A 57,671-nucleotide genomic window follows, 5' to 3' on the forward strand; every position below is an offset into this window, starting at 1 on the left:
GACTCCGTCGAGCTGCGCAAAAAAGCGCTGGAACTTTCGCGCCTGATGCGCCACCGCGGACCAGACTGGTCCGGCGTATTTGCCAGCGATAAAGCGATTTTGTCGCACGAACGTCTGTCGATTGTCGACGTCAACAACGGCGCACAGCCGCTGTACAACGCAGCACACACCCACGTTCTGGCCGTTAACGGCGAAATCTACAACCACCAGGCACTGCGCGCTGAATTGGGCGACAAGTACGAATTCCAGACCGCGTCTGACTGCGAAGTCATCCTGGCGCTGTATCAGGAAAAAGGTCACGACTTCCTCGATGAACTGCAAGGCATGTTCGCCTTCATTCTGTATGACACGGAAAAAGATGCATACCTGATTGGCCGTGACCACCTGGGCATCATCCCGCTTTACATGGGTTACGACGAACACGGCAACATGTATGTGGCTTCTGAAATGAAAGCGCTGGTGCCGGTTTGCCGCACCATCAAAGAATTCCCGGCAGGCAGCTATCTGTGGAGTCAGGACGGCGAAATCCGCGAATATTACCATCGCGACTGGTTCGATTATGACAACGTCAAAGACAATGTCACGGATGCCAAAGCGCTGAAAGACGCGCTGGAAGAGTCCGTAAAAAGCCACCTGATGTCCGACGTGCCTTACGGTGTACTGCTCTCCGGTGGTCTGGATTCCTCGGTGATTTCTGCGATCACCAAGAAATTTGCCGGTCGCCGCATTGAAGATAAAGATCAAAGCGAAGCCTGGTGGCCGCAGCTGCACTCCTTTGCCGTCGGTCTGGAAGGTTCTCCGGATTTGCGCGCTGCACAGGAAGTCGCCACGCATTTGGGCACCGTGCACCATGAAATTCATTTCACCGTGCAGGAAGGTCTGGATGCTATCCGCGATGTTATCTATCACATCGAAACGTATGACGTGACCACTATTCGTGCCTCAACGCCGATGTATCTGATGTCACGTAAAATTAAAGCAATGGGCATCAAAATGGTGTTGTCCGGCGAAGGTGCCGATGAAGTGCTGGGCGGTTACCTGTACTTCCATAAAGCGCCAAACGCCAAAGAATTCCATGAAGAAACCGTGCGTAAACTGCTGGCTCTGCATATGTATGACTGCGCGCGCGCTAACAAAGCGATGTCTGCATGGGGTGTGGAAGCACGCGTACCGTTCCTGGATAAAAAATTCCTCGACGTGGCTATGCGCCTGAACCCGAAAGACAAAATGTGTGGCAACGGCAAGATGGAAAAACATATCCTGCGTGAATGTTTCGAGTCTTATTTACCGCACAGCGTCGCATGGCGTCAGAAAGAACAATTCTCCGACGGCGTGGGCTACAGCTGGATTGATACGTTAAAAGAAGTGGCCTCTCAGCAGATCACCGATCAACAGCTTGAAACGGCGCATTTCCGTTTCCCGTACAACACGCCAACGTCCAAAGAAGGCTACTTATACCGTACGATCTTCGAAGAACTGTTCCCGGTACCCAGCGCCGCAGAATGCGTCCCTGGCGGTCCTTCAGTGGCCTGTTCTTCGGCGAAAGCGATTGAGTGGGATGAAGCGTTCAAAAACATGGACGACCCTTCTGGCCGTGCAGTCGGCGTTCATCAGTCCGCCTATAAATAACCGATTGTCGGGTTAATCTCCTCCTTATAAATGGGCCTCTTGCGGCCCATTTTTTTATGGGTAAAGGCAGTAAAAATAATGTCTTTTGCCCAATTAATCACCAGAGTGGTCATAACCCAGACAAATGGACGCTATCAGGGCTTTTTCTCCAAAAAAGGTGTTGACGCAAAACGGTCATATACGCATAATGCGCCCCGCAACGCCGATGAAGGTAGCGCGAAAAAAGATGGCTACGTAGCTCAGTTGGTTAGAGCACATCACTCATAATGATGGGGTCACAGGTTCGAATCCCGTCGTAGCCACCATCTTTTTGCGGGAGTGGCGAAATTGGTAGACGCACTAGATTTAGGTTCTAGCGCCGCAAGGTGTGCGAGTTCAAGTCTCGCCTCCCGCACCATTTCCAGACATCGGCAGCACAGTTGGGGTATCGCCAAGCGGTAAGGCACTGGTTTTTGATACCAGCATTCCCTGGTTCGAATCCAGGTACCCCAGCCATACTTCTCTCTTTTAATTGGTAAGCACTTGAAATTTATTATTAAGTTAGTTAAATTAGTGCTTGAAGTTTTGAAGTAAATCAGTAAAATTTGGCTACGTAGCTCAGCTGGTTAGAGCACATCACTCATAATGATGGGGTCACAGGTTCAAATCCCGTCGTAGCCACCATTTTACAACTACGCGTTTTAAGCAGGTTGTAGAAAGAAGTAAGAAACACCATTGGGGTGTCGCCAAGCGGTAAGGCTCTGGTTTCTGATACCAGCATACCCAGGTTCGAATCCTGGCACCCCAGCCACATTAGAAAGGCCCGAATTTATTCGGGCCTTTTGCTTTTCTGCGATTTAAAGACAGATTCAAAAAGGCTGATCGTTTTTCAACGTCAGCCTTTTTTCATTAAATCCCAAGTGCGTATTTCAGTGCTCTGGTTTTCAAACCTCCAGCGCGCTCAGCAGTCATCAGTGCCAGATTACGCAACACTTTTACCGGTGCTAAATCATTGCTGAAAGCGGTATAAAACAAGTCCATCCCGCTTTGCATCATCAAATTATCCAGACGGCGCTGGCGCTGATAGCGCAGCAACACGCGCTCGCTGCTCCACGCTTCACCGCTTTCACGCGCTTTTTCCAGCACCGACAGCAACGCTTCGACATCGCGATAACCGAGATTTACGCCCTGTCCGGCCAGCGGATTAATGGTGTGTGCTGCATCCCCCACCAGCGCCAGTCCCGGTAAAACATAACGCTGCGCATGACGGCGAACCAGTGGGAAAGCGCCCGAGGACAATGCCGTGACCTTCCCAAGTCGTGCCGGGAATGCCTGCATGACTTCGGTGGTCAACTGTTTCATGTTCAGCGTTTGCAGATATCGGATACGCTGCGGACTGTCGTACCAGACCAGCGATGCCTGATGGCCAAACAGCGGCAGAAATGCACGCGGGCCTGAAGGGAAAAATTGCTGCCAGGTGACATCCTGATCCGGAGTTTCGGTTTCAACGTTAATCAGCATACAGTTCTGGCGGTATTGCCAGCCATCCACGCCGATCCCTGCCAGCTGGCGCACCAGCGAATTCGCACCATCGGCGGCAACCACCAGCTGCGTGTGCAGCAGTTCACCCGTCGTTAGCTGAAGCGACCAGGTTTTGTCGTCATGCTGTAAAAGATGGCGCAGTTTGGCCGGACAAAAGCGGGTCAGATTTGAGAAGCCATCAAATTGTTGCCACAGCGCACGCTGAAGAACACGGTTCTCGACCATGAATCCCAATTCAGGCAGCCCGAGTGATTGCGCATCAAACTTTACTTCGGAGCCATCGACCTCCCAGGTTTCAAGCCGGCGATATGGCACAGAGCGCATTTGCTCGACTGAAGGCCATGCACCCAGTTTCTTAAGGAAACGCACCGACGCGCAGCCAATAGCAGAAATTCTTAAATCAGCGGGCGCTGACGGGTCAAAGACGGCAGGCTCTTCATTTTCGATTAATGCCACCTGAAGCCCCTGCTGCGCAAGGCCCAGAGCCGCAGCGGCGCCCACCATGCCACCGCCGACGATCACTGCATCAAATAACTTCTCAGAATTATTCATTTTATTCCGGCTTTTTATTCAGTTCATTAAACAAAGTGTACCGGATTTTTGAGTCAGCATCAGGACCTAAGCTGCTTTCCTGCGCTGGTCACCACCGGAGTGAGGGTTTACAATAGTGCTTCTGAATTGCGCTCTGCGCTGCGGCATTGCCAAACACCCGTATTTTCCTTTGTTTTGAGTACTGACACGCTGATGACTAAAAAACTGCACATAAAAACCTGGGGCTGCCAGATGAATGAATATGATTCATCTAAAATGGCTGACCTTCTCGAAAGCACCCACGGTTACCAGCTCACAGATAATGCCGAAGAGGCTGATATCCTTCTGCTGAATACCTGTTCAATCAGGGAAAAAGCACAGGAGAAAGTTTTCAGCCTGCTGGGACACTGGAAGTTACTCAAAAAGAAAAACCCGGACGTGATTATTGGCGTAGGCGGCTGCGTGGCATCGCAGGAAGGCGAATTACTGCGCAAACGTGCGCCGTGCGTAGATATCGTCTTTGGTCCGCAAACCTTGCACCGCCTGCCGGAAATGGTGAACCACGTGCGCGGCACGCATAGCCCGGTGGTAGACATCAGCTTTCCGGAAATTGAAAAATTCGACCGTCTGCCGGAACCTCGCGCCGATGGTCCGACAGCGTTCGTCTCGATCATGGAAGGCTGCAATAAGTATTGCAGCTTCTGCGTAGTGCCCTACACCCGTGGCGAAGAAGTCAGCCGCCCGTGTGATGACGTTCTGTTTGAAGTCGCTCAGCTGGCGGCACAGGGCGTGCGTGAGGTAAACCTGCTCGGCCAGAATGTGAACGCCTATCGCGGCGAAGCCTTTGAAGGGGGCATTTGCACATTTGCTGAGTTGCTGCGTCTGGTGGCCACGATTGACGGCATTGACCGCATCCGCTTCACCACCAGCCACCCGGTTGAATTTACTGACGATATTATCGAAGTCTATAAAGACACACCTGAAGTGGTCAGCTTCCTGCACCTGCCTATTCAAAGCGGTTCGGATCGTATTTTAACGATGATGAAGCGTCCGCATACGGTGCTGGAATACAAATCGACTATTCGCAAATTACGCGCCGCGCGTCCTGATATCCATTTCAGCTCTGACTTCATCATCGGTTTCCCCGGCGAAACCAACGACGATTTCGAACGCACGATGGACTTGATTGCACAGGTGAATTACGACGTCAGTTTCAGTTTCATCTATTCCCCACGTCCGGGCACACCGGCGGCGGATATGGTGGATGACGTCGGAATGGATGAGAAGAAACAGCGTCTGGCGCTGTTACAGGAGCGGATCACGCAACAAGTGATGCGTTTTAGCCGCGCCACGCTGGGCACCGTTCAGCGCATTCTTGTCGAAGGCACCTCGCGAAAAGATATTATGGAACTGACCGGCCGCACCGAGTGTAACCGCGTGGTCAATTTCGAAGGCACGCCGGACATGATTGGCAAATTTGTCGATGTGGAAATCGTCGATGTCTATACCAACTCATTGCGTGGCGTGGTGGTGCGTACCGAAGAGCAAATGGCGCTGCGCCTGCATGAGTCTCCGCAGTCAGTCATCGCCCGCACCCGTAAAGAGAATGAATTAGGCGTTGGAATGTATCAACCCTGAGCCATCACGACGATGTATGGCAGCACATTCACAGGGCGCTTCGGCGTCCTGTTTCTATTGAGAATTTGTGCAGTGCTAAGTCCTTCAGGGTTTAATTTTCCGAGAAAGGCCGCATATCCGGATGAAGGTGCCTGCAACTGTCACCGCAGCGCAGCATATTTTGCCAAGGGCATGTATTATTAACTCAGGTATGGTGAACGGCTGAAAGCAGTGTGCAGCCGGGTAACATCGCAACAGGTCCAGAGTGGCCCAGAGGAATAGTTTGAACGTTGTAACACAAGAGATTTTACTGGAGCCCGAAGACAATCAGCGCCTGCTGAGCCTGTGCGGGCCGTTTGATGACAACATCAAACAACTGGAACGCCGGTTGGGCGTTGAAATCAACCGTCGTGATAACGCATTTAAACTGGTCGGCAAAAGTCTGGCCGTCGCCGCTGCCGCCGACATCCTGCGTGACTTATACGTAGACACTGCGCCGGTGCGCGGTGAGACGCAGGACATCAATCCCGAAAAAATCCATCTGGCGATTAAAGAAAGCCGGGTGCTGGAACAAACTGCTGAAAGCGTACCGGATTACGGTAAATCGGTCATCATCAAGACCAAACGTGGCATGGTTAAGCCGCGCACGCCAAATCAGGCGCAGTACATCGCCAATATTTTCGATCATGACATCACTTTCGGCATTGGGCCTGCGGGTACGGGTAAAACCTATCTGGCGGTAGCCGCTGCCGTAGATGCACTGGAACGTCAGGAAGTACGTCGTATTCTGCTGACCCGCCCTGCGGTGGAAGCCGGTGAAAAACTCGGCTTCCTGCCGGGCGATCTCAGCCAGAAAGTAGACCCGTATCTCCGCCCGCTCTATGACGCCCTGTTCGAAATGCTTGGCTTCGAGAAGGTAGAAAAGCTGATTGAGCGCAACGTAATTGAAGTCGCACCGCTGGCCTACATGCGCGGGCGAACGCTCAATGACGCTTTTATCATTCTTGATGAAAGCCAGAACACCTCTATCGAACAGATGAAGATGTTCCTGACCCGTATTGGTTTTAACTCCAAAGCGGTGATTACCGGTGACGTTACCCAGATCGATTTGCCGCGCCATCAGAAATCCGGCCTGCGCCATGCGATTGAAGTATTGTCGTCGGTTGAAGAGTTGAGCTTTAACTTTTTCCATAGCGAAGACGTGGTTCGCCACCCTGTCGTGGCGCGCATTGTTGTCGCCTATGAAGCCTGGGAAGAAGAAGATCAGAAACGCCGTGATGCGATTGCCGCTGAGCGAAAACACGAACACAATTCCTCCCAACAGGTCGGTCAATGAATACGGTAATCCTCGATTTACAAATTGCCTGCGAAGATGCAGCAGGTTTACCGTCAGAAAACGACTTTCAGACCTGGCTGGAGGCGGTGCTTCCGCAGTTTCAGGAAGAATCAGAGGTAACCATCCGTGTGGTGGATATCCCTGAAAGCCATGAACTTAATATGACGTATCGTGGCATGGATAAACCGACCAACGTGTTATCCTTCCCGTTCGAAGCGCCTCCGGGTATGGAGATGCCGCTGCTGGGTGATTTGATTATTTGTCGTCAGGTCGTCGAGAAAGAGGCCAAAGAGCAGGAAAAAGCGTTATCGGCTCACTGGGCACATATGGTGATCCACGGCAGTTTGCATTTGCTGGGGTACGACCATATCGTTGACGAAGAAGCCGAAGAGATGGAATCGATTGAAACTGAAATCATGCAGGGACTGGGTTATCCGGACCCGTATATTTCAGAGAAAGAAGATAACTGAGATTAGCGCAGTCAATAGCAACACGGCGCAAGGGAACTTCACCCTTGCGCCGCGTTTACTAAGCTGGCTAAATATTTTTTCACTACTACGAGTAAAACAAACCAAACGCCATGAGCGATGACCATTCACAAAATAGTGACAGCCCCAGTCCCAAGAAGGGCTTCTTTTCCCTTATCCTTAGCCAGCTTTTCCACGGTGAACCTAAAAACCGTGGTGATCTGGTTGAGCTTATCCGTGACTCAGAACAGAACGATCTGATCGACCCCGATACCCGTGACATGCTGGAAGGCGTGATGGATATCGCCGAGCAGCGCGTCCGGGACATCATGATCCCGCGTTCACAGATGATCACGCTTAAACGCAATCAACCGCTGGAAGAGTGCCTCGATGTCATCATCGAATCTGCCCACTCACGCTTCCCGGTGATCAGCGAAGATAAGGATCACATTGAAGGCATCCTGATGGCCAAAGACTTGCTGCCGTTTATGCGCACAACGTCTGAGCCATTCAGCATCGATAAAGTGCTGAGAACCGCCGTGGTGGTTCCTGAAAGCAAACGTGTCGACCGCATGCTGAAAGAGTTTCGTTCCCAGCGTTACCATATGGCGATTGTTGTCGATGAGTTCGGCGGCGTTTCCGGTCTGGTGACCATCGAAGATATTCTTGAACTGATTGTTGGTGAAATCGATGACGAGTATGACGAAGCTGAAGATCTGGATATCCGCCAGCTCAGCCGCCATACCTACACCGTCCGCGCGCTGGCACCGATCGAAGACTTCAATGAAGTGTTTCAGACCAATTACAGCGATGACGAAGTCGATACTATTGGTGGTCTGGTGATGCAGTCATTCGGCCATTTACCGGCCCGTGGTGAAAGCATTGAAATTGACGGTTACCTGTTCAAGGTTGCGATGGCCGACAGCCGCCGTATTATTCAGGTTCATGTAAAAATACCGGACGACGCGCCGCAACCGATACTGGAAGAATAATTACTCCATGGCAATTGCCTCTTTATACCAACGCCAGCGGGCTCGCGTCCTGCTGGCGCTTTTATTCGGTGCCTGTGGCACGTTCTCCTTTTCCCCTTATGACTTCTGGCCTGCGGCGATTGTTTCGCTTTGCGGCCTGCTGGCATTAACGTTAGACCGCCGTCCTGCGCAGTCCGCATGGATAGGTTTCTTCTGGGGGATGGGTTTATTTGGCTCCGGCGTAAACTGGGTCTACGTCAGTATCGCGACGTTTGGCGGCATGCCAGAAGCCATCAACCTGTTTCTGGTGGTTCTGCTGGCGGCGTACCTATCGCTTTACATCATGTTATTCGCGGGCGTGTTCAGCAAATTATGGCCAAAAACGACGTGGTGGAAACTGGCTCTCGCCGCGCCTGCGTTATGGCAAATCACCGACTTCCTGCGTGGCTGGGTACTGACCGGTTTTCCGTGGCTGCAATTTGGCTACAGCCAGATCGACGGCCCGCTGAAAGGTCTGGCTCCTATCGCCGGGGTGAACGGTATCACGTTGCTGATGACCTCCCTGAGTGGCCTGCTGGTCTATGCCATCCATCAGCGTCGCATGACAGCGGGCGTGATTGCACTGGCAATGCTGCTTCTGCCGTGGCCGTTGCGTTATGTTCACTGGTATCAGGAACAGCCGGACAAAGCCGTGGATGTCGCGCTGGTTCAGGGCAACATTCCTCAGTCGATGAAATGGGATCCGAAAGCGCTGGAAAGCGCCTTGCAGACCTATCTGGATCTCAGCCGCCCTTACCTTGGCAAATCCAGTATGATCATCTGGCCGGAATCAGCGATATCCGATATCGAATCCGATCAGCAAGCTTTCCTGAGCATGGTGGACAACATTTACCGTTCTCACGGCACGCAGCTGGTGACCGGTATTATTGATGCCCGCCGTAACGAACAAGGCATGAAAGTCTACAACAGCGCGATAGTGCTGGGCGGTAAACAGACTTATCGTTATCCCGATGACAACCGTTTTAATAAACATCATCTGGTGCCGTTCGGTGAATTTGTTCCGCTGGAAACGATTCTGCGCCCGCTTGCGCCGTTCTTCGATTTACCGATGTCAGGCCTCACCAGTGGTGATTATGTGCAGAAACCGCTGATTGTCAGCGGCCTCAATCTCACAACGGCAATTTGTTACGAAGTGGTGTTTGGCGAACAGGTGCGCGATAACCTGCAGCCTGATACCAACTTCCTGCTGACGATTTCCAACGACGCCTGGTTCGGCCATTCGATTGGTCCGTGGCAGCATTTCCAAATGGCGCGTATGCGTTCTCTGGAACTGGGGCGGCCACTGCTGCGCAGCACCAACAACGGCGTCACTGCCGTGGTGAATGCTCAGGGCGATGTGACCGCTGAAATCCCGCAGTTCACCCGTGAAGTGCTGAACGTGAAAGTCACGCCGACAACCGGTATGACGCCTTATGCCCGCGTGGGCTGGTGGCCAGTCTGGTTTGCGACCCTCGTGATGGCAGCGGCTGCGTTCTGGCTTGGGCGTCGTAAAGGCTGAGTTTTTAACAGCGCAGTGAGTCCCTTCTTTCAGGAAGGCGGCTCAGGAGGTGAAAACAGGCAGAAGAGTAAAGCGTCGGCCCCATCAGGGATAAATTTACGGCGTCTTAATGCTCTGCCTGTATTCACCGGTACGTAAAATGAGTCTTCAGTTTCAGGCGTCTACGGTCGCCTGTTCTTTTTTGTTGCATCCCCTTCCCTGTTTCCGAAATCTCTCCCGTTAACCTGCTGCCGATTGTCCGAACGGCGGTATTAAGCGCTGACTTTTTGTTTGCCTTCGAGGTTAAATCAGGTCATCTGGCATGAGTCTTGCTACATCTAATTGAAAGATATCTGATTAGTGATTTTTTTTGACGCTGTGCATCATTTTGATACAAAAAGGCTATTCCTCATGCACCCTCGCAGTGCATAGCCGGTTAATTGCTTTGATTTGGTGCGTGTCCCGTCTCAAAAAAGAAACAATTTAGTTTCATAAATTTCACATTCAGCTATTTTCTAGCTTCATATGACGAGGCATTAGCACTTTCTGATCCCTGAGTTTGGATCCCTAATGACAGCAAGGAGTTGGACATGCAATTGCGCAAATTAGCGTTATCAGTACTGTTGGCAAGCGTTGCCGCAAGCAGCTTTGCCCACGCGGAAGAACTGACCGGCACTCTGAAGAAGATTAAAGACAATGGTGTTATCGTCGTGGGTCACCGCGAATCCTCAGTGCCATTCTCTTACTACAACAACGAACAGAAAGTCGTAGGTTATTCACAGGACTATTCCAACGCTATCGTTGACGCCGTCAAGAAGAAGCTGGACCTGCCGAACCTGCAAGTAAAAATGATGCCAATCACCTCACAGAACCGTATCCCGCTGCTGCAAAACGGCACGTTTGATTTTGAGTGTGGTTCTACGACCAACAACCTGGAACGCCAGCAACAAGCGGCCTTCTCAGACACCATCTTCGTGATCGGCACCCGTCTGTTAGTCAAAAAAGGGTCAGACATTAAAGATTTTGCTGACCTGAAAGGCAAAACCGTGGTGGTGACTTCCGGGACAACCTCTGAAGTGTTGCTGAACAAACTGAACGAAGAGAAGAAACTGGATCTGCGCATCATCAGCGCCAAAGACCACGGCGACTCTTTCCGTACGCTGGAAACCGGCCGTGCTGTTGCGTTCATGATGGATGATGCCCTGCTGGCTGGCGAACGTGCGAAAGCCAAAAAACCGGATAACTGGGATATCGTCGGCACACCGCAGTCAAAAGAAGCCTACGGCTGCATGATGCGTAAAGACGATGCGGAATTCAAAAAACTGGTTGATGACACCATTGTGAAGGCACAGACCTCCGGTGAAGCCACCAAGTGGTTTGAAACCTGGTTCAAAAAACCTATTCCTCCGAAAAACCTGAACATGAACTTTGAACTGTCCGATGACATGAAAGCACTGTTCAAAGCACCAAACGATAAAGCACTGTAATAAGTAGCAGACGGGTAGTAGTACCGGGTATTAAAAAATAAAGGCTGGCCAACCAGCTTGTGATGATGGTCCGAAAGGACAGGAAGACCGGATGCGGGGTGGTCGTTCCCCACCCCGCATTTTTTCCGTCACTCACCCACGTTTTTGGTAACGTCATCACTCAAAGGGGTAGTTTATTACCCGCGTCATGGAGTTTTTATGTCAATAGATTGGAACTGGGGCATCTTTCTGCAACAAGCCCCCTTCGGTAATACCACCTATCTGGGCTGGATTTGGAATGGATTTCAGGTCACGGTCGCGCTGTCGATTTGCGCCTGGATCATCGCCTTCTTCGTCGGCTCTCTGTTCGGTATCCTGCGTACCGTTCCCAACCGTTTTCTCTCTGGCATCGGCACCTGTTACGTTGAACTTTTCCGTAATGTGCCGCTGATTGTGCAATTCTTCATCTGGTATCTGGTGGTGCCTGAGCTGCTGCCCGAAAATATCGGTATGTGGTTCAAATCAGAACTCGCGCCAAACGTGCAGTTCTTCACCTCTTCCGTAATTTGTCTCGGCCTGTTTACCGCTGCCCGCGTGTGCGAGCAAGTTCGTGCCGCCATCCAGTCACTCCCAAGCGGCCAACGTAACGCCGGTCTGGCGATGGGGCTGACGCTGCCTCAGACCTACCGTTATGTGCTGCTGCCTAATGCCTATCGCGTAATTGTGCCGCCGATGACCTCAGAAATGGTCAACCTGGTGAAAAACTCCGCGATCGCCTCGACCATCGGTCTGGTCGATATGGCTGCGCAGGCGGGTAAATTGCTGGATTACTCTGCGCATGCATACGAATCATTTACTGCCATTACCGTTGCCTACGTGCTTATCAACGCGGTGATTATGCTGCTGATGCACTTTGTAGAACGTAAAGTCCGCCTGCCGGGCAACATGGGAGGTAAATAAATATGCATGAATTTGACTGGAGTTCTATAGGTCCCGGCCTGCCCTACCTGTGGCAAGGCATGGTCATCACCCTGAAGATAACCTCACTGGCGATTGTTGTCGGTATTCTCTGGGGCACACTGCTCGCCGTGATGCGTCTGTCGACGTTTGCCCCGGTCAGATGGTTTGCAACGGCCTACGTGAACCTGTTCCGCGCCGTGCCGTTGGTTATGGTGCTGTTGTGGTTCTACCTGATCGTGCCGGGCTTCCTGCAAAAAGTGCTCGGCCTGTCGCCGAAAACCGATATCCGTCTGATTTCCGCAATGGTGGCGTTTGCCCTGTTTGAAGCTGCGTATTACTCAGAAATTATTCGTGCCGGGATTATCAGTATCGCGCGTGGACAATCTTCCGCCGCGCTGGCGCTGGGCATGACTCAGTGGCAGTCGATGAAGCTGGTTATCCTACCGCAGGCTTTCCGCGCAATGGTGCCGCTGCTGCTCACCCAGGCAATCGTCCTGTTCCAGGATACTTCACTGGTTTACGTACTGGGCCTCGCAGACTTCTTCCGCAGCGCCTCTAACATCGGCGACCGTGACGGTACTCTGGTGGAGATGGTGCTGTTTGCAGGACTTATTTATTTTGTTATCAGCCTTTGTGCTTCCTTGCTGGTGCGTTATTTGAAGAAAAGGACCGTTTCATGATTTCACTGAAGAATGTTTCTAAATGGTACGGGCACTTTCAGGTGCTCACCGATTGCAGCACCGAAGTTAAAAAAGGTGAAGTTGTGGTGGTCTGCGGCCCTTCCGGCTCAGGTAAATCGACGCTAATCAAAACCGTCAACGGCCTTGAGCCGGTGCAGAAAGGTGAAATTCTGGTTAACGGTACGCCGGTTAACGATAAGAAAACCAATCTGGCGCAACTGCGCGCGAAAGTGGGCATGGTTTTCCAGCATTTCGAACTGTTCCCGCATCTGTCGATCATCGACAATCTGACGTTGGCACAAGTGAAAGTACTGAAACGCGATAAAGCGGAAGCCAAAGATAAAGGACTGAAACTGCTGGATCGCGTGGGATTATCCGCGCACGCCAATAAGTTCCCCGGCCAGCTCTCCGGCGGTCAGCAGCAGCGTGTGGCTATCGCCCGTGCGTTATGTATGGATCCGATTGCCATGCTGTTTGATGAACCCACGTCGGCGCTCGATCCTGAGATGATCAACGAAGTACTGGACGTGATGGTGGAACTTGCGAACGAAGGCATGACGATGATGGTGGTCACCCACGAAATGGGCTTCGCCCGGAAAGTGGCAAACCGCGTGATTTTCATGGATGAAGGGAAGATTGTGGAAGACCGTAACAAAGACGACTTCTTCAATAACCCGCAATCGGATCGTGCCCGTGATTTCCTGGCAAAAATCCTGCACTGATAAAAGAAGTCTACGCCTGCCCCCGGCGGTTGCAGGGGGCAGGCAGTTTGCAGCTTAAGGCTCGAACGCGTGACGGGAAAATTCAGTATGACCGCATTTCGGGCATTTACTGAGGATTTCCGGCGTATACACCGCAAGACTGAACTGGCAGTTTTCACACACCAGATTGCCGAGTCCTACAACCTCCCCGCTGTGGTAAACCCCGTGATGATTGACGTCCTTAAAAACCTCTTTCCATTCCAGTTGGGTTTTGTCCGTCATATCCGCCAGCTCTTTCCACAGGCTCTCTTTGATAACCCGCATAAAGACGCTGTCCGTGCCGTCATCCTTCTCCGCTTGCTGATTCTCCGTGTAATTGCGCGCAAACTCATGCAAATCACGCCGCACCGCAGAGGTGAGCTGTTCAATCTGAATTTCAGACAGTTGCCCTTCGTCTTGCAGGCGGACGCGCGCATCTTGCACCAGCGCACTGATATCACGTTCCCCATTTTTCAATCGCTCTGTCAGCGACGTCACTAACTGACGGTAATTTTGAGTAATATTGCTCATTATTTCCTCTCCTTGAACTGACATGACCGTTCGCCCGGCAGATGTTTACTTGTCTTTATTTTAGTCGTAAATCCCTGATCCGTTGTGAAGATTATCCCGGGCTGCTTCGCAGTTTGCGAATAATGGGGCATAAGGAGGCAGAAATCCCCCTTAGCCCGTCGCTGGGTGTTGTTGCTGCCTCTGCTTATCAGCTATGCTATGCGGATCTTTTGATTAAAACTTTTTGAGCTACAGGCGTAGCTGTTTTCACTCACAGGACCACCGGCCGCCATGCAAGAGCAATACCGTCCAGAAGACATCGAGTCACACGTTCAGCTTCACTGGCAAGAGAAGCAAACCTTCAAAGTTACCGAACAGCCTGGCAAGGAGAAATATTACTGTCTCTCCATGTTGCCTTACCCGTCAGGTCGCCTCCATATGGGGCACGTGCGCAACTACACCATCGGTGACGTGATTTCCCGTTATCAGCGCATGCTCGGTAAAAACGTTTTGCAGCCAATCGGCTGGGATGCTTTCGGCCTGCCGGCAGAAGGTGCTGCGGTGAAAAACAATACCGCCCCTGCGCCGTGGACTTACGAAAACATCGAATACATGAAGAACCAGCTAAAACTGCTGGGCTTCGGCTATGACTGGGATCGCGAAATCGCGACCTGCAAACCAGATTACTATCGCTGGGAACAGTGGTTCTTCACCAAGCTGTACGAAAAAGGCCTGGTTTATAAGAAGACTTCCGCAGTGAACTGGTGCCCGCATGACCTGACCGTTCTTGCGAACGAACAGGTGATTGACGGCTGCTGCTGGCGTTGTGATACCAAGGTAGAGCGCAAAGAAATCCCGCAGTGGTTTATCAAAATCACTGCTTACGCCGATCAGCTGCTGAACGATCTGGACACGCTGGAAAGCTGGCCAGAGCAGGTCAAAACCATGCAACGTAACTGGATTGGCCGCTCCGAAGGTGTCGAAATCACTTTTGACGTGGCTGACAGCGACGAGAAAGTCACGGTTTACACCACACGTCCCGACACCTTCATGGGCGCGACTTACGTTGCCGTTGCCGCCGGGCACCCTTTGGCGCAACAAGGCGCGGAGAACAACCCTGCACTGGCTGAATTCATCGACGAATGCCGCAATACCAAAGTTGCCGAAGCAGAAATGGCGACGATGGAGAAAAAAGGCATGGCCACTGGCTTGTATGCCATTCACCCGTTGTCCGGTGAAAAGCTGCCAGTCTGGGTCGCTAACTTTGTTCTGATGGAGTACGGCACAGGTGCTGTAATGGCCGTTCCGGGTCATGACCAGCGCGACTGGGAATTCGCCACCAAATACAATCTGCAAATCAAACCGGTCATCCTGACCCTCGATGGCAGCCAGCCGGACGTCACGGCAGAAGCCATGACCGACAAAGGTACGCTGTTCAATTCAGGCGAGTTTGACGGCCTGAGCCATGAAGATGGCTTCAATGCTATTGCCGACAAACTGGTCGCGCAAGGCGTGGGTCAGCGCAAAGTAAACTATCGTCTGCGTGACTGGGGGGTTTCCCGTCAGCGTTACTGGGGCGCGCCAATCCCGATGATCACCTTGGAAGACGGTACCGTTATTCCAACGCCAGAAGATCAACTGCCGGTGATCTTGCCGGAAGATGTAGTCATGGACGGCATCACCAGCCCAATCAAAGCCGATCCTGAGTGGGCAAAAACGACCGTTAACGGCATGCCGGGCCTGCGTGAAACCGACACCTTCGACACCTTCATGGAGTCTTCCTGGTACTACGCGCGTTACACCTGCCCGCAATATGATGAAGGCATGCTGGATCCGGCTGCGGCCAACTACTGGCTGCCGGTTGATCAGTATGTCGGTGGTATTGAACACGCCATCATGCACCTGATGTATTTCCGCTTCTTCCACAAACTGATGCGTGATGCTGGCCTGGTCGATTCTGACGAACCTGCAAAACGCCTGCTGTGTCAGGGTATGGTTCTGGCTGATGCCTTCTATTACACCGGCAACAGCGGCGAGCGCGTCTGGGTTTCTCCGGTCGATGCGACCGTTGAGCGTGACGAAAAAGGCCGTATCACCAAAGCCACCGATCCAGAGGGTCGCGAGTTGGTGTACGCCGGCATGAGCAAGATGTCCAAGTCTAAAAACAACGGCATCGACCCTCAGGTCATGGTGGAGAAATACGGCGCGGATACCGTACGTCTGTTTATGATGTTTGCTTCTCCGGCAGAAATGACTCTGGAATGGCAGGAATCAGGCGTGGAAGGTGCAAACCGTTTCCTTAAACGTGTCTGGAAACTGGCCTTTGAGCATTCCGAAAAAGGCGCGACCGTTGCCCTCGACGTGGCAGCACTCAACGAAGCACAAAAAGATCTGCGTCGCGACGTGCATAAAACCATCGCCAAAGTGACCGATGATATCGGTCGTCGTCAGACCTTCAACACCGCCATCGCGGCTGTGATGGAGCTGATGAACAAGCTGGGCCGTGCGCCGCAGGAAAGCGAACAAGATCGCGCTCTGCTGCAGGAAGCCCTGCTGGCGGTAGTTCGCATGCTTTATCCATTCACCCCGCACGTGTGCTTCAGCCTCTGGCAGGCACTGAAAGGTGAAGGCGATGTGGATACTGCACCGTGGCCGCAGGCTGACGAACAGGCAATGGTCGAAGATTCAAAACTGGTCGTTGTGCAGGTGAACGGTAAAGTGCGTGCTAAAATCACCGTAGCCGCTGATGCTACAGAGCAACAAGTGCGCGAGCGTGCGGCAGAAGAACATTTGGTCGCTAAATATCTGGATGGGGTTACGGTTCGCAAAGTAATCTACGTCCCGGGCAAACTGCTTAACCTGGTAGTAGGTTGAGTCAAGGAGGAGCTGTGCGACATCGTATAGTGACACTGCTGCTAACAGCATCAGTCATGGTTACCGCAGGCTGTGGATTCCACTTACGTGGAAAAACCAATGTGCCTGACGAACTGCAAACTATCGTTCTGGACAGCGGGGATCCTTACGGTCCGTTAACGCGTGATATTCGTACTCAGTTACGTCTGAGTAACGTGACCATTGTTGATGACCCTACCGGTAAGCATAAGGATATTCCTTCGCTGCGAATCGGGCCTGAAACAAGCGGTCAAAGCACGGCGTCGGTATTCCAGGACGGTAAAACGGCTGAATATCAGATGCAAATGAGTGTCAGCGCGACGGTTCTGATGCCGGGTAAAGATATTTATCCGATCAATGCCACCGTGTTCCGTTCATTCTTTGACAACCCGTTAACGGCGCTGGCGAAGGATAACGAACAGGAGATCATTCGCGAAGAGATGCGCCAGCAGATTGCACAACAATTGATCCGTAAACTGTTGTCGGTTCATGCGTCTGAGTTGCGTAAAGCCGATCAGGTGGATGGCAAGGTAGAAGTGATTACTACCGGCTCTTCCGCCAGCAAATCTTCTGATGCAATGACGCCGTCGTCGTCTGTTACCAAACCGGTATCAACGGCACCGGCCAGCACTTCTGTACAATGATCCGAGTTTATCCGGAACAACTTGCCGCGCAGCTCCGTGAGGGGCTGCGCGCTTGTTATATATTATGTGGTAACGACCCTCTGCTTTTGCAGGAAAGTCAGGACAGCATCCGCAAAGCGGCACAGCTGGCTGATTTTCAGGAGCATTACACCTTTATTCTCGATGCCCATACCGAATGGGATTCGATTTTCAGCACCTGTCAGGCACTGAGCTTGTTCGCCAGCCGTCAGACACTGATGTTGAGCCTGCCAGAAAATGGCCCAACTGCGCCGATGGCAGTACCTCTGCTCAAGCTGACCACGCTGTTGCACGATGACATTTTGCTGGTAATTCGCGGCACCAAACTGACCAAAGGCCAGGAAAACAGTGCATGGTTTAAAGCGTTGAGTGATAAAAGCGTCTTTGTCAGCTGTCAGACACCTGAGCAGGCACAACTTCCGCGCTGGGTAACTCGTCGCGCGAAAGAACTCTCACTTGAACTTGATGAACCGGCTAATCAGCTGCTGTGCTATTGCTATGAAGGTAATTTGCTGGCCTTAGCGCAATCTCTTGAACGCCTGTCCCTGCTATATCCTGATGGCAAACTGACGCTGCCCCGCGTAGAAGATGCGGTGAATGATGCGGCGCATTTCACGCCTTATCACTGGCTGGACGCCCTGCTGGCGGGAAAAAGCAAACGCGCCTGGCATATTTTGCGCCAGCTGCAACAGGAAGACAGCGAGCCGGTGATTTTGCTGCGCACCGTCCAGCGCGAACTCCTGATGCTGCTGAATCTGAAACGTAAAATGGACAGCACACCGCTGCGCACTTTGTTCGACCAACAAAAAGTCTGGCAGAACAGACGTACGCTGGTAACCCAAGCCTTACAGCGTTTATCCCTCGCGGATCTTAATCAGGCAGTACGTTTGCTGACGCAAATGGAAATCACCCTTAAGCAAGATTACGGCCAGTCCGTGTGGCCGGAGCTGGAAAGCCTCTCCATGCTTTTGTGTGGCAAACCTTTACCTGTCAGCTTCGTCGGACAAGGTTCGTACTGACGCAGGATATTTCCATGCCGACAATTCCCTCTCGTTCCACAGGTGAAACTGCTTCGTTGCTGGCTTTTTTTGGCGGGACGTTTGACCCTATCCATTTCGGCCATCTCAAACCGGTCACGCAACTGGCGCAGAACACCGGTCTGGACCATGTGATATTACTTCCCAACAATGTTCCGCCGCACCGCCCGCAGCCCGGCGCCAGCCCGCAGCAGCGCCTGCATATGGTGGAACTGGCGGTCGAAGGCAATCCGCTGTTTTCTGTGGATCCGCGTGAACTTGCCGTTGATACGCCGTCGTACACCATTGAGACTCTTGCAACGTTACGTAAAGAACATGGCGAGAGTTGCCCGCTGGCGTTTATTATCGGTCAGGACTCGCTGCTGACGTTGCACAAATGGCATCGCTGGGGATCTCTCCTGGATTTTTGCCATCTGATTGTTATGGCACGACCGGGTTATCACGAGCAGCTTGATACGCCTGAGTTACAGCGTTGGTATGATGCGCATCGTGTCACCGATGCAGAGAACCTCAGGCATCAGCCTGCCGGATTCATTTATCAGGCCAATACGCCATTGCTGAATATCTCAGCGACGGAAATCCGTCAGCGCCGTAAGGCGGGTCTCGATTGTTCAGATCTTCTGCCCGACGCCGTTGAGCGCTATATAGAATCACAGGGCTTGTACCGCGCGTAGCCAACGCGTGGTATACTGCGCCGCTAAATTTCGGCTCTCGATTACGTCGCGGACATCATCAATATAATTTATTGATTATTAAACGCTTTGAGGCGTTTTCTGATTGCCGCTATGCCACTCCTTCATGAGACCGTTCATTGCTCAGGTGTCACACCGGCGGATGTCTTATGGAGTCAACGTGTTTCAAACATCCCCAGGGGGAACCTTTGCAAGGTAAAGCGCTCCAAGATTTTGTTATCGATAAAGTCGATGACCTGAAAGCACAAGACATCATTGCCATTGATGTTGTGGGTAAATCCAGTATTACTGACTGCATGATTATTTGTACCGGCACGTCCAGCCGTCACGTTGTTTCTATCGCCGGTCACCTGGTGGAAGAAGTTAAAGCCGTCGGCATTGATGCGATGGGCGTTAAAGGTATTAACGAAGCCGACTGGGTTGTGGTTGATCTGGGTGAAGTGATTGTTCACGTCATGCAAGAAGAAAGCCGTCAGCTGTACGAGCTCGAGAAACTCTGGGGCTAAGCCGTGAAACTGCAACTTGTCGCCGTCGGCACCAAAATGCCAGACTGGGTACAAACCGGTTTTAACGATTATCTGCACCGTTTTCCCAAAGATATGCCGTTTGAACTGACTGAAGTTCCGGCAGGGAAGCGCGGGAAAAATGCAGACATCAAACGCATTCTTGAAAAGGAAGGCGAACAGATGCTGGCTGCTGTCGGAAAGGGGAACCGCATTGTCACACTGGATATTCCAGGGACACCGTGGGAAACCCCGCAACTGGCGCAACAACTGGAACGCTGGAAACAGGACGGACGCAACGTCAGCCTGTTAATTGGCGGTCCGGAAGGGCTGGCACCGGCCTGTAAAGCCGCAGCGGAACAGAGCTGGTCGCTCTCTCCGTTAACGCTCCCTCACCCGCTGGTGCGGGTCCTGGTGGCGGAGAGTCTTTACCGCGCCTGGAGTATTACCACCAATCATCCATACCACCGCGAATAACGGGTGGTGAATTGAATGTCAGCAACATGAATTAAGTAGTGGGATGAAAATAGATCGTAACCCTTTTCGCGACTATACGGCTGAATCAGCCCTCTTCGTGCGCCGTGCACTGGTGGCGTTTATCGGCATTCTGCTACTTAGCGGTGTCCTGGCCTTCAATCTGTATAACCTGCAAATTGTTCGTTTCCAGGATTACCAGACCCGTTCCAATGATAACCGCATTAAGCTGGTGCCCATCGCGCCCAGCCGCGGCATTATCTATGACCGCAACGGTACGCCACTGGCGCTTAACCGCACCATTTATCAGCTCGAGCTGGTCCCGGAAAAAGTGGATGATTTGCAGGCCACGCTGGAGGCCCTCAAGCCCATCGTCGATTTAACACCTGACGATATCGAAAACTTCAAGAAAGAACGCCAGCGATCCAGACGCTTCACGTCTATTGCAGTGAAAACCGCATTGACCGAAGTACAGGTCGCCCGTTTCTCCGTGAACCAGTTCCATTTCCCCGGCGTGGAAGTGAAAGGCTATCAGCGCCGCTATTACCCGTATGGTTCCGCGCTGACGCACGTCATCGGCTATGTGTCGAAAATTAACGATCGTGATGTGGAGCGTCTGGATAAAGACGGCATTCTGGCCAACTACGCCGCCACGCACGACATCGGTAAACTCGGTATCGAACGGTATTACGAAGACACGCTTCACGGCAAAACGGGCTATGAAGAAGTGGAAGTTAATAACCGTGGCCGGGTGATCCGCCAGTTGCACGAAGAGCCGCCTCAGGCGGGTAAAGATATTTACCTGACTATCGACTTGCCGTTGCAGCAATATATCGAAGAACTCCTGACTACCAGCCGCGCGCTGTGGTGGTGAGCGATCCGCGTGATGGTGCAATTCGCGCGCTGGTCTCGAACCCAAGCTATGACCCGAATCTGTTCGTCGAAGGGATCTCCAGTAAGGATTACAGCCGGCTGTTAAATGATGCCGATAAACCGCTGATTAACCGCACCACGCAGGGCGTGTATCCGCCTGCCTCAACGGTAAAACCTTATATTTCCGTCTCTGCGCTGACATCCGGCGTGATAACTAAAAATACCTCATTATTTGACCCCGGCTGGTGGCAGTTACCTGGCTCGGACAAGCGCTATCGTGACTGGAAACACTGGGGCCATGGCCGCCTGAACGTCACCAAAGCCCTTGAGGAATCCGCCGATACCTTCTTCTATCAGGTCGCGTACGATATGGGTATCGATCGCCTTTCAGAGTGGATGGGCAAATTCGGTTACGGTCATTACACCGGCATCGACCTTTCGGAAGAGCGCAGCGGTAACATGCCAAACCGTGACTGGAAGTTTAAGCGCTTTAAGAAACCCTGGTATCAGGGCGACACCATTCCGGTGGGCATCGGTCAGGGTTACTGGACTGCCACGCCGATACAGATCATGAAAGCAATGACCACGCTGATTAATGACGGTGACGTCAAAACGCCGCATCTGTTGCTGAGTACCAAAATTGATGGCAAGCAGGTGCCATACCGTCAGGAAGACACCACGCAGATTGGTGACATCCATTCCGGCTATTGGGAAATCGCCAAAGACGGGATGTATGGCGTCGCCAATCGCCCGAACGGCACTGCGAGGAAGTTTTTTGCTGATGCTCCCTATAAAGCCGCAGCCAAATCCGGTACAGCACAAGTTTACGGTTTGAAAGCCAATGAAATCTATAATGCGCATAAGATTGCAGAGCATCTGCGTGACCATAAACTGATGACCTCTTTTGCGCCGTATGACAAGCCTACCGTGGCCGTGGCCGTGGTGCTGGAAAACGGCGGTGCAGGTCCGGCAGTCGGGACGATTTCGCGGCAGATACTCGACCATATTTTATTGGGCGATAACACGACACAATTACCGGCTGACGCGCCTGCGCCGCCGGGAACCGAAGGTGATTAACCGGCAATGACTGAGAACCAACAAAAAAGATCATTGTGGTCGAAAATGCACATCGACCTGACCATGTTGCTGATCATACTTGCGCTGCTGACTTACAGTGCGTTTGTGATGTGGAGCGCGAGTGGTCAGGATCTTGGCATGATGGAACGTAAAGTCGGCCAGATTCTGATGGGTCTGGTAATCATGCTGGTCATGGCGCAAATTCCACCGCGTGTTTACGAAAGCTGGGCGCCCTATCTGTATATCTTCTGCGTCTTTCTGCTGGTGCTGGTGGATGCGTTTGGCAGCATCAGTAAAGGTGCGCAGCGCTGGCTGGATTTAGGCATCATCAAATTCCAGCCCTCGGAACTGGCGAAAATCGCCGTCCCGCTCATGGTGGCGCGCTTTATTAACCGCGACGTGTGTCCGCCTTCACTGAAAAATACCGCCATCGCGCTGGCGCTGATTTTCATCCCTACCCTGCTGGTGGCTGCACAGCCCGATCTGGGGACGTCGATTCTGATCGCCGCATCCGGCCTGTTCGTGCTGTTCCTGTCCGGTATGAGCTGGAAACTGATCGCCGTCGCCGCCATTTTGGTCGCCGCCTTTATCCCGATCCTGTGGTTCTTCCTGATGCACGATTACCAGCGCGACCGCGTGATGATGTTGCTGGATCCGGAGAGCGATCCGCTCGGCGCGGGCTATCATATTATTCAGTCGAAAATCGCCATCGGCTCAGGCGGTTTCTCCGGCAAAGGCTGGCTGCACGGCACTCAGTCACAGCTGGAATTTCTGCCAGAACGCCATACAGACTTTATCTTTGCAGTACTTGCTGAAGAGCTGGGTCTGATAGGCGTGCTGGTGCTGCTCGGCCTGTATTTATGCCTCATAATGCGCGGTCTGATGATTGCCGCCCATGCTCAGACAACCTTCGGACGCGTCATGTCCGGTGGACTGATGCTGATTCTGTTTGTTTATGTCTTTGTTAACATCGGCATGGTCAGTGGTATTGTCCCGGTGGTTGGGGTACCTTTGCCTCTGGTCAGCTATGGCGGGTCAGCACTCATCGTGCTAATGGCAGGGTTTGGTATCGTCATGTCGATACATACTCATCGAAAAATGTTGTCGAAAAATTTATAGAGGTGAGCAATGCGTAAGGAGTGGCTTGGAGCTGTCATTATCGGTTTGCTGTTAAGTGGCTGCGCCACTGACGAAACTCAGCAACAACAACCGGTGCCACAACAGGCGTATAACGGCCCGGTGGTGGAAATCGGCGGCGCTGATCCGCGTTACGAGCCTTATAATCAGGGTACGATGCAGGATTATACCGTTAACGGTAAAACCTATAAAATCGTCAAAGATCCGTCCAACTTCTCGCAGGTAGGACAGGCCGCCTGGTACGGGCAAGAAAACGGCGGCAACACCACTGCGATTGGCGAAGAATTTGATCCGACTGCCATGACCGCCGCCCACCCTACGCTGCCGATCCCAAGCTATGTACGCGTTACCAATATGGCCACTGGCCGTATGCTGGTGGTTCGCGTCAACGACCGTGGTCCTTACGTGCCGGGCAAAATCATCGACCTGTCGCAGGCCGCTGCAGATCGTCTGAACCTGACCAACAGCACCAAAGTGCGCATCGATTTCATTAATGTTGCTCAGGACGGCACCATGACCGGCCCCGGCACCATCGGCACTACCGTCGCCAAACAGTCTTATGCCCTGCCCGCTCGCCCAAGCTTAGGCGCGAGCGACATGGGAACGCCTACGATGCAGGCTGAGCCGGTGAGCACGTCCGATGTGCGTCCCATTGATAACAGCACGCTGAGTAACCCGAACGCTGCGCCGCTGACCAATGATGAAGCAGCAGGCGGCAATGCTCCTGTGACGACAATGTCAGGCAACAGCGGCAATGGCGGTTTCCTCAGCGCACCCACACCGTTACGTAATGGTGTTCTGGAAAGCAGTGAACCGGTCTCCGCGCCGGTAATGGCCACCGCAGCGCCGGTTGCCGCTACCGCAGCCGTGGCGGCACCTGCTCACACCACGGCTATCTCAGGCTCAGGCTATATGGTTCAGGTCGGCGCCCTGAGTAATCCGCAGAATGCACAGTTGTGGCAGAAAAGCCTCAGCCAGCGTTTCTCGGTGCCGGGAAAAGTGCAGGCGAACGGCAGCACTTACCGCGTGCAACTTGGCCCCTTCAGCACCCGCCAGCAGGCCGTCCAGTTACAGCAGCGACTGGCCAGCGAAGCGCAGCAGCAGTCATTCGTGACGGCCAGCAATTAATTATCAGAGACAGGGCGTGAGCCCTGTTTCATAAGTAAAAATCAGTAAGCGCCGGTAATCGTAGATGTCTGATACAGGACTCTTCTGCTATAGTGACGCACGTTTATCACCTACTCCTACGGATGTTGTTGTCCCGATCATGAAACTTGTAAACACTTCACGTTTAGTCAAAAGCCTCGCATTTGGCACCGTTATCTCCTTCAGTGCAGCGTCCGCTTATGCCGACGATGTTAATTTAAAAACAATGATCCCTGGCGTTCCGCAAATTGATGCTGAAGCCTATGTCCTGATCGACTACAACTCCGGCAAAGTTCTGGCAGAAATGAATGCCGATGCCCGCCGTGACCCGGCCAGCCTGACAAAAATGATGACCAGCTACGTGATTGGTCAGTCCATCAAGGCAGGCAAAATCAGCCCGACGGACATCGTTACCGTCGGTCAGGATGCCTGGGCAACCGGCAATCCGGTGTTCAAAGGTTCTTCCCTGATGTTCCTCAAACCAGGCGATCGCGTGCCGGTGTCCGAACTCAACCGTGGCATTATTCTGCAATCAGGTAACGATGCCTGCGTCGCGATGGCTGACCATGTCGCCGGAAGTCAGGACGCTTTCGTTGCCATGATGAATAACTACGTAAACGCTCTTGGCCTGAAAAATACCCATTTCGGTACGGTTCATGGTCTGGATGCAGAAGGTCAGTACAGCTCAGCGCGTGATATGGCGTTGATCGGCCAGGCGCTGATCCGCGATGTGCCGGAAGAGTACGCGACCTACAAAGAGAAAGAGTTCACCTTCAACAATATCCGTCAGATGAACCGCAACGGTTTGCTGTGGGATCAAAGCCTGAGCGTGGATGGTATCAAAACCGGCCATACGGAATCGGCAGGTTACAATCTGGTGGCCTCTGCGACTGAAGGCCAGATGCGTCTGATCTCCGCCGTGATGGGCGGTCATACTTACAAAGGCCGTGAAGTTGAAAGCAAAAAGCTGCTGACCTGGGGCTTCCGCTTCTTCGAAACCGTGTCTCCGCTGAAAGCAGGCAAAGAGTTTGCGTCTGAGCCAGTATGGTTTGGTGATACCGATCGCGTCGCACTGGGCGTGGAAAAAGATGCGTATCTGACCATCCCGCGCGGCCGCATGAAAGATTTGAAAGCCAGCTACGTGCTGAATACGCCAGAACTGCACGCACCGTTGCAGAAAAATCAGGTTGTCGGTTCGATCAACTTCCAGCTGGATGGCAAAACGATTGATGAGCGCCCGCTGGTAGTGATGAACGAAGTGAAAGAAGGCGGTTTCTTCGGTCGCATCGTGGATTACATCAAACTGATGTTCCATCATTGGTTTGGTTAAGTTGCCCGCTTGAAATAGTTTGCAACAGTCCCCATATAATGGGTATAGATATTAGCTCCCGCTCCGGCGGGAGTTATACTTTCAGAGACAATACTTAATACGCGGTACAACACGCTGGAGTGCACATGAAAACCAAACTGAACGAACTGCTCGAATTCCCTTGTTCCTTTACCTACAAAGTAATGGGCCTGGCACAACCCGAGCTGGTGGACCAGGTTGTGGAAGTCGTGCAACGCCATGCGCCTGGCGACTACAATCCTCAGGTAAAACCGAGCAGTAAAGGGAATTTCCACTCCGTTTCTATTACGATCACTGCCACGCATATCGATCAGGTCGAAACCCTGTACGATGAGCTGGGCAATATCGAAATTGTCCGCATGGTGCTGTAAGCCCTTTCTGATTAATCCGCGCGGGAGTCAGTCTGTCGCGCGGCGTCTTCCCTTCTACTGACGGTAACCGCCGTGCAATCACAAAATCCTCAAGAACGTATCGTACTGCGTCAGCTTGGTCTTCAGCCTTATGAGCCCGTTTCGCTGGCCATGCATCATTTCACTGAACACCGCACAGCTGATACGCTGGATGAAATCTGGCTGGTTGAGCATCATCGCGTGTTTACACAGGGTCAGGCCGGGAAAGCAGAGCATGTGCTGATGCCGGGCGATATTCCCGTTATCCAGAGTGACCGCGGCGGTCAGGTGACGTATCACGGTCCCGGTCAGCAGGTGATGTATGTGATGGTAGATTTGAAACGCAAAAAACTCGGCGTGCGTCAGTTAGTCACTGCAATCGAGCAAACCGTGGTCGATACGCTGGCCCATTTTTCTATTGATGCTTATCCTCGCGCCGATGCGCCGGGGGTGTACGTTGATGGCAAAAAAATCTGCTCGCTCGGGTTGCGCATCCGTAAAGGCTGCTCCTTACACGGCCTGGCGCTGAATATTGATATGGATTTGGAACCGTTCCACCGCATCAATCCCTGTGGATATGCCGGTCTGGAAATGACTCAGGCCAGCCGCGAAAAGCCGGGGCTGACTGTCGATCAGGTCATGCCAGTGTTGGTAAAAGCTTTCAATCATCATCTTAATTATCAGCAAGTTGATTATATGCCCTGGCAGATTGAGCAGTATGGCGTCGCCGCGCTCTGATTTGTGAGTTGTCTCGGGAAATGTCATGAGAAATCACAGGTTGATGCCGTAATTTGGTTTACTATCATCACGCTAAGTCTCTATCAGCATTTTATCGCTTAAGGATAAGCGCACTCCCCGGCCAGCAGCACGCCGGGACAGTCTTCTACACTGTCAGGAATGTTATATGGATGATAAAGATATTAGTGCCAGCCTGAGCAAGCTCCGTAATCTGGATCTCAACCTGCTGACCGTTTTTGAAGCGGTGTATCTGCATAAAGGCATTGTTCATGCCGCCAAAGCACTGAACCTGACGCCCTCGTCGGTCAGCCAGTCTATTCAGAAATTACGTAATACGTTTCCCGATCCGTTGTTTATCCGTACCGGTCAGGGCATCAGCCCGACGGCATACGCGACCAACCTGCATAAACATATCAGCCTGGGTCTCAGCTCCATTCTGACCGGGCTGGACTTCACGCACGATAATGATAAATCCCGCGTGCTGACCGTCAGTTGCTTTCCTTATATTGCGCTCATCACCTTTCCGCTGATCCTTAAAGAACTTGAGAAAATTAACTGCAACTACACGCTCAAGCATCTGCCTTTGCTTGATCCGGAAGATACGCTGATCCAGCACCGTGCCGATTTAGTGATAGACACCAGCCCGTTATTTAATAAGTCATTGAAAGCCATCACGCTGATGTCAGACAGCACCGTGTTTGTTTGCAGGAAAAACCATTCTACCGTTAACGAAACCCTGAGCGCCGAACAAGCCGTGACGCTGCCGCAAACCACTCTCATCACCAACGCCAGTGACCTGAAGCGGATGCAATTTGAACTCAGCGAATCCCTGCCCGACCGGCCGATTGTGTTTACCAGTTACAACGCCATCAATATTCTGTCGATGGTCGCCAGCACTGACTTACTGGGCATCCTGCCGGAAAAACTGGTGGATATGTTTGCCAATACGTTCGAAGTGCAGAAACTCGCCTGCGAAATACCGACACTGTCGTACACCGTGATGATGTATTACAAGAAAGCCGCCAATAGCGACAAAACGCTGAGCATGATTATTGACGCCATCGGTGATGCTTTCGTTCAGCAAGAAAAATCCGCACGGGGGCAAAAAAATTCACACCCTATTAACACCAATCAACCGTCCCCCGCCCTCTGAGTAAATTCAGAGAAAATTCAGTAGATTGCGCTCAAAAAACGCCCTCACCCGCGCACAAATGATGTGACCCAGGTTAAAAAAATGCAGCATTTAGCACTTCAGGCCATGACGAAGGGCTGAACGTAACGATGCTTCAATGATATAATTTCCGCATTATTTCTACTTTTTTTGATGAATCAGCCAGTTCATTGAATGTCCTGAAAAATCTCGAGTTACGAGAGACAAACCTGGAAGCTGCAAGACTATGAGTAAACCGATTCAGATGGAACGCGGCGTTAAATACCGCGATGCAGATAAGATGGCGTTAATCCCGGTGAAAACCGTGGTCAGCGACCGGCAGGAAATGTTACGTAAGCCGGCATGGATGAAAATCAAATTGCCTGCCGACTCAACTAAAATTCAGGGCATCAAAGCGGCGCTGCGCAAGAACGGTTTGCACTCCGTGTGTGAGGAAGCCGCCTGCCCGAATCTTTCTGAATGCTTTAACCACGGCACCGCGACCTTCATGATCCTCGGCGCGATTTGTACCCGCCGTTGCCCGTTCTGCGACGTGGCACATGGCCGTCCTACCGCGCCTGATGTGAATGAGCCAGAAAAACTGGCACAGACCATTGCGGATATGGGCCTGCGTTATGTGGTGATCACCTCGGTTGACCGCGATGACTTGCGCGACGGTGGTGCTCAGCACTTTGCCGACTGTATCGCCGCCATCCGTGCCAAGAACCCGACGATTAAAATCGAAACACTGGTGCCTGATTTCCGTGGCCGTATGGATCGTGCGCTGGATATTCTCAACGAGACGCCGCCGGACGTGTTCAACCACAACCTGGAAAACGTACCGCGCGTTTACCGTCAGGTTCGCCCTGGGGCAAACTACGAGTGGTCACTGACTCTGCTGCAACGTTTCAAAGAAGCGCATCCGGAAGTGCCTACCAAATCTGGCCTGATGGTTGGTTTGGGTGAGACTAACGAAGAGATCATCGAAGTGATGCGCGATCTGCGCCGCCACGGTGTGACCATGCTGACGCTCGGCCAGTATTTACAACCAAGCCGTCACCACCTGCCGGTGCAGCGTTACGTCAGCCCGGAAGAGTTTGACCAGATGAAAGAAGCAGCGATGGAAATGGGCTTCACCCACGCAGCCTGCGGTCCGTTCGTGCGTTCTTCTTATCACGCGGATCTGCAAGCCAAAGGGATGGAAGTAAAATAATTTGCGGCGCTGAAATCAGTTCAGCGCTTAAATATTTTGTTACTTCTTAATTGCAGAATGCAAAAAAGGTTGTTCGCGAGAACAACCTTTTTTATTTTCTGCAGTAACGCCAGCGAGCTTATATCAGTCTTTATGCTCTACGCGTTTTTCTTCTGCAGCCGTTTTTTCAGCAGGTGCTGCCGGAGCCGGATCATCGTTCATGGCTTTCTTGAAGCCACGCAGCGCGGCACCAAGGTCCCCGCCCAAAGAGCGCAGCTTGCTGGTACCGAACAACAGAACGATCAGCACGCCGACCACCAACAATTTAGTAATACTTAGACCTTCCATACATACCTTCTTTACACTGAGTGCCAGAAAACAGCGGTAACAACCTGTCATTATTAACGGCCATTCGCGACGCTAATACAACCCGAAAATGTAACAGAACGGATCCAAACCTGTGCGCATTATGACCAGCGACGGCTATTATGAGCAAGAATCGCCCCCCCATAAAGCAATTCCGCCCTTCGCTGCCCAAAATACGCCGCAAGTTTGATTTCAACCCGCGTTTCGCTGCACCGCTGTCAGTCAGATAAACCGGCTCAGGAAAGCCTGCGTACGAGGATGTTGCGGATTGACTAAGACTTCATCCGCCGCGCCCTGCTCGACCACATACCCGCGATCCATAAACACCACCCGGTCGGCCGCTTCTTTTGCAAATCCGATCTCATGGGTGACAACAATCATTGTCAGCCCCTGCTGCGCCAGATCCCGCATTGTTGCCAGCACTTCGCCGACCAGTTCCGGATCGAGCGCCGACGTTGGCTCATCGAACAGCATCAGTTTAGGTTTCACCGCCAGCGCACGGGCAATCGCTACGCGCTGTTGCTGTCCGCCGGAAAGATGGCGCGGATAGGCGTCGGCTTTATCGCTCAGCCCGACCTTTTCCAGCAGCTCGCGGGCATATTTTTCCGCTTCCTGACGGGATTCTTTATGCACACCCACCGGCGCTTCAATAATGTTTTGCAGCACAGTCATGTGCGGATACAGATTGAATTGCTGGAACACCATGCCGATATCCCGGCGCTGGCGCGCAATCGCCCGCTCGGACAATTTGTGCAGCCGGTCGCCGCGCAGTTCATAACCAATCTGCTCACCGCCCACCATGATTGAACCGCGATCGATATCTTCCAGATGATTAATGCAACGCAGAAACGTCGATTTACCCGAGCCCGAAGGCCCGAGGATCACCACCACTTCGCTCGGTTTTACATCCAGATCAATACCCTTGAGCACTTCGTTGTCGCCGTAACTTTTATGCACATTACGGGCAACCACCAGTGACGCCGTGTCGGATGACTGTACGTCGGATGGCATATGACTCATAAGTCCTCCTTGCGGGCCATGCCCGGTGAATTCATGATCGGCGCGGCTTTTTCTTCCGCCGCGTTCTGACGGCGCTTCACACTGGGTAACGTACGGCGCGTACCACGGGAGTAGTAACGCTCGACGGCAGACTGCCCGAGGTTCAGCAGCGAGGTGATAAACAGATACCAGATAACGGCGACCATCAGCATCGGCACCACTTCAAAGGTACGGTTGTAAATGGTTTGCACGGAATACAGCAGATCGCCCATCGCGATGACGCTGACCAGCGATGTCGCTTTGATCATACTGATCAACTGGTTACCTGTTGGTGGAATGATGGAACGCATCGCCTGCGGAATAATAATCCGGCGCAGCGCGCGCCCGCGGCTCATACCGAACGCCTGTGCGGTTTCGGCCTGACCGTTATCCACCGAGAGCAAACCGGCGCGAATGATTTCCGCCATGTACGCGGCTTCGTTCAGCGCCAGACCGGCAATCGCGGCGGTCAGCGGGGTGATCAGATCATTGGTGTTCCAGCTCATGTATTCCGGGCCAAACGGAACGCCCAGTACGACGCGCGGGAATAACGTCGACATGTTGTACCAGAACAGCAGCTGCACCAGCAGCGGCGTTCCGCGAAAGAACCAGATGTACAAGCCCGCCAGCTGCCGCAGCAACAGGCTGTCAGACAAACGGGCAATGGCCAGCATCAGACCAATGAACACACCGAGCAACATGGAAACGACGGTCAGGCCAAGCGTCACGCCCAGACCTTTGATCACCGAACCTTCCAAGAACCATTGCGCGACAACGTGCCATTCAAAGTTCTTGTTCTGCGATACGCCCCAGAGTACATCTGCGGCGATCAGCAGTACCACAATCCAGGCAACCCAGCGGCCAAAGCTGCGGGGTGCATGGGAGAACTCAACGTTACGGCGTGGATCCTGCGTATAGTCGTCCTTGACTGCCGGCTTTGAACTATACGTTTTGTCGGTCATTTAGGTTGCGCCTTTGCCAGGTTGATGCCCGGTGCCTGAATCATATTGCCTTCCAGACCCCATTTTTTCATGATGATGGCGTAGGTGCCGTTATCAAACAGCTTCTGATAACCGGCCAGAATTGCATCGCGTACGGCGGAATCTTTCGGCACCACGGTGCCCTGGTAAATGTCGCCGAAGCCGTTAGATTTTCCAGTGCCGGTCAGTTCCAGCTGGCCGTTGGCTTTCTCAACGAAGTACGTCAGCGGCGCCTGAGAGGAGAAGAAGGCGTCAGAGCGGTTAGAACGCACCGCCAGAATGGACGTCGGCTGGTCGCTGAATGACTGCACGGTCACGGCAGGTTTGCCGTCTTTCACACACACTTCAGACTGCTTGCGGATCACCTGTTCAGCCGAACCGCCCGCCATTACGGCAATACGCTTGCCGCAGGTATCGTCGAGCGCGTTAATTTTTTCGGGATTGCCTTTACGCACGCCGAACACCACAAACTCTTTCACGAAATCGACAAAATCATTCTTCGCCTGGCGATCGGGATAATCACCGATCGGGCCGATACCCATCTGGTAACGTCCTGCGGCCATGCCGCTCAAAATGCCGGACAAACCGGTGACCGACGCGTGTTCAATTTTTACGCCCAGCACTTCTCCCAGCGCGTGGGACAGATCGGCACTGGCACCGTCAAGACCGTTGCTGCCAGTCACGATTTCATAGGGAGGAAAAGAGCCATTGTTCACAGAGGTCATCACACCCGACTTCTGAATGTCCGCAGGTAATTTGGCGTGGATCGCCGGATCCATTGTCTGAGTCGGAATCGCAACACTTTCAGCAGCAAAGGTATTCAGGGAAGACACGGAAAGTAATGCAGCAGTCAGAACCGCGGCCTGACGTAATTGTTTTGCCATCATCTCTTAATCCTCTGTGTAAAAAATCAGTCTGTGAGTTTATGAATGTTGTGTATTTATAGTTAATGCCTTCCGTGGCGGACTTCTTTGGATAATGCTTTCTGTTTATAGGTCTTTATTTACAACGAGTTCCCTGGTGAGGCGCTCGCGTTACTGCTTTTAGGCGCTGAATATCAACCGGTGAGGACCAGTCGGATTCAGGCCTCGTCGTTGTTCAGCTGCGGCAACCCAAAACGGCGGTTGGCCAGCACCGGCAACACTTTACGGGCATGTGCCAGACGATCTTTGTCCAGCTCGGCAAACACTAACGCAGGCGCTTCGGCGGCGCGGGCAATGGCCACGCCGAGCGGATCGACCACCATACTGTTACCGATATTGCGCTCGCCACATTCGCCCACCGCCACCATATAGGTGGTATTTTCCAGTGCGCGGGCGGTGACCAGAACTTCCCAATGCATTTCTTTCAGCGGCCCTTTCACCCAGGCGGCAGGCAGTACCAGCGCGTCTGCGCCATCGAGCACCAGACGGCGCGCGAGTTCAGGGAAACGCACGTCATAACAGGTCATCAGGCCGACGTTAAAACCGGCAACGTTGACCAGCGGCGGCACGTCGTCGCCGGCGGTGACGTTTTTTGATTCCTGCGAGGAGAACGCATCATACAAATGCAGCTTGCGGTATTCGGAAATGATTTCGCCATTACGAATAGAAATCAGCACGTTATACGCGCGGCCATCCGGTGCAGGCGTATGCACGCTCATCATGGTGGTCATCTGATTACCACGGCTGGCGGCCAGCAGCTGGCTGACGAACGGACCGTCCAGCGGCTGTGCGGCTTTTAGCACCAAATCCGGGTCGGTGATATCACGCGCTAAAATACCTTCCGGCAGCACCAGTAAATCGGTTCCGGCTTCCAGTGATTTCGCCATCAGCGACAGGCAGGTTTCGACGTTGGCTTCCCATTCGCGGGCAACAGCAAACTGACCTAATGCAACTTTCATCATTACTTCTCCGGCCATTAACGGGTGGCAAACTGCGGGAACAAATCTGCCGGCGTCAGGCGCTGAGCAGTCAGCCCCTGTGCGTGTAATTCATGAGCAAAATCGTCGATCATTTTCTCGTTCGCCGCGAAACCGTTTGTATTCCAGTTCGCCGGTAAATCCACTACCGTGCGACGTAAATCATCCAGCAGCCACGGCGTGGTATCGGCGTATTTCGCGCGCTTATCCATCCAGATTTCATACGAACGGTCGATGATGTCGCTTAATGCCTGCGGCAGCCACGGATGCGCTTCGGCCAGTGCCGGTTTGATAGCCAGCAAATGAATGCCGGGGATGTAACCGACGCGATTGAAATACGCCAGCTCGGCGGCACGGAAATCGGGCTGGAACTGGCGGAAACCGGAATCCGGTTTGAAAAAACCGTCGGGCATAAATGGCGTGAAAATCGCGTCCAGCCAGCCTTCCTGCAACAGTTCCATCATCGGACGTTCACCCGGCACCGTTTCGATGCGTCCTTCGCGGCCAAAACCGGCCAGACGATCGACAATCGGGTGCGCTTCGGTCAGGCGTCCCACATACCAGTTTGCATCTTCAATCCCCACGCCTTCCAGCGCCAGCAGCGTGCGGGTCCAGGTGTTGCCTGAATCCTGCCAGCCGGTCAGGCCGATACGTTTCCCCGCCAGCTGCGACAACTCGGTCAGCGGGCTGTCATCCCGGGTGATGATGCAACGCTGACGAAAACCGCGCATCAGGAAATGCGGGATAGCCAGCAGATCGGATTCGCCACGGGCGCGCCCCTGTGCATAACGGCTGAACGAAACTTCGCCTGCATCGTACTTCTCGCTGGTCGCCAGGTTATCAACCAGCGTCCCCACACGATCAATCTCGAGATTAAATCCTTCAGGTTTAAGATCGCCCAACGCCAGCGGCGTAAAATAATCCCAGTCACGTACTGCCAGCCTGATGGTAATCGTCACATCTATCCCCTTAAGTGTCAGCATCTGAAATGCAGAAAGATAACTGTGCGTTCATCAGTTGGTCACAAACCGATCCACAAACGCACCAAATTCTTTTACGAAGGAGATCATGTTCACTGCAACGTGATTATTTTATCGCCTCCGTTGGCTAAGTTTGATACTAATGGCATAAATTAATATGTACAATAGAATCTTTGTTACTGAACAAAAGGCAAAAAGATGGCTGAAAATTCCCCTGAAAAAACGCTGGATGCGCAATGGTTAGCAACACAATTGCAGGATCGTTCGATGCGCGGTATTGCAATTGAAACCGCAGCGCTGATCCGTTCGGGTGTGATCGAGATAGGTACGCACCTGCCCGCCGTTCGCGAACTGGCGCAGGCGTTAGGGGTGAGTCCGGCGACGGTATCCGCCGCCTGGGGGCAGCTGCGCCGCCAGAAAGTCATTGCGGGACGCGGCAGAAATGGCGTCTGGGTCTGCGGCGATATGCTGTCACCGCGCCCTGCCCGTTTTGAGAAGATCGGTAATTTCGGCGAGCATATCATCGCCGATCTGGCGCTCTCCTCGCCCGATCCGGCCTTATTACCGGAATTACATGAAGCCATGCAGCACGGCGTCAGTGCCGACAATCTCAATAGCTATCAGCGTGAAGCCATCGCGCCCGCCTTACTCGATGCCGTGAAACCTGACTGGCCTTACAACGCACCGTCGTTTATGGCCGCCGACGGTGGTTTCGACGCCATGAATCTCACGCTGCAAACATTGCTGATGCAGGGCTCCGTGGTGGCGATTGAAGACCCGACCGCGACGCGTTTGCTCGATATGCTGGACAATCTCGGCGCACAGGTTGTGCCGGTGAAATGTGATGAATTTGGCCCGATCCCGGAATCGCTAAGCCTGGCACTGAACAAAAACCCTTCGGCATTTATCTATCAGCCGCGTACCCATTCCCACTGCGGTCATGCGCTGAATGACGCGCGTTTTGCGGCACTGGCGGAAATCCTCGGCGAGAGCAATACGCTGATTATCGAAGACGACGGCATCGGGCAACTGTCGGCCTATCCGCCGGTCAGTATGGGCAGCGTCTTGCCGGATCGCACCGTGCATGTCCGCTCTTATTCCAAAGCCTACGGCCCTGATTTACGGCTGGCGGTACTGTCCGGTTCCGAGGATTTGGTGAAGCAAATCAAATCATTCCGTAATTTCGGCGCGGGGTGGTCGAGCCGTATCCTGCAACAGGCGCTGGCGTGGCTGATTAACGACGCAAAAACGCAGGCCGGTATTACGCACGCCAAAGCAGTGTACGCAGAACGGCGCAAAGCGATGTCCGATGCCCTGCGCATTCGCGGCGTGAATATCCCGGAACGTGACGGGCTGGCGATATGGATCCCGGTGCCCTCCGAGCAGTTTGCACTGGTGACGCTGGCCGCACGCGGGATCGCCGTGCTGCCGGGCGAACGTTGCCGCATCGGACCGGGGCAGTTTATCCGCATCAGCACCAGTCAGATCATGGCGGATAAAGTCGATCTGATTGCCGATGCCATAGTGCTGGCGATGGGCTGACGTTTCACGCTAAAATCAGCGCCTGCTGTATGGAGATGACATTCCTCCCAAACCGCCTTTACCGGCTGATGATGTCTACGCAATCTCGCGAGAGGTTCGTAGCGTCGTGCCCGGACCTTTCTGAATTCAACTTACTTAGAAGGGATTATATGTTTAGCACCTTACTTGCAGTCTTTATTGGCGGCGGCATTGGCAGCGTTGTCCGGTGGTATGTCAGCCTGAAAATGAATGGAATGAGCCCGGTGCTGCCGGTCGGCACGCTGACGGTCAACCTGGTCGGCGCGTTTATCATCGGGCTGTGTATTGCCATTTTTAGCAAGATGACGCACCTGGATCCGGTCTGGAAAATGCTGATCACCACCGGTTTCTGCGGCGGCCTGACCACCTTTTCTACGTTCTCGCTGGAAGTTGTTTACATGTTGCAGGATGGCCGTTTCGGTGCGGCAGCACTCAACATGGCGCTTAATCTGGCTGGTTCCCTTGCCATGACTTTACTGGCGTTCGCGCTGGTCAGCTGGTACACCGCGCACTGATCCTCTCCGGCAGCGGGGCTTTTCTGCGTAAACGCCCCGCTGTTGTTTTCAAACCGTGATGCAGATTCACAACTCTCCTCTTTGTCTTAATGTTTCCTTCATGTTTGTCGCAGATAATAGACCACATCAAGTCTGGTTCGTTATTTGCACACATTGAGGTTTGCCATGTTTTCTGCTCCAAAAACGTCATCTGAATATCTGGTTGTGGCCCTTTGTGTCCTGACCCTGGCGGCTTTCTTACAGGCGTATTTCGCATAATCCTGCCTGTTCATGCCATGCCTTAATTCCCTCTCTTCATAAAAACGGTGCATTCTTCTGGAATGCGCCGTTTTTGCTACATTCCTGATACAAATATTGTCCTGATGGCCCTTATTGCCTATAATTGAGAATGATCGTTCACAATCAATGACAGCGACACGCCAGGACTTCCATGCTTGCCCCCCAACAATGCAGTAAAGACGCGCGCATCAGCGCCCGCCGCGACCAGATCATCGCCGCCGCCCGATTGTGTTTTCGTAAGCACGGTTTTCACGGTGCCGGCATGGCAGAGATAGCCAAAACGTCGCAGCTCAGCGTGGGGCAGATTTATCGTTATTTCGCCAACAAAGACGCCATTATCGAAGAAATCGTGCGTCGTATGGTGATGAAAAAAATCCAGCTGATCACCGGTAACGCCCATAATTTACAGCAGATCGCCCACAATCTGGCGCACCGGCGAATTGGTAATCTCAGTTCACCGTTTAAGGAAGATGTCTGTTCGGAACAAAAAGAGCAGGCCGAAATTGACCACGCGCTGATGCTGGAGGTGGCCGCCGAAGCCACCCGCAATCCGGCGGTGGAAAAGATCTGGCGGGATTCAGAAAAGCAGTTGTTTAACGAAGCCAAATCATTCCTAAGTAAAAGTTTCCCACAGTTTTCAGATGAGGAAATGACAGCAAAAGTCGAAAGCCTCGCCGTCATCTGTGAAGGCACCGCCTTCCGCCGTCTGACCACCGTTCATGCCGATGCGGAGGTTCTGGAAGCGTTATACCATCGCTACTTTCAGGATCTCTTCAACACGGATTTCACCCCCAGTAAACCGGAATAACTCCCCACCATGAGCGCTCACCTGCAAGAAAAACGCCTCGGCTATGCCCTGGTTCTCGGCTCACTCGCCGCTCTCGGTCCGTTATGTACCGATTTGTATTTACCGGCGCTGCCAGAACTGGCCGGTGAACTGAATACTTCCACCGCCAGCGCGCAACTGAGCCTCACCGCAGGGTTGCTCGGTCTCGGCTTCGGCCAGCTGATTTTTGGTCCGCTAAGCGATCGCTATGGCCGCATTCGTCCCTTGTTATGGTCGCTGGCCTTGCTGCTGGCCGCCTCGGTGTGGTGCGCCGTAGCACCGGATATTCATCAGCTGATTATTGCCCGTTTACTTCAGGGCATCGCCGGTGCAGGTGGCGCAGTACTTTCCCGCGCTGTCGCCAGAGATTTGTACAACGGTCACGAGCTGACACGCTTCTTTGCCTTGTTGATGCTGGTCAACGGGCTGGCGCCGATCATTGCACCGGTGCTGGGTGGCGCGATGCTGAGCTGGATGAACTGGCGGGGGATTTTCGGCGTGCTGGCGGTCATCTCCATCATGCTGTTTGCCTCCTCGGCGCTGAAGTTGCACGAGACGCTGCCGCCGGAGCGCCGTTCGCAGGGCGGAATTTTCAGCATGCTCGGCTCGGTCTTTTCATTACTGAAACACCGTCCGTTTATGGGATTGTGCCTGACGCAGGGCTTCGTGATGGCGGGAATGTTCGCCTATATCGGCGCATCGCCGTTCGTCTTGCAGCAGATTTATCACCTTAGCCCGCAGATGTTCAGCCTGTGCTTTGCGGTCAACGGCATCGGTCTGGTCATTTCCGCGCAGGTATCCACCCGCTTTAGCCGTCGCTATGGCGAAATGGCGCTGGTGAAAACCGGTCTGTGCATTGCCGCCGTGGCGTCTGTCGCGCTGGTGATCGCCGCCAGTCTTGGTGCGCCGCTGATTATGCTGCTGGTGCCGTTGTTCTTCTCGGTGATGGTGATCGGGATTGTCAGCCCGAATGCCGGATCGCTGGCGATGCAAAGTCAGGGGAAAAATGCGGGCAGCGCGTCGGCGCTGTTGGGTGTGTGTATGTTTGCGCTGGGCGCGCTTGCCGTGCCGGTGACCGGTTTCGGCAGTATGCCTGCGCTCTCGATGGCGCTGACCATGCTCGGCTGCTACGCGATAGCCATCCTGCTGTTCGTGACGCTGGTGCGCAAACCGGCTTAACGTTACTTGATGACAGACAGGCAAAAAAAAACCCGCTTCGGCGGGTTTTTTAAGAATTCGGCTAAAGTCAGATAGCGATAACGTTAGCAGCCGACGGGCCTTTGGCACCATTGGTGATTTCGAACTCTACGCGCTGGCCTTCAGCGAGGGTCTTGAAGCCCTGGCTGGAAATAGCAGAGAAATGAACGAAAACATCTTTGCTGCCATCTTCAGGGGTAATGAAACCAAAACCTTTAGATTCATTGAACCACTTAACGCTACCTTTAATCTTAGACATCAAACTTACCTTTACGTGAATGTTGGACACAAAATGTGTGTCATTTACAGTACAGCAACAGATCTTCATTTTGTCCAGAATTCTGATAGCAATAAGCGATAAAGCTCTCATTCCTGACTTTTCGTTGCCGCTTTCTTCTGCAAAATCAGCCCTTCACGCCCTGATATCGCGCATCCTCAGAAAAATGAATCATCGTCATTATTGAAGTCATCAGAGTCGAAATTATCTGACCCGAAGCCCAGATCTGAATTGTTATCGCGCATCGACGCATCCTCCCAGGAAGGCTGATTACTGTCGAAGCCCTGGTTGTTGTCATCCAGAAAACTGCTGTCGGCGGGATTAAGATTCTGCACCGGCGGCTCTTCAATGATATTGACGATTTCCTGCGGCTGGCTGTGATGGAACATACCGGTCAGCATATCCGCCAGAACCACGCCACCGGCGACACCCGCCGCCGTGCGCAGCGCGCTGCCCAAAAAGCCCGGAGCCTGCGGTGCGGCTTGTGCCGGTGCCTGCTGTGGCTGCCCGGCGTATTGTGAAGGCTGCGGCTGAGCGCCCCACCCTTGCGTGCCGGGGATCGGCTGACTGCCCTGCGATACAGGACGCTGTGGTTCAGGCGCAGAAGCTCCGCCACCAAATAGCCCGGCCAGAAAACCGCTGCTCTGCGGTTTGGCAGTTTGCTGTTGCAACTGATCGATTTGCTGCTGTAAGGCCTGCACCTGACCGTTCAGTTTGGTCAGCGCGGCTTCCTGAATAATCATCGCCTGCGCCATATAATACGGCGCCGACGGCTGCTGACGGATATGGGCCTGAATCACACGCTCAGCGTCCGCATCACGCGGCGCCGTATTGGACTCAGCCTGTTGCAAGCGACTAAAAAGTCCGTCAATTAAACGCTGTTCTTCAGATTGCATAAATTCACCTTGTTGATGTCGTACGCTTCGCTGGCGATCGCCATGGCGACCGATAGCGGGATTCTATGAATCACACTAATACAATTGAATTGAGGTATGAATTAACGGAGTGTCAACGAATGTGACGAATGTAAATGGCGGTCATAACCGGCACTGCGGAGGATGAAACCCGCCTGCCGGAAAGCAGACGGGATAACGCTGAATTTATTTCTTCGCTGACCAGCCGAGGATGAAATCCTGATCTGGCAGATTGGTGTAGTTACGCACGATGTCGTGGTAGGTCTTCGCCGGATCCAGCGTTTTAAACTCTTGCGGGTAGATGAATTTCGCCAGATATTCCATCCCGACAATGTTGTACGGATGGTTGTAGAACTGGTGATAAACGGCGTAGACATTACCGTTTATGACAGCCGGGATCTGCGCCACGCCGGTACGGCTGGTCAGCACCTTGGCCGCTTTATCCAGACTCGCCTGATCCGCACCGTAACCGAACGGCAGAATGTGGGTGACTGAACCGCCTTTCGGACGTGCGGAACCGGTCATGATGTAAACGTCCGGCTTCATGCTGATCACCTGCTCCAGCGAAACGGTGCCCGATGCGCCCGGCAACAGTTGGGAGCCGATGTTATTGGCGTCTACCGCCTGAATCAAACGCCCCCAGCCTGCATTACCGTGGGTGAAGCAGCAGGAATCATCGCGACCGGCAATCGGTTCGATGAAGACGTTTGGCTTGGTTTTGATGGCGGAAACGGCTTTCTGTATGTTCTGGAAATGCGCATTATAGAACGTGGTGTAGGCGCGGGCGTTGTCTTCCTGATTCATCACTTTGCCAAGCAGCTCGATGCTTGGCGCGGTGTTTTTGGCCGGATCGAGTTCGTAATCTAAGAACACCACCGGAATGTGCAGTGCGGCCAGTTTATCCAGCACGCCCGCCTGTGCGAGAGAATCTTTAGCACGCAGCTGCGCAACCATCAGATCCGGCTTCCTGGCAATCACGGTTTCGAGATCAACCTGCCCTTTATCGCTGAACCCCATATCGAGAATGTTGGCAGATTCCGGCCATTTACTTTTCAGCATATCCCAGGTGCCGCTGTCGGTTTTCTTCAGCAGGTTATTCCATGCCACCACGTGCTCAAAAGGATTGGCTTTGTCCAGCACCGCCAGCGCCAGTAAATCGCGGCCATCCTGTAAAATTACGCGCTGCGGCGCTTTCTCGATAGTGACTTTTTGTCCGGAAATGTCGGTTACCGTCAGCGGATAAGTGGTGGCAAAAACAGAGAAGGATGCGGCCATCAGACCGGCTACAGACAGCACGCGAGCGGTGTTCTTGTACATGCAAAGCCCCGAAAATGAGAATGAATGAAAAATGATTTTGATAATTGTTATCAAACAAGCGGAAATAATAAACAAGGAACGATTGATGAGGCAACGCTTTTACGGGGAATAATGCGGATAAAACATGTCGAAATATGAACGGGATACCAGACTGGCATCCCGTTTGAGTTAAGTCAGAGAATCCATAAAACGGCTGAGGCTACGATTGGCGTCCGATGAATTTCAGCAGGAACTCACTGACCATTACGCGTTTAAAGGCGGACTGCGCTTTGTCTGCCGCTGCACTGTGGCCGCCTTCGGTATTCTCGTAGAAATACACATCAGCAATACCCAGCGCCTGCATTTTGGCCGCCATTTTACGCGCATGGTCTGGCCCGACGCGGTCATCGCTGGTCGCCGTCGAAAACAGGACCGGCGGGTATTTTTTCGTCGGATCGATGTTGTGATACGGCGAGAATTCGCGGATAAATTCCCACTCTTGCGGGATCTGCGGATCGCCGTATTCAGCAATCCACGAAGCACCGGCGGAGATTTGCGTGTAGCGCTGCATGTCCAGCAACGCCACTTCGCAGACGATCGCGCCGAACAGCTCCGGGTATCGCGTCAGCATATTGCCGACCAGCAGCCCGCCATTGCTGCCGCCCTGCGCCGCCAGATGTGCCGGTGAGGTGATATTGCTGGCAATCAGCGCTTTGGCGACCGAGGCGAAATCTTCATACGCGCGCAGACGTTTTCCCTTCAGCGCGGCCTTATGCCATTCCGGCCCGTACTCACCACCGCCGCGGATATTGGCCACCACAAAGACGCCGCCGCGATCCAGCCATGCCACCCCGCTCACGCCGAGATAATAGGGATCGAGCGACACTTCAAAACCGCCGTAGCCGTACAGCAGCGTCGGATTTTTGCCGTCGTACACCACGTCTTTGCGGCAGACCAGGAAATACGGTACGCGGGTGCCGTCGTCGGACTGCGCAAAATGTTGGCTGACCTGATAACGGGATGCATCGAAATACGACGGATCCTGTTTAAGCAATTCTGCCTCTTGTTCCGCGCCGTTATCCAGACTGCCAAGCGACAAACTCGCCGGTTGCAGGAAACCGCTGACGGTCATGAAATAGTCGTTCGAATCGTCCGAGACGCCCCATGCGTTGATTTTACTGAGTTCCGGCACATGCCCGAACGGCTCGCGCTGCCATTCGCCGTCTTTTGGGGTCAGCACTTCGAGGCGGTTCACCACGTCACGCGTGATACTCAAAATAATGTGATCGCGGGTGCAGGAATAGCCGTTAAGCTGATCACGCGTGGCGGTAACGCCGCTCAGCGCGCTGTGATCGCCCGGCACAAAAAGCGGCACCAGCGCACGTTCGCCAGCCATAAAAGCGTCAAAATTCATGGTCAGCAGCGAGCCGGACGGCCAGCTTTGCCCGTTGACCTGCCATTCGCTGGAAGGCTGGATCAGGATCCATTCGCGCCACGAACTGAATTTGGCATCGTCAGGCAAATCGATTTTGATCAGTTCTTTTTCTGCGTTCAGCAGGAACACTTCGCGGTGATAGAAATCGATCACCCGCACGACATAATCGTGCTCGAAGCCGATGAAACTGTCGTGATAGCCAACGGCCATCATGTCTTTTTTAGCCGCGCTGTAGACCGTCGTGGCTTCGCTTAGCGGCGTACCGCGCGACCAGATTTTCACGATGCGCGGGTAACCGGAGTCGGTCAGCGAGTCTTCGCCAAAATCAGTGGCGACAAACAGATGGTCTCGGTCAATCCAGCCGGTGCGGCTTTTCGCGACCGGCAGGAAGAAGCCATCGGTGATAAATTCCAGCGTCTGCAAATCAAACTCGCGCACTTCTGAGGCGTCGCCACCGTCCGGGGAAAGGAAAACCAGCGCCCGCTTGTATTCAGGTTTCAGCGGAAAGATGCCGTGATACACCCAGTCTTTCCCTTCGGCTTTGCCCAGCGCATCAATGTCCAGCACCGTTTCCCACTGCGGTTCAGATTTACGGTATTCATCCAGCGTGGTGCGGCGCAGCAGGCCGCGCGGATTTTCCGCATCCTGCCAGAAATTGTACCACTTTTCGCCAAACCGCCCGATGCCGGGGATCTGATCCGGCGAGTTCAGCCCTTTGAGCACTTTCTCGCGAAGTGGATCAAACTCTTTGCCCTGGGTAAAGGCGGCCAGCGTGATTGGATTTTGCTCGTGCGCCCAGGCCAGCGCCTGTTCGTTGCGTATCCCTTCCAGCCAGATGAATTCATCGTGCTGCGGATTCGTTGAGTCAGTTGTCATGCGGTTCTGCTCCTTCAGTCATGCGTTAAACGGGCGTTATTGCACCAGAATGCCCTGAATCAGGCTGGCTTTCACCACGGTCACCTGTGGAATGTTCAGCGCCTGCATAAACCCTTCGACCAGCAACAAATTGCTGACGTCGGTCGCCCGATATTCCCCGGCCAGTTCGCTGTCGCCTTTCCACACCTGATTTTTCGACACGCGCTGCACATCTTCTAAGGTGTAGGTATTGTTTGAGCCATCAGTTTTATTGGCGGAACGCAGCTGGTCTTTGACCGAATAGCCGTGAACGCCGCCAATACCGATCACCCGACGGGTTCTGGCATCCTCTTTGATCTGCGGGCTGACGTGCGTCCGCGCGTAGAAATTCACATAACGCAGTACGGTATTACGCAGCGAACCAATCGGGTTCGGCGAGGCCGCTTTGTCGAGCTCCTGATTTTTCAGCACGCTGATGATGAATTCTTTTAGCGTCACCGAGGCCAGACGCCCCTGATAAATATCGGTTACCGTTTTACCCTTTTGCTGGCGAAAGGCGGTCATCTGCATCGAACCGCCGCCGATGTCCCATACCAGCAAATCTTCATTTTTAATATGGTTGTCATGCAGCGCGGCTTTCGCCGAAATAAACCCCAGTTCAGCTTCCTGCTCCTGCGTAATGATGCGCAGCTGAATCTGTGCCTGCTGGTTAAACTGGTCGATCACCTGCTGGCCATTGGCTGCCGAGCGGAACACCGCTGTCGCCACGCCGGTAATACGCTGAGGATGGAACGTGCGCGCCTTATCGACCATCTGTTTGAGCGCGGTAACGCCCTGCTGCTGCATCGCGGCGCTTAACTGATTATTGCCAGATTTGCCTAAATCATCGTTAAAGCCCAGCGCGCGCTGGTCTTCATACAGCACTTTACCCAGCTGGTGGCGGCAAATATCCACCTGCGCAACCTGAATTTTCGTGGTGCCGGATCCCATATCGATGCCCGCACGAGTTTCAATACAATGATTAGCCCATGCCGAAAACGTGCTTAATGCTAAGGCGATACCCAGAAGATTTTTACGTGTGCAATTCATCTCATCCTGCCCTGAAAAATATAACAAAAATCATAAAGCATTCAGAAATACCCGTTTTATCCCGTTGAGTTCAAGCTTTTTTGCTTCCTGTTTACGCGACAGCTTTCTGTAAAAGTGCGAATACACTGTTCTAAAAAAGCGAAAATCACTTCACTTTGTCCTAAATAATTCATTCTGAGATCCCGCGATGATTTGGCTATTCCTTTTTGTGAGTCAGCTCATGCATTGAACCTATTGGAACGCCTATAAAGAAATCATTACCTTGTGATGACAAAAAATGACGTGGTTGTGAGGTAAAAATGAGGCACGAAAAACAGGCAGTTTCATAAAGGAGTGAAGGTATGGAATGGAAAATTATAGATATCCTGAATACCCCGCACACAGGACTCAAATACATCTGCATTCAGGCGTTTAAAAACCTGAAGCTGATTTTATCGGTTGATGACAACTTCTCGCTGAAGACCGGCGATACGCTGGAAATCACGCCGGAAGGTTACTCACTTAACCGCCATGAAGCGCAGACGCTGAAGATTCACCGCATGATGCCCTATTGTCAGCAGCGCTGGCAGTCGCTTTCAATTCAATGAAGACTTTGTAGAAATGATGATCTTTGAAAAAAACGCGGTACAAACCCCGTAAAAAAGCCGGTTATTACACCGGCTTTTTATTGCCTCTTTTTTGATCCGACAGCCCGTCATGTTCCCCAAATTCCTGCGGCGGCACATCCTGCCAGCGGTCTTTACGGGTGGCTTCATATTCCTGATTCTTCGGATAGTAAATACGGTTCTCCGCTTTGTTCGCCTCACCTATCGTCAGCAAATGCACTTCTTCATCGGTGTTGTTGATGAAGGTATGGCAGATGCCGGTTCCCTGCGGAAAAGCCACCGAATCGCCCGGTTTCAGCGGATGCAAATCGCCGTTGATCCACGCATCCGGATGCCCCTCGAGCACATACACAAACTCATCTTCAGCACTTTCTGCATGCGGATAACTGGTGCGACGCCCCGGCGGCAGGCGTTCATGATGGATACCAATACGCGTCAGTCCGAGTGATTTTCCAAGCGGTGCGCCGATTGACATTAGCTCGTCATCGCCGGGATAACTGCCGTCGTCCGGGCCTTCGAGCTCAGTCCAGTGACGGATAAAATCAGGTTTTTCCTTGCTCATAACGCCTCAGCAGTGTGGGCTTAAGCCCAAAACGTAAGATTAATAATGCGTTGGCAATCCTGGCTGCGCAGAATAATTGCTTTGCGCCAGCGTCTTCGGCAAGCAGGCAAAACTGATGTGTACCTTTTCGCCATCATTACTTTCGCCAAGCGTCTGGTATCTGCCGCTACAAAAATCGTAAATCTTTTTGTAGGTATCCACCCGACGTTGACGTTCCAGAATTGAAAACACGGAAGACGTATAACTCGCCTGCCCCTGAGCAAAAGATTCATCAAATTTTGCCGGACGGTAGGTTTGCTCCCCTACAGGTTCGTCGATACTTGAGCATCCTGCCAGAAAACCGGCGGCCATAACCGCTGCAATCATCACTATTTTCATATTTTTCATCATTATTCATCCCGGAAAAATGTATTCCAAATCAGTGTAGACCAGGAAAAGCTTAAGCTCTGCCTGCGCTGCCAATACTGTTTTTGCCATTTTGCTTTATGGTCGCCACGGCGCGCTCGGCTGCGGCCAGCCACTGGTGGTAATCTTCCCGCCCCCGCGAAGTGGCGATACCTGCGCTCAGTGAGCACTGGAAACCGGCGTCCTGCGACAGCCGGATTTCAGACGCTTTGAGCAGTAACCGGTATCCCACCGCGTAGGCTTCCTCTTCGGAAATTCCCGGCAGGATCACCACAAACTCATCGTCACCCAGCAATGCCGGAAAATCATGCTCGCCGGTTTCCTGACGCAAAATCGTCGCCACCGAACGCAGCACATAATCTCCGGCCTCACGACCAAACAGATCATTCACCATTTTTAAATCATCGACGTCGAGCACCATCAGGCAAGAGAGATCTTGTCTGGAGCGTTCAAACTCCAGCATCAGTCGCCTGTCGAGCAACCGCCGGTTTGGCAGGCCGAGGAAGGGATCCATCAGCGCGGTTTTCTCCAGTTCATGCTGTTTATCACGCAACTTTCTGGAGATGGAATAATTGGCGGCGCTGAGGGCGATGATATAGAGAGTTGACAGGGGCAGCGTCAGCCACAGGGTACGTACGGTCACCTCGGTATAAAACGTCATGCCCGAAAACGGCCAGCAGACAATAAATCCGATGCAATAAAAAGCCATCGCGCGGCGTAACAGACGCCAGCCACCGGCGGAAAAGCGATCCGCGATAAGGATAGACGTAATCACCGCTGACGGCAGAGGACAAACGCCCATCAGCGCGACCCAGGCGCCACCGGCAATGGCATCAAACGCCAGATTCCTGAATTCGGCCTGATTGGGCTTTTTGGAACGCCGCGAAATCATCATCGCGACGTGTGGCCAGACAAAACCATTGAACACCAGCAGACTGATTGGCAGCCAGGATGCACCCCGCTCTTCAAGCACAGAAGCAATGGGCAGAAAGCAGAGGAAAGTGCCCAACATGCGCATCAGATACATTCGTCGTAAAAAACGATCCGAACGTTCACGCACGTGGCTTTCATCCGGGAAGAAATATGGCATACCTGACAAAGCTCGCTGAATATAATTCTTTTTATAGTAGTCGAGTTAGTGATGGCGCATCTAGTTAAAGCATCAGTTTCAATAGAGGGAATAAGGCGTGTTTTTGACTTATTTAGAGAGAGCTAAGGGTTTAGCGGGGAAATTTGAGATAGAGGGCACGGGGAATAAAAAAACGGCCCCATCAGGCAGTGTTCCCGATGAGGCCGGCAGGCGGTGCGTAAAGCGGATGTATTACGCCGTCAGCGTCGCCATATCAATCACGAAGCGATATTTCACGTCGCTTTTCAGCATACGTTCGTAGGCGTCGTTGATGTCCGGCATGTTGATCATTTCGATGTCAGAACCGATGTTATGTTTGGCGCAGAAATCGAGCATTTCCTGCGTTTCTGCAATACCACCGATGCACGAACCGGCGACGGAGCGGCGGCCGAGAATCAGCGACAGCGTATTGAGCATCGGGCTGATATCACCGAGGAAACCAACGAACACCAGCGTGCCGTCGATGTTCAGGGTTGGCATGTACGGGTTGATGTCGTGAACGTAAGGCACGGTATCAATGATCAGATCGAACTCGCCGTGGGTTGCGGCCATCTGCGCCTCATCCGTGGAGACCACGATGTGATGCGCCCCCAGACGACGTGCATCTTCCGCTTTACCAGCGGAACGGGTGAACAGCGTGACTTCCGCACCCAGCGCGTTAGCCAGTTTCAACGCCATGTGCCCCAGGCCACCGAGCCCGACCACACCGACTTTGCTGCCCTTGGTGATGTTCCAGTGGCGCAGCGGCGACCAGGTGGTGATACCGGCGCAAAGCAGCGGTGCGGCGGCTTTGAGGTCGATGCCTTCCGGCATTCTCAGTACGAAGCTTTCACTCGCCACGATGGATTTGGAGTAACCGCCGTAGGTCGGCATATGGTCATGGCGATCCACGCTGTTATAGGTCTGGGTGTTGCCTTCTAAACAATACTGCTCAAGCCCTTTCTCACACGGGCTGCACGTACGACAGGAATCGACCATACAGCCGATCCCGGCATAATCACCGACTTTGAATTTGGTGACGTTCTTACCGACTTTCGCCACGCGGCCCACCACTTCGTGGCCGGGCACCAGCGGATAGGTGCTGAATCCCCAGTCGTTGCGGGCCTGATGTAAATCTGAGTGACAAACGCCGCAGTACATTACGTCGATCACTACGTCGTCGGCGCGGGCTTCGCGTTGTTCAAATTCAAAGGGCGCTAATGGCACTTTCGCTGACTGGGCAGCGTATCCGAGCACTTTCAGGGTCATGATATTTTTCCTGTACAGGTAGAAAGTAAGAAATCCCGTCCGGATAAACCGGACAGGATGTTGCCAAAACGGAAAACCTGTTCTTTATTTCTGATACTGCGCGTCGGTCACTTTTTCCATCCACTCTACCGGGCTGCCGTTGAGGGATTCAGCAATCGCGATATGCGTCATAGCGTTTTCCGGCGTCGCGCCGTGCCAGTGTTTCACCCCTTCCGGGATCCACACGATATCGCCCACGTTCATTTCGCGAACGTCGCGGCCCTCTTCCTGTAACCAACCGCGACCGTGTGTGACGATCAGCGTCTGGCCCAGAGGATGGGTGTGCCACGCGGTGCGCGCGCCGGGTTCGAAGGTCACGGTCGCGCCGCCAATGCGTGCAGATTCTGTGCCGCTGAACGGCGCATCAATGCGCACTTTACCGGTGAAGTAACTTTCCGGGCCGCTCTGAGAAGGGGTGGAACCGCTTTTGGTGATTCTGATTGTGTCGTTCATTTTATTCTCCGCTTCGGCAAATGCTGCCGGGGCCATGCAGGACATCATCATTGATAGTGAAAGCGTAGTTGCTTTGAAGGCGTTCATTGCACTTTCTCCTGCCACGTTATGCTCAAGCCATTACAGACTTATGATTGATTGAACTACGTTACCGTGCTTCGCGTAGGCGGACTAGGTGGCAAAATGCGAAAGCACCTATGAGTAAAATTCATCAATCAATGTCAGGCGCTGAGAATATTGTCGGAGACTTACTGCGTCGTCGGGGTATAAATAATCCTGAGCGTGCCGCGATAACGCCCCGCCGTTTTCGACGATAACGTGAAAGACGGCGTAATTAACTCCATCGGTGCGGGAACGCACAGCACGGAATTTCGCTGACCCGGTAAAACCACGCGTCGTAATACGCCTTTATTGGTACCGCTCCAGATGACCTCGGTGCCGTTTTGTACTGCCTGCCGCGCCTTGGTGAGCGGATTAATCACCTCTATCGAATAATCCAGACGATCTTGTGCCAGATTTTTATTCCCGCCAATGAGATATAACGAAAACAACCCGGTGGCTCTGGAGGGCGCGGCAGAACCTTCGTCCTGAAAGATCAGGCTTACGCGGTTGCTGTCCGAATTATTGCCATCATAAAGACACATATCCAGGGAACGGCTACCGCTTACGGTGGTGGTGGCGCGGGCGCCGGGGAAAATTTTCAACCCGAGATCCAGATTCGCCGCCGCATTGCCAAACTCGGGCAGATAGATCTGCTGATTACCGTAATCCGTCACCTTAAACGTCATGCTGGCGATCCAGTCAGCCAGCTTGATCACGTTGGTACAGCCCACGTTCACGTTCTGCGAATTCCCGGTACAGGTTACGGGCCATTGCATCAGCGACATTTTGAGCGTTCCGCTCCAGGTTCCGGCGGCGGGAAATTTACTCAGCTCCGACGAAGGTACATACGCCGAATAATCCGTACCGTCGCCCCTCGGCGTAACCGCGCCACCAAAGGCATTCAGCGGAACCAGATTGGTTGCCACCACCACATTATTTAGCGATCTGCGTTTGGTCATATAGACATTGAGCACCAGCGTCTGTTTAGTGGTGCTTTCGGTAAACAAGACCGGCACGGGATACGGCGCCGGGGACGCTTCCAGCCAGACCGGAAACGTCAGGCAGGCACCGTACTGATTGCTGGTTCGTGACTGACAAACCAGCGTGTTCCGCCCCCATTTTGGTGCGTCGTTGGTGTCATAACCGCCGTTTTCGTTGGTCCAGATAGGCAACTGCGCCGGTACGGACATACGGTCGAAGGACACGGCGACGGTGGTATTGCGTCCTGACGGCGTGAGCGAAGCCGCCTGCGCGCCCGCCATCAGGCATATCAGCGCCAGACAGGCGAGAAATCTACTTTTCATACAAAATCCCTATTGTTGTTCCTGCGAGGAAAACGCTGCCCGTGCAAGAGGACCTTCATCCGTACGGCGGGTAGCAATCAGCATTTTTGCCTGCTGCTGAACGTCCTGCGGCACCGACGCAAGTTCGACCGTTTTACAATCGCTGTCGCCGACATAACGCACGACGTCATGCGTGCTTTTCACCTTCAGTTCGCAGCGGTACATCTGCATCCCACGCGCCATATATAAATTCTTCATGCGGTGATCGGTTTCCGCCGTGAATCCGCCCTGCCCTAATCCCGACCAGCTGGCGACATTTAACGGCGTCGCGCCTTCCAGCGGCGTTTGCTGATTAATCATCAGTCTGCCAAGGTAGGTGTAGCGCGAGACGATATTCACCTTGCTGACCAGCATCCGTCCCGGCGCGATAAACAGCGTCCGGCGTCCGGCACCCTGCGTGATTTCACTGCGCATACCGGCGGTAGATTCAATGGAATCATTGATGCTGATATTACTTTGCGTATACGCCGGCACGCTGAACAACGTACGGCCTGTGCCGTGCAGACTGGCGCTGCCTGCGCCGTCAACGGAGACATCCACGCGGGTATCCCGGCTGTCATCGGTGCTCGCGACGTTCAGCCCGACGGCAGCACCGGGCAGGCCGTTGCCCCATTTCCCCCAGTACAGACCGGATTTCGCCACCGCCATTGAGGAGTTATAGCTGCCGCTGCTGCTTAAACGCTGGCCCGACGCCCCCGAAGAGGCTGAACTGAACGCCAGACTGCCGCTGCCGTACTCGCCGCTGGTTTTACCGTAGACCGAAGCATTCAGCGTATTGTCCTGATTGCCGTTGAGATTCACGCCGATTTCCTGCTGATTCTGCGCATCGAAATACCAGTTTTGCGCGACGTTATAGCCAATCTGATCTTTACTGCTGCGGTCAGTCTGATAAGTCATGCCCACCGAGCTGTAGTTTGAGCGCGCATTAATCGTCGGCGTGCTGACGCGCGAGAGCGAAACGGAGAGAAATCCGCCGTTATCGCGCTTCATGCCGGTGCTGCTGGTACGCGTAAAAAGATTGGCGCTGGTGTTGATGTTGATGCCGCCGACGCTGAAACCGCGTCCCAGCCCGGCCTGCCAGGTGGTCGTCTGCGTTTTGTTATAACTGCTGCGGCGTGTCCATACCGGCACCACGTCGTTATCATCGAGCTGCGCCGGGATCACGTTGCGGCCTTCATTTTTGCTGGCGCTGTAACCGGCGTTTACGTACCAGCTTTTCACCGGCACGCTGAACATCAGGCTGCTGCTCTGATAGCAGCCGCTGAAACCGTATTGGCCGCCGTTGTTGCTGTAACAATCCTGCGCATACAGTGCGCTGCGGTAAAAACTGAGAGAAAAACCGTCGTTATAGGTGACCTGCTGAATGTTGCCGCGCGAGCCTTCGCTGCCCTTCAGGTAACTGAAGCGGGTGGTGAGAATGCCGTCGAGCAGCGGGTTATCAAATCCGTGACTCCAGTCGAGTGCGCTTTCGATAAAATGGTTGCGGTTGGTCGCGGCCACACCGCCGGTGAGCGCGGCTTCACGGGTGAGCGGCACTTTGATCCCCGCCTGCATCACGCGGCGATCGGCACCATTTTTTGATTCTGCGCCGTTGCCCTGAACCTCGCGTTCAGGAATGGCACCGCCCTGCACAAACCATTCGATGTTCTGGCTGGTGGCATTGCCCGTGCGGCTAAAAGGCACCTGCTCGGTGCGCGACAGCTGATTATCTTCGTAAACGCGCAACGTCACGGTGTAGCTGCCGTTAGGGAACGCGGTGGTATCGAGGTTCTGTGTCCCCGCATTCAGATAAAAGGTGCCGAGCAACTGCTGATCGCGATAGGCATCAATGCGCGACGGGCGGGTGATAAATACCGTCACCGGTGTGCCCTGCGCGGCCTGTGAATTGTTCATCCAGGCAAGCGTGGAACCGACGCGCGCACCTTCGATGGTGCTGAGCGGCAACTGGCTGAGGGTAATATTTCCGCCTGCGTTGCTGAAAATATCCCGCGAGTCCATGCGCCCCGCCTGAACGTAATAGCGTTTGCCGACGTCGCGGCGCAGGAAGACGTTGTTAAAACGCACATCCTGATGATTTTGCTGGCGATATTTCTGCGCCAGATAGTCCCAGTCAATACCTGCATAACTATTTTCCGTCAGCCCGAGCGCGCCCGCGCCCTGTACGGATAACGTCTGGTCATCGTTATTAGTAACGAAGTTAATATTCTGCTGATGGATAAACGCCGCTTCCGTTTCTGCCGTCTGTTCGTAGTACGGCGAGTTCTGGTCTGCGGCAAGCGGCACAAACTCAGGGCCGAGGAACAATGCGACTTTGGCATTATTTTCATCATAGATAAGTGCAACCGAATCCGTTTCCAGATAGTCACACCCTGCCACGCCGCCGTTACTGCTGCACGCCAGATTTCCGTTACGTGCCATAGGCTTGCCGATCAGACGGTCCAGCACCGCTTGCTGCTGAGAACTCTTTTGATAATGCGTCATCACCGCCTGCGCCACGTCTTCCGGTTTGAGGAAAGTGACGGTATCGAGGTTAACGGAGGCTTCAAAAAGTCCGAGCGATTGCCCGTAGACAGAAAGATTGACCCACAGCGTCTGGCCGGTGACCAGCGATTCAAAACCAGGCGGAACCTGGGTGGCAGCACGGGCTGAAAGAAAGGGGGTTAGGGTAATGAAAGAGGCGATTATAACGATGCGGAAATTGACCTTCATTACAGCGTCCTGCTGAAAAAGAATAACAAGGGGGCGAACTGCCCCCCGAAATAATCGATCAGTCAACTCCGGCAAATCAGCTCGACGTCGTTGCCTGTGTGATTAACAGGCTGACCACGCCGGAATAGGTGCCGGTCGTCAGAGGCGCTACGGTTGCCGGGGAGATTTTCAATGGCAGAACGGAAGAACCGTTCTCAGTGCCCGCCGGAAACAGGGATGCGTAAGTCAGGGAGGTCGCCGTGGTGGTGATCGGTTTCAGATCTGCACCCAGCGTGACTTTCAACGGAACGGCGGTACCGGTTACGGTTTCGTTTAACTGGGCAGTGCTCACCAGCGCCACGTTGATATTGGCGGTAGAAGAATTCGACCAGATTTTAGTATCCAGTGAATAAGTCGATAAACCACGACCAGGAATATATTGCATATTAATGGTGCCCGGCAGTGCAGTACCGTCTGCCTGAGTCATATCAACCGTCGAATCAACGTTGGCATTGACAGTAATATCTTTCTGCACAGCCTGTGCATTAAATGCAGCCGTTAACGCAGCAGCGATGAAAAGTGGTTTGATTAATTTTTGCATTTGTAGCTCCATGAAAATCTATGTAATGGTCACAACGCTACATAATTCGAGCTGCAGGAAAGTGGCTGAATACAGCCAACGCACCTGCGGCTTGAAGAATGACGCGCATCCATGACCGTTTTATTGATAATGAACTGCTTCATAACAAACAAGTTGTTATTCTCTTAGAATAAGTTGATTATTTTCCGAGAACGTATTCGTTCATATTTCTCGTTTTTTGATCAACATATTTAATTCTTATTTCCTGTGCAGCATTTATTTCAGCTGGCGTCCAGGCTTTGAACCGTAATGTCTCATCCGGATATACCGTGGCGTGTTCCTGTTTCCACTGGCAACTGCCGCTGCTATTTTTTTGCAAGCAGAGAGCGACTTCGCGGATCACCATGCGCACGGTGCCATTGTTTTTAACGTCGCCTGACGATAATGGAATGAGGGATAACACAGCGTGTTTCGGCGGAATATGAACCAGCACGCCCCAGACTAAATTGATGCCCACCTGGTTGCTGATTTTATTCTCCTGACCGGTGTTATCTTTCAATTCCTCCGGCGCACCGACGGCCTCGAAGTAAACACGCCAGGCGGTCTCTTTCTCCTGGGGTTGTAACGAAATAAGACGAATAATGCGTTGCGAACCCGATGCCAGCGCGAATTTATCCGGGGTAGCAATCAGCGAATGCGAAACCGCATCTTCTATCAATATTTCTTTTTCAAATTGCGTGGCAGGGCGGTCTATTCGCTTAATGCTGACTTTAATAAACTGCGCCTCACCGCTTTGCGACAAAGTCTGTACCTGCGCTGCGCCCTGGCTATTAAGCGTCACCTCCATGGGATAAACGCTCATATTTGCCAATGCAGCAGGCATGGATAAAAAAGTCATTAATATCAGTGAGAAACACAGTAACCTGGCGAACTTCTTTTTACAAAACAACGCAAAAGAATTGCCGTAACGCAGGGTCTGATGACGTGACTCTTCCATGATAAATCCTTATAAAATCCATTAAACAACGTGCCGGTAATTCCCCCTCCTGAGAGAACCCCTGTTAACCCGGACATCTGAACTCACGGGTATAACCTGGCGATAAGAAAATTCTCACACAGGCTTTGTTATGTCACTGTCCATTTTTGTGGTTAATTTTTTTAAGAGAAAGGGCAAAAAACGCCATACTGTAATAAAAACCGCCTAACTCAATGAAATAGCTAATTAAAATAACCATACAAAAAATAAGTCATTGACTTTTGAAACTATTTTAACCGGTCAAAATAAAATCACTGTTTATGCTAAATAGCCATTTTAGTGCTAGGATTATCCTGAGAAGGGCAATAAAGACCCTTACTGCTTTTAACAACAATCGCTAAACACCCACTATCGCCATATAGCATAATGAACCGTTTCTCAACGGACTTTAAATTAACACTAAAGAACAATGGCGATATTTTTTTATTTGTATTATGGAACCAGGCAAAGTAAGCAGCAATATGAAGAGCAAACAACAACTCACAGAATTAATTTTTCACCGTGCAGAAAAAATTAAGTCCCACAAAGATATTGAGGCAGTCATGCAGAAGCACTATAAACTTCTGTTCAGACTTTACCTGACTAAACCTCTCTATTTTAAGGTTATTTTTAAAGCAAACCGTTTTATTATCGGTTCGGCCATCATGGCGTATTTTTTCACGACAGAAAAACCGACACTTCGCCACGTCAAAGATTTTTGTAAGAAAACAGGGTTAATCAGTGACAATACGATCGATTCCTTTCTGCTCTTCATCCGGGTAGGCGGTCGTATGGACGTTAAAAAGGATCCGCAGGATAAACGAAAGTTAAACTATCAGGTGACGTCAAAGGCGCTTGATGAAACCCGTGCGTTAATTAATACCATGATGATCCCCTATGGGATGCTTTATCCGGATTTCGATGTCTCCGGATGTTTGAAAATGGAAAATTTCACCGCTGATTATTTCCAAAAATATGCCGAAATCATCCTCAATCAGGTGTATCTCTTCGATATGGTGCCGGATTGTAAGGCGTTCGTTTTCAGAGATGCCGGACACATGCTGCTGATGGATCTCTATATCGAGAGCATCAAACAGCAGACGGCGGTGATCGAGTACAACTACCTAAAAGCCTCGCTCAAATGTGGTGTGTCACGCTCGCACATTAAACGTTGTCTGAAAGCCGCTGAGGTTGACGGATTACTGACGCTCGATACACCGAATAACACCATTATTCTGCACCTGACCTTCATGCAGATGGTGCTGAACTACTTTGCGGTTTACATGGCGATGGTTGAGCATGGATTGCGTGGTTTGCCCGGTGCCCCCCCGCTGCCGGCGCACTGAACCACAAAATTTTGCGGTTCAGATCACACTTCAATTATGTTAACGTTAACACTTGTGATTAACATCATAATTCCGCATCGTACCGTCTGGGAAAAGCAGTAAGTTAACGTTAACAATGTGGTCTGTCTCTTCGAAACACGCACGGATATGCCCATGAAAAACAGCCACCGAAGTCACTACACATTGTTGAGCGGATTGCTTTTTTGCTTCTTCTACACCTGGTCCTCCGCCTTTTCGCTTATTTCCCTATGGCTCAGTCAAAAGGTCGGGCTGAAAGGTACGGAAACAGGAATGTTCTTTTCCGCCATCGCCCTGACGGCGCTGTGCGCACAGCCGCTTTATGGTTTTATTCAGGACAAACTGGGACTGCGCAAAAACCTGCTGTGGGCCATCGGCTGTCTGTTACTGGCCAGCGGCCCGTTCTTCATCTTCATCTTTGCCCCGCTGTTGCAGGTCAATATTCTGCTGGGTGCCGCAGCCGGGGGCTTGTACGTCGGCGCGACGTTTTTTGCCGGGATCGGCGCACTGGAATCTTACACCGAGCGGGTGAGCCGCATTTTAGGGTTTGAGTTCGGCAAGGCCAGAATGTGGGGATCGCTCGGCTGGGCGGCGGCCACTTTCTTCGCCGGGATGCTGTTTAACATCAACCCGAACCTGAACTTCTGGATGGCGTCATCTTCGGCGGTGATATTCCTGCTGCTGCTGTGGCGGCTGCGCGAGGTGAAAACCGATGCGCTGAACCAACTCGAGTACGGCAAGCCCGGCAACCTCCAGCTGGCCGATGCAGTTGCACTGTTTCGCCTGCCGCGTTTCTGGGCGCTGATCGTGTTTGTGACCGGCGTCAGCGTCTACAACGTTTACGACCAGCAATTTCCGGTGTACTTCTCTTCGCTGTTCTCGGACGTTAAAAACGGCAACGAGATGTACGGTTTCCTCAACTCCTTTCAAGTGTTTTTAGAAGCCGGCGGGATGTTCCTCGCCCCGTTTATCGTTAACAAAATCGGGGCCAAAAACGGATTATTACTTAGCGGCCTGATCATGGCGCTGCGCGTCTTTGGCTCGGGGCTGGCGGCGGATGCCGTCACGATTTCCTGCATGAAGCTGCTGCACGCCGTCGAGCTGCCGATCCTGCTGATTGCCATGTTTAAGTACATCACCACCCGCTTCGATCCGCGTCTTTCGGCCACGCTGTATCTGGTCGGTTTTCAATTCATCACGCAAGTCTGCGCCAGTGTGTTATCCCCGCTGGCCGGGCACGGCTACGATCTGATCGGCTTTGCCGACACTTACATGATCATGGGGATGTTGGTGCTTGTCCTGACCCTCATCTCCGGCTTCCTGCTCATCGGTGAAAAGAGCCGGACGCCTCCATCT

At 52.8% G+C, this 57,671-nt stretch carries 52 protein-coding genes, 5 tRNA genes, 1 pseudogene and 1 riboswitch (2 of these 59 cut by a window edge); of the genes and pseudogenes, 36 read left to right on the forward strand and 22 right to left on the reverse strand.

All coding sequences use genetic code 11. The annotated features are described in order from the left end of the window. The 6 genes from asnB to TU92_RS20565 all read left to right on the forward strand — a co-directional run. Positions 1-1,629, forward strand: partial view of an asparagine synthase B gene (asnB, locus tag TU92_RS20540; RefSeq protein ID WP_112169009.1) — the 3' portion only. The gene continues 36 nt to the left of window position 1, outside the view; only the last 1,629 of its 1,665 coding nucleotides appear in the window; its start codon lies off the left edge, out of view; its stop codon occupies positions 1,627-1,629. 228 nt (positions 1,630-1,857) lie between these two features. Then, positions 1,858-1,934 (forward strand) — tRNA-Met (locus tag TU92_RS20545). A gap of 7 nt (positions 1,935-1,941) precedes the next feature. Next, positions 1,942-2,026, forward strand: a tRNA-Leu gene (locus TU92_RS20550). Between the two features lie 23 nt (positions 2,027-2,049). Next, positions 2,050-2,124 (forward strand) — tRNA-Gln (locus TU92_RS20555). Positions 2,125-2,215: 91 nt separating this feature from the next. Next, positions 2,216-2,292, forward strand: a tRNA-Met gene (locus TU92_RS20560). A gap of 52 nt (positions 2,293-2,344) precedes the next feature. Beyond that, a tRNA-Gln gene (locus tag TU92_RS20565) sits at positions 2,345-2,419 on the forward strand. Between the two features lie 98 nt (positions 2,420-2,517). Here TU92_RS20565 and ubiF read toward each other — a convergent pair. After that, a complete protein-coding gene (gene ubiF / locus TU92_RS20570; RefSeq protein WP_112169010.1) occupies positions 2,518-3,702 on the reverse strand; it encodes a 3-demethoxyubiquinol 3-hydroxylase in 1,185 nt (394 codons plus the stop codon). A 192-nt stretch (positions 3,703-3,894) separates the two neighbouring features. Here ubiF and miaB point away from each other — a divergent pair, with 192 nt between their 5' ends. From miaB to TU92_RS20620, 9 genes are all read left to right on the forward strand, one after another. Beyond that, complete coding sequence (miaB, locus tag TU92_RS20575; RefSeq protein ID WP_112169011.1) at positions 3,895-5,319, forward strand: tRNA (N6-isopentenyl adenosine(37)-C2)-methylthiotransferase MiaB; 1,425 nt, start codon at positions 3,895-3,897, stop codon at positions 5,317-5,319. Between the two features lie 244 nt (positions 5,320-5,563). After that, entirely contained in the window at positions 5,564-6,634 is a 1,071-nt protein-coding gene (locus TU92_RS20585; protein WP_208640430.1) for a PhoH family protein, read from the forward strand. Beyond that, a complete protein-coding gene (gene ybeY, locus TU92_RS20590) occupies positions 6,631-7,104 on the forward strand; it encodes an rRNA maturation RNase YbeY (RefSeq protein ID WP_112169013.1) in 474 nt (157 codons plus the stop codon). Before TU92_RS20585 ends, ybeY begins: the two co-directional genes overlap by 4 nt. A 110-nt stretch (positions 7,105-7,214) precedes the next feature. Beyond that, positions 7,215-8,093, forward strand: a complete 879-nt coding sequence (gene corC, locus TU92_RS20595; RefSeq protein ID WP_056771527.1) for a CNNM family magnesium/cobalt transport protein CorC — start codon at positions 7,215-7,217, stop codon at positions 8,091-8,093. A gap of 7 nt (positions 8,094-8,100) precedes the next feature. Then, entirely contained in the window at positions 8,101-9,630 is a 1,530-nt protein-coding gene (gene lnt / locus TU92_RS20600; protein WP_112169014.1) for an apolipoprotein N-acyltransferase, read from the forward strand. A 569-nt stretch (positions 9,631-10,199) separates the two neighbouring features. Further along, entirely contained in the window at positions 10,200-11,096 is an 897-nt protein-coding gene (locus TU92_RS20605; protein ID WP_112169015.1) for an amino acid ABC transporter substrate-binding protein, read from the forward strand. A gap of 198 nt (positions 11,097-11,294) precedes the next feature. Further along, complete coding sequence (locus TU92_RS20610) at positions 11,295-12,035, forward strand: amino acid ABC transporter permease (RefSeq protein WP_112169016.1); 741 nt, start codon at positions 11,295-11,297, stop codon at positions 12,033-12,035. A 2-nt stretch (positions 12,036-12,037) separates the two neighbouring features. Further along, complete coding sequence (gene gltK, locus TU92_RS20615; protein WP_112169017.1) at positions 12,038-12,715, forward strand: glutamate/aspartate ABC transporter permease GltK; 678 nt, start codon at positions 12,038-12,040, stop codon at positions 12,713-12,715. After that, on the forward strand, positions 12,712-13,437 hold the full coding sequence (locus tag TU92_RS20620) for an amino acid ABC transporter ATP-binding protein (protein ID WP_112169018.1): 726 nt from the start codon (positions 12,712-12,714) through the stop codon (positions 13,435-13,437). Before gltK ends, TU92_RS20620 begins: the two co-directional genes overlap by 4 nt. Before the next feature lie 54 nt (positions 13,438-13,491). Here TU92_RS20620 and TU92_RS20625 read toward each other — a convergent pair whose 3' ends face one another. Then, a complete protein-coding gene (locus TU92_RS20625; protein ID WP_112169019.1) occupies positions 13,492-13,986 on the reverse strand; it encodes a zinc ribbon-containing protein in 495 nt (164 codons plus the stop codon). Between the two features lie 270 nt (positions 13,987-14,256). Here TU92_RS20625 and leuS point away from each other — a divergent pair, with 270 nt between their 5' ends. The 14 genes and pseudogenes from leuS to lipA all read left to right on the forward strand — a co-directional run bounded on the left by leuS (position 14,257) and on the right by lipA (position 29,296). Continuing rightward, positions 14,257-16,839 (forward strand): leucine--tRNA ligase, encoded by a 2,583-nt coding sequence (gene leuS / locus TU92_RS20630; RefSeq protein WP_112169020.1) that lies wholly within the window; start codon positions 14,257-14,259, stop codon positions 16,837-16,839. Between the two features lie 14 nt (positions 16,840-16,853). After that, entirely contained in the window at positions 16,854-17,501 is a 648-nt protein-coding gene (lptE, locus tag TU92_RS20635) for an LPS assembly lipoprotein LptE (protein ID WP_112169021.1), read from the forward strand. Beyond that, a complete protein-coding gene (gene holA, locus TU92_RS20640; RefSeq protein ID WP_112169022.1) occupies positions 17,498-18,538 on the forward strand; it encodes a DNA polymerase III subunit delta in 1,041 nt (346 codons plus the stop codon). The genes lptE and holA overlap by 4 nt, the downstream gene beginning before the upstream one ends. A 14-nt stretch (positions 18,539-18,552) precedes the next feature. Then, on the forward strand, positions 18,553-19,230 hold the full coding sequence (gene nadD / locus TU92_RS20645) for a nicotinate-nucleotide adenylyltransferase (protein WP_112169023.1): 678 nt from the start codon (positions 18,553-18,555) through the stop codon (positions 19,228-19,230). A gap of 206 nt (positions 19,231-19,436) precedes the next feature. Then, positions 19,437-19,754 carry a ribosome silencing factor gene (rsfS, locus tag TU92_RS20650; protein WP_056771497.1) on the forward strand — a complete coding sequence of 106 codons (318 nt, stop codon included), beginning with the start codon at positions 19,437-19,439 and terminating at the stop codon, positions 19,752-19,754. Positions 19,755-19,757: 3 nt separating this feature from the next. Continuing rightward, positions 19,758-20,228, forward strand: a complete 471-nt coding sequence (rlmH, locus tag TU92_RS20655) for a 23S rRNA (pseudouridine(1915)-N(3))-methyltransferase RlmH (RefSeq protein ID WP_013576495.1) — start codon at positions 19,758-19,760, stop codon at positions 20,226-20,228. Positions 20,229-20,271: 43 nt separating this feature from the next. Beyond that, a pseudogene (mrdA, locus tag TU92_RS20660) lies at positions 20,272-22,175 on the forward strand (peptidoglycan DD-transpeptidase MrdA). 6 nt (positions 22,176-22,181) lie between these two features. Beyond that, positions 22,182-23,294, forward strand: a complete 1,113-nt coding sequence (mrdB, locus tag TU92_RS20665) for a peptidoglycan glycosyltransferase MrdB (protein WP_112169024.1) — start codon at positions 22,182-22,184, stop codon at positions 23,292-23,294. A 9-nt stretch (positions 23,295-23,303) separates the two neighbouring features. Then, on the forward strand, positions 23,304-24,440 hold the full coding sequence (gene rlpA, locus TU92_RS20670) for an endolytic peptidoglycan transglycosylase RlpA (protein WP_112169026.1): 1,137 nt from the start codon (positions 23,304-23,306) through the stop codon (positions 24,438-24,440). A gap of 139 nt (positions 24,441-24,579) precedes the next feature. Next, a complete protein-coding gene (gene dacA, locus TU92_RS20675; protein ID WP_112169028.1) occupies positions 24,580-25,788 on the forward strand; it encodes a D-alanyl-D-alanine carboxypeptidase DacA in 1,209 nt (402 codons plus the stop codon). 125 nt (positions 25,789-25,913) lie between these two features. Then, entirely contained in the window at positions 25,914-26,177 is a 264-nt protein-coding gene (ybeD, locus tag TU92_RS20680) for a DUF493 family protein YbeD (RefSeq protein ID WP_112169030.1), read from the forward strand. 72 nt (positions 26,178-26,249) lie between these two features. After that, positions 26,250-26,933: a lipoyl(octanoyl) transferase LipB gene (gene lipB, locus TU92_RS20685; protein ID WP_112169032.1), complete on the forward strand. Its 684-nt coding sequence runs from the start codon at positions 26,250-26,252 to the stop codon at positions 26,931-26,933. Positions 26,934-27,099: 166 nt separating this feature from the next. After that, positions 27,100-28,086, forward strand: a complete 987-nt coding sequence (locus TU92_RS20690) for a YbeF family transcriptional regulator (protein WP_112169034.1) — start codon at positions 27,100-27,102, stop codon at positions 28,084-28,086. Between the two features lie 244 nt (positions 28,087-28,330). Beyond that, a complete protein-coding gene (gene lipA, locus TU92_RS20695; RefSeq protein ID WP_112169035.1) occupies positions 28,331-29,296 on the forward strand; it encodes a lipoyl synthase in 966 nt (321 codons plus the stop codon). Positions 29,297-29,419: 123 nt separating this feature from the next. Here lipA and tatA read toward each other — a convergent pair whose 3' ends face one another. The 6 genes from tatA to TU92_RS20725 all read right to left on the reverse strand — a co-directional run bounded on the left by tatA (position 29,420) and on the right by TU92_RS20725 (position 34,518). Beyond that, positions 29,420-29,623, reverse strand: a complete 204-nt coding sequence (gene tatA, locus TU92_RS20700; RefSeq protein WP_112169037.1) for a Sec-independent protein translocase subunit TatA — start codon at positions 29,621-29,623, stop codon at positions 29,420-29,422. Between the two features lie 240 nt (positions 29,624-29,863). Further along, on the reverse strand, positions 29,864-30,661 hold the full coding sequence (locus TU92_RS20705; protein WP_112169039.1) for an amino acid ABC transporter ATP-binding protein: 798 nt from the start codon (positions 30,659-30,661) through the stop codon (positions 29,864-29,866). Next, a complete protein-coding gene (locus TU92_RS20710) occupies positions 30,658-31,641 on the reverse strand; it encodes an amino acid ABC transporter permease (protein ID WP_112169041.1) in 984 nt (327 codons plus the stop codon). The genes TU92_RS20705 and TU92_RS20710 overlap by 4 nt, the downstream gene beginning before the upstream one ends. Next, positions 31,638-32,546: an ABC transporter substrate-binding protein gene (locus TU92_RS20715; protein WP_112169043.1), complete on the reverse strand. Its 909-nt coding sequence runs from the start codon at positions 32,544-32,546 to the stop codon at positions 31,638-31,640. Before TU92_RS20715 ends, TU92_RS20710 begins: the two co-directional genes overlap by 4 nt. A 194-nt stretch (positions 32,547-32,740) precedes the next feature. Continuing rightward, positions 32,741-33,541 (reverse strand): deaminated glutathione amidase, encoded by an 801-nt coding sequence (locus TU92_RS20720; RefSeq protein WP_112169099.1) that lies wholly within the window; start codon positions 33,539-33,541, stop codon positions 32,741-32,743. Between the two features lie 17 nt (positions 33,542-33,558). Next, on the reverse strand, positions 33,559-34,518 hold the full coding sequence (locus tag TU92_RS20725) for a substrate-binding domain-containing protein (protein WP_112169045.1): 960 nt from the start codon (positions 34,516-34,518) through the stop codon (positions 33,559-33,561). A gap of 219 nt (positions 34,519-34,737) precedes the next feature. Here TU92_RS20725 and TU92_RS20730 point away from each other — a divergent pair, with 219 nt between their 5' ends. The 4 genes from TU92_RS20730 to TU92_RS20745 all read left to right on the forward strand — a co-directional run bounded on the left by TU92_RS20730 (position 34,738) and on the right by TU92_RS20745 (position 38,898). Next, entirely contained in the window at positions 34,738-36,081 is a 1,344-nt protein-coding gene (locus TU92_RS20730; RefSeq protein ID WP_112169047.1) for an aminotransferase class I/II-fold pyridoxal phosphate-dependent enzyme, read from the forward strand. A gap of 22 nt (positions 36,082-36,103) precedes the next feature. After that, a riboswitch (Fluoride riboswitch) is annotated at positions 36,104-36,166 on the forward strand. Positions 36,167-36,230: 64 nt separating this feature from the next. Continuing rightward, positions 36,231-36,614 carry a fluoride efflux transporter CrcB gene (gene crcB, locus TU92_RS20735; RefSeq protein WP_112169049.1) on the forward strand — a complete coding sequence of 128 codons (384 nt, stop codon included), beginning with the start codon at positions 36,231-36,233 and terminating at the stop codon, positions 36,612-36,614. 430 nt (positions 36,615-37,044) lie between these two features. Next, a complete protein-coding gene (locus TU92_RS20740) occupies positions 37,045-37,701 on the forward strand; it encodes a TetR family transcriptional regulator (protein WP_112169051.1) in 657 nt (218 codons plus the stop codon). Between the two features lie 9 nt (positions 37,702-37,710). Continuing rightward, positions 37,711-38,898, forward strand: a complete 1,188-nt coding sequence (locus TU92_RS20745; protein ID WP_112169053.1) for a multidrug effflux MFS transporter — start codon at positions 37,711-37,713, stop codon at positions 38,896-38,898. A gap of 67 nt (positions 38,899-38,965) precedes the next feature. On the opposite strand, the gene cspE is transcribed toward TU92_RS20745, so the two are convergent. The 5 genes from cspE to TU92_RS20770 form a co-directional block, all read right to left on the reverse strand. Continuing rightward, complete coding sequence (cspE, locus tag TU92_RS20750; RefSeq protein ID WP_056772010.1) at positions 38,966-39,175, reverse strand: transcription antiterminator/RNA stability regulator CspE; 210 nt, start codon at positions 39,173-39,175, stop codon at positions 38,966-38,968. Between the two features lie 176 nt (positions 39,176-39,351). Continuing rightward, positions 39,352-40,089, reverse strand: coding sequence for a DUF2076 domain-containing protein (locus tag TU92_RS20755; protein WP_112169055.1), 738 nt, complete (start codon positions 40,087-40,089; stop codon positions 39,352-39,354). A gap of 204 nt (positions 40,090-40,293) precedes the next feature. After that, a complete protein-coding gene (locus TU92_RS20760; RefSeq protein ID WP_112169057.1) occupies positions 40,294-41,424 on the reverse strand; it encodes an ABC transporter substrate-binding protein in 1,131 nt (376 codons plus the stop codon). 199 nt (positions 41,425-41,623) lie between these two features. Continuing rightward, positions 41,624-43,714, reverse strand: a complete 2,091-nt coding sequence (locus TU92_RS20765; protein WP_112169059.1) for a prolyl oligopeptidase family serine peptidase — start codon at positions 43,712-43,714, stop codon at positions 41,624-41,626. Between the two features lie 36 nt (positions 43,715-43,750). Further along, the gene (locus TU92_RS20770) at positions 43,751-44,782 is read right to left on the reverse strand and encodes a Ppx/GppA phosphatase family protein (protein WP_112169061.1); all 1,032 of its coding nucleotides are present in this window, start codon (positions 44,780-44,782) and stop codon (positions 43,751-43,753) included. A 341-nt stretch (positions 44,783-45,123) separates the two neighbouring features. Between TU92_RS20770 and TU92_RS20775 the strand changes: the two genes are divergently transcribed. Further along, positions 45,124-45,369: a hypothetical protein gene (locus TU92_RS20775; protein WP_112169062.1), complete on the forward strand. Its 246-nt coding sequence runs from the start codon at positions 45,124-45,126 to the stop codon at positions 45,367-45,369. Positions 45,370-45,433: 64 nt separating this feature from the next. Here the strand turns inward: TU92_RS20775 and TU92_RS20780 are convergent, their stop codons facing one another. The 9 genes from TU92_RS20780 to TU92_RS20820 all read right to left on the reverse strand — a co-directional run bounded on the left by TU92_RS20780 (position 45,434) and on the right by TU92_RS20820 (position 54,933). Further along, positions 45,434-45,949, reverse strand: a complete 516-nt coding sequence (locus TU92_RS20780; protein ID WP_112169064.1) for a cupin domain-containing protein — start codon at positions 45,947-45,949, stop codon at positions 45,434-45,436. A 39-nt stretch (positions 45,950-45,988) separates the two neighbouring features. Continuing rightward, a complete protein-coding gene (locus TU92_RS20785) occupies positions 45,989-46,339 on the reverse strand; it encodes a hypothetical protein (RefSeq protein ID WP_244207742.1) in 351 nt (116 codons plus the stop codon). Between the two features lie 49 nt (positions 46,340-46,388). Further along, on the reverse strand, positions 46,389-47,414 hold the full coding sequence (locus TU92_RS20790) for a diguanylate cyclase domain-containing protein (RefSeq protein WP_244207743.1): 1,026 nt from the start codon (positions 47,412-47,414) through the stop codon (positions 46,389-46,391). A 261-nt stretch (positions 47,415-47,675) separates the two neighbouring features. Then, positions 47,676-48,731 (reverse strand): NAD(P)-dependent alcohol dehydrogenase, encoded by a 1,056-nt coding sequence (locus tag TU92_RS20795; protein ID WP_112169068.1) that lies wholly within the window; start codon positions 48,729-48,731, stop codon positions 47,676-47,678. Positions 48,732-48,815: 84 nt separating this feature from the next. Then, entirely contained in the window at positions 48,816-49,223 is a 408-nt protein-coding gene (locus tag TU92_RS20800) for a (R)-mandelonitrile lyase (RefSeq protein ID WP_208640441.1), read from the reverse strand. Positions 49,224-49,471: 248 nt separating this feature from the next. Beyond that, positions 49,472-50,629 carry a CblD like pilus biogenesis initiator family protein gene (locus tag TU92_RS20805; RefSeq protein WP_112169072.1) on the reverse strand — a complete coding sequence of 386 codons (1,158 nt, stop codon included), beginning with the start codon at positions 50,627-50,629 and terminating at the stop codon, positions 49,472-49,474. Between the two features lie 9 nt (positions 50,630-50,638). Then, entirely contained in the window at positions 50,639-53,377 is a 2,739-nt protein-coding gene (locus tag TU92_RS20810; protein WP_112169074.1) for a TcfC E-set like domain-containing protein, read from the reverse strand. A 76-nt stretch (positions 53,378-53,453) separates the two neighbouring features. After that, complete coding sequence (locus TU92_RS20815) at positions 53,454-53,957, reverse strand: CS1 type fimbrial major subunit (protein ID WP_112169076.1); 504 nt, start codon at positions 53,955-53,957, stop codon at positions 53,454-53,456. A 178-nt stretch (positions 53,958-54,135) separates the two neighbouring features. Next, complete coding sequence (locus TU92_RS20820) at positions 54,136-54,933, reverse strand: fimbrial protein (RefSeq protein WP_112169077.1); 798 nt, start codon at positions 54,931-54,933, stop codon at positions 54,136-54,138. Positions 54,934-55,406: 473 nt separating this feature from the next. On the opposite strand from TU92_RS20820, the gene TU92_RS20825 reads away from it, so the two are divergent. Continuing rightward, positions 55,407-56,297 (forward strand): hypothetical protein, encoded by an 891-nt coding sequence (locus TU92_RS20825; RefSeq protein WP_248291973.1) that lies wholly within the window; start codon positions 55,407-55,409, stop codon positions 56,295-56,297. A 153-nt stretch (positions 56,298-56,450) separates the two neighbouring features. Then, positions 56,451-57,671, forward strand: partial view of an MFS transporter gene (locus TU92_RS20830; protein ID WP_112169079.1) — the 5' portion only. 30 nt of this gene lie beyond the right edge of the window; 1,221 of the gene's 1,251 nt are visible here — the first part of the coding sequence; it begins with the start codon at positions 56,451-56,453; its stop codon lies beyond the right edge, outside the window.

Origin of the sequence: Rahnella inusitata, assembly GCF_003263515.1 — a bacterium.
Taxonomy (GTDB): Bacteria; Pseudomonadota; Gammaproteobacteria; order Enterobacterales; family Enterobacteriaceae; genus Rahnella; species Rahnella inusitata.

Coding starts and splice junctions, on each gene's coding strand:
- TU92_RS20820 (WP_112169077.1), bottom strand. CDS start 54,933: ATGGAAGAGTCACGTCATCAGACCCTGCGTTACGGCAATTCTTTTGCG.
- dacA (WP_112169028.1), top strand. CDS start 24,580: ATGAAACTTGTAAACACTTCACGTTTAGTCAAAAGCCTCGCATTTGGC.
- gltK (WP_112169017.1), top strand. CDS start 12,038: ATGCATGAATTTGACTGGAGTTCTATAGGTCCCGGCCTGCCCTACCTG.
- ybeY (WP_112169013.1), top strand. CDS start 6,631: ATGAATACGGTAATCCTCGATTTACAAATTGCCTGCGAAGATGCAGCA.
- rlpA (WP_112169026.1), top strand. CDS start 23,304: ATGCGTAAGGAGTGGCTTGGAGCTGTCATTATCGGTTTGCTGTTAAGT.
- mrdB (WP_112169024.1), top strand. CDS start 22,182: ATGACTGAGAACCAACAAAAAAGATCATTGTGGTCGAAAATGCACATC.
- holA (WP_112169022.1), top strand. CDS start 17,498: ATGATCCGAGTTTATCCGGAACAACTTGCCGCGCAGCTCCGTGAGGGG.
- TU92_RS20605 (WP_112169015.1), top strand. CDS start 10,200: ATGCAATTGCGCAAATTAGCGTTATCAGTACTGTTGGCAAGCGTTGCC.
- TU92_RS20770 (WP_112169061.1), bottom strand. CDS start 44,782: ATGAATTGCACACGTAAAAATCTTCTGGGTATCGCCTTAGCATTAAGC.
- TU92_RS20785 (WP_244207742.1), bottom strand. CDS start 46,339: ATGATGAAAAATATGAAAATAGTGATGATTGCAGCGGTTATGGCCGCC.
- TU92_RS20825 (WP_248291973.1), top strand. CDS start 55,407: ATGGAACCAGGCAAAGTAAGCAGCAATATGAAGAGCAAACAACAACTC.
- TU92_RS20800 (WP_208640441.1), bottom strand. CDS start 49,223: ATGAACGACACAATCAGAATCACCAAAAGCGGTTCCACCCCTTCTCAG.
- TU92_RS20740 (WP_112169051.1), top strand. CDS start 37,045: ATGCTTGCCCCCCAACAATGCAGTAAAGACGCGCGCATCAGCGCCCGC.
- TU92_RS20620 (WP_112169018.1), top strand. CDS start 12,712: ATGATTTCACTGAAGAATGTTTCTAAATGGTACGGGCACTTTCAGGTG.
- TU92_RS20795 (WP_112169068.1), bottom strand. CDS start 48,731: ATGACCCTGAAAGTGCTCGGATACGCTGCCCAGTCAGCGAAAGTGCCA.
- TU92_RS20710 (WP_112169041.1), bottom strand. CDS start 31,641: ATGACCGACAAAACGTATAGTTCAAAGCCGGCAGTCAAGGACGACTAT.
- TU92_RS20815 (WP_112169076.1), bottom strand. CDS start 53,957: ATGCAAAAATTAATCAAACCACTTTTCATCGCTGCTGCGTTAACGGCT.
- crcB (WP_112169049.1), top strand. CDS start 36,231: ATGTTTAGCACCTTACTTGCAGTCTTTATTGGCGGCGGCATTGGCAGC.
- TU92_RS20610 (WP_112169016.1), top strand. CDS start 11,295: ATGTCAATAGATTGGAACTGGGGCATCTTTCTGCAACAAGCCCCCTTC.
- TU92_RS20780 (WP_112169064.1), bottom strand. CDS start 45,949: ATGAGCAAGGAAAAACCTGATTTTATCCGTCACTGGACTGAGCTCGAA.
- TU92_RS20625 (WP_112169019.1), bottom strand. CDS start 13,986: ATGAGCAATATTACTCAAAATTACCGTCAGTTAGTGACGTCGCTGACA.
- TU92_RS20715 (WP_112169043.1), bottom strand. CDS start 32,546: ATGATGGCAAAACAATTACGTCAGGCCGCGGTTCTGACTGCTGCATTA.
- TU92_RS20730 (WP_112169047.1), top strand. CDS start 34,738: ATGGCTGAAAATTCCCCTGAAAAAACGCTGGATGCGCAATGGTTAGCA.
- TU92_RS20760 (WP_112169057.1), bottom strand. CDS start 41,424: ATGTACAAGAACACCGCTCGCGTGCTGTCTGTAGCCGGTCTGATGGCC.
- TU92_RS20745 (WP_112169053.1), top strand. CDS start 37,711: ATGAGCGCTCACCTGCAAGAAAAACGCCTCGGCTATGCCCTGGTTCTC.
- TU92_RS20805 (WP_112169072.1), bottom strand. CDS start 50,629: ATGAAAAGTAGATTTCTCGCCTGTCTGGCGCTGATATGCCTGATGGCG.
- nadD (WP_112169023.1), top strand. CDS start 18,553: ATGCCGACAATTCCCTCTCGTTCCACAGGTGAAACTGCTTCGTTGCTG.
- miaB (WP_112169011.1), top strand. CDS start 3,895: ATGACTAAAAAACTGCACATAAAAACCTGGGGCTGCCAGATGAATGAA.
- leuS (WP_112169020.1), top strand. CDS start 14,257: ATGCAAGAGCAATACCGTCCAGAAGACATCGAGTCACACGTTCAGCTT.
- TU92_RS20705 (WP_112169039.1), bottom strand. CDS start 30,661: ATGAGTCATATGCCATCCGACGTACAGTCATCCGACACGGCGTCACTG.
- lnt (WP_112169014.1), top strand. CDS start 8,101: ATGGCAATTGCCTCTTTATACCAACGCCAGCGGGCTCGCGTCCTGCTG.
- tatA (WP_112169037.1), bottom strand. CDS start 29,623: ATGGAAGGTCTAAGTATTACTAAATTGTTGGTGGTCGGCGTGCTGATC.
- corC (WP_056771527.1), top strand. CDS start 7,215: ATGAGCGATGACCATTCACAAAATAGTGACAGCCCCAGTCCCAAGAAG.
- TU92_RS20765 (WP_112169059.1), bottom strand. CDS start 43,714: ATGACAACTGACTCAACGAATCCGCAGCACGATGAATTCATCTGGCTG.
- TU92_RS20810 (WP_112169074.1), bottom strand. CDS start 53,377: ATGAAGGTCAATTTCCGCATCGTTATAATCGCCTCTTTCATTACCCTA.
- TU92_RS20775 (WP_112169062.1), top strand. CDS start 45,124: ATGGAATGGAAAATTATAGATATCCTGAATACCCCGCACACAGGACTC.
- TU92_RS20720 (WP_112169099.1), bottom strand. CDS start 33,541: ATGAAAGTTGCATTAGGTCAGTTTGCTGTTGCCCGCGAATGGGAAGCC.
- cspE (WP_056772010.1), bottom strand. CDS start 39,175: ATGTCTAAGATTAAAGGTAGCGTTAAGTGGTTCAATGAATCTAAAGGT.
- ubiF (WP_112169010.1), bottom strand. CDS start 3,702: ATGAATAATTCTGAGAAGTTATTTGATGCAGTGATCGTCGGCGGTGGC.
- lipA (WP_112169035.1), top strand. CDS start 28,331: ATGAGTAAACCGATTCAGATGGAACGCGGCGTTAAATACCGCGATGCA.
- ybeD (WP_112169030.1), top strand. CDS start 25,914: ATGAAAACCAAACTGAACGAACTGCTCGAATTCCCTTGTTCCTTTACC.
- TU92_RS20755 (WP_112169055.1), bottom strand. CDS start 40,089: ATGCAATCTGAAGAACAGCGTTTAATTGACGGACTTTTTAGTCGCTTG.
- TU92_RS20690 (WP_112169034.1), top strand. CDS start 27,100: ATGGATGATAAAGATATTAGTGCCAGCCTGAGCAAGCTCCGTAATCTG.